Source organism: Arthrobacter sp. 08Y14 (assembly GCF_002929455.1).
Classification (GTDB): Bacteria; Actinomycetota; Actinomycetes; order Actinomycetales; family Micrococcaceae; genus Arthrobacter_B; species Arthrobacter_B sunyaminii.
Window position 1 is genome coordinate 115,343 of record NZ_PJIX01000005.1, and the last position, 55,875, is coordinate 171,217.

Genomic DNA, 55,875 nt, shown 5'->3' on the forward strand with positions numbered 1-55,875 from the left:
TGTCGTCCGAGCCGATGCTCAGCCCGTACATCGCCCGGAAGATGGACAGCCCCGGGAACAGGAAGAGCACGGCCGGCACAGCCACGATCAGCTGCGGAGCACCCATGCGCAGGGCAATCATCCGTGCCAGCATGCCAATGAAGATGGCAGCAACCGCCGGTGTGAGCCGGGGGCCCACCCCCACCAGCTCCGAGAGCTGGAATACAAGGAAGCCGGCCAGCCCGGTCAGGACCGTGGGGAGCACCAGGTTCATGGGCGACTGCTCCACCACGCAGATGGTCCCGAGCGCCACGGCCAGCAGCACCAGGGTCACTGCAAACGGATACTGGGAGCCCTCCACCTGTGTCACATCCAGACGCGGAACACCCAGCAGCGCCCCGACCACCAATGCGACGGCGATGCCCGCCACCAGCGCGCCGAACGTCAGGAACGCTGACAGGAAACGTCCCGACGCGGTGACCGGGAACCCGTTGATCGCATCCTGTACAGCTGAGACGAGGCGGCCGGTGGGCAGGAGCAGAAGGATGCCTCCGGCAACCACGATGCCCGGCGAAATGGGCACGTCCATGGACCAGAAGAGCATGGCAAGGGCCGTGACCAGGAAACCGCTCGCGGCCGTGGTGAAGAAGTCCGGAACACGCCAGCGCCCCAGCACCCGCTGCAACAAGCTGACCAGGAAGGTACTGACGAAAGCCACTAGGGAGGCCAGCGGGCCGCCGCCGATGAAGCCTACAATCGCCGCCGCGAAGGCGCCGGTGGAGAAGGTCACGGCCCAGCGCGGAAACGGCTTTGGCCGGTGCATGATCTCATTCAGCCGGTTGGACGCCTCGGCGCGGGAAACACCGCCGTCGATAATGTCCGTGACCAGCTGGTGGACCAGTCCGAGGCCGGCATAGTTGTTGGTCCAGGAACGCACGACCCGCATGACGGTAATGGGGGTCTGGTCCTTGGGCGAGTAGTTCAGCAGGACGGACTGGTTGGTGATGTCCACTTCGATACTGTCCAGGCCAAAGGCAGCGGTGACCGCGATGATGGCGGTCTCCACTTCCAGGGCGCCGGCACCGTAACGGAACATGGTTTCGGCAAGCCCCAGCGCCAGATCAAGCGTTTTCCTTGCGGAGGCATCCGGCCCGGCGGTGCGCACCAGGGGGTTCGCATACGGCGAGCCTGCCAGCCGCTCCACAATGGACATGGCTTGGGTGGGGGGCGTCTCACCCTGGACCAGGCGGCGCAGCATCCTTTTGGCAGCAGCCGATGAGCGGTCCTGCCGCTGGGCGCTGGCGCTGCCGGGAGGGTGGTGGCTGCCGGGAACGGTTTTGCGCGCCCGAGGCTTCCGCGGCGGCTGACCTGCCGCCGTGGTCTGTCCGGAGCCCAGCCCGCCTGAAGACCCTTTCGGCGACGTCTGCATGACGGACGTTGTGGGGGGCGGCGGTTTGGGCTTTGTACTGCGCAAGCCGACGCCGGCAGGACCTGTGGGCAGACCCGCGGCACGTTTCGGAGCCACCCTGGGTGCTTTCGGCGCCTTACCGGGTGTCGTGTCCCGCCCCGGCTGATTCTTCCGTTCCGGCTGATTCTTCCGTTCCGCCCCGGCAGGTCCGCCCTGACGAATGACCGGGATCAGCCCCACCTTTGGGTCGGGATTCTGCGCAGGCTCTTGGCGGTCTGCATCGGACGTGTTCTCCAAAGGACTCACCCTTTCGCCTCTGTTGGCCTGATTCCGTTCAGGCGCGCTTCCTGTTTAGTAGAACGGCTGCTGATGCCGGCGCCAGTAAATCTGCCGCGCCACGCGTTCGCCGATGGTGTTCCAAATCTTGTACCGCAGCGGATCCAGGACCAGGTCATAACACCCCACGAAGTCCGTGACGGTCTTCGAAAAACTGGTCTTGAAGAGGCCCAGGCCGTGGTGGGGATGTTCCTTGTTCTTCAGCTGGTCGCTGGGGGGCGTGCCGCAGAAGTCATACTGCTCAATGCCGAAGTCTTCCTTCAGCTCGTTGATCGCGGTCCACTGCACCAGATGGGAGTCTCCGTACTGGTTACGCCGGGGTTTGGACCCGCCGTCCTTGTAGGTCCCCTTCTTGCCGTAGGCGATGACAAATGCACCGACGGTGGGTTCGCCCTCTTCAAACGCGAAGTAGAACCGGCCCTGGCCCGCCGCCACGAAGTTGGACCAGAAGCGGTGGTAGTACTCATAGGAGCGCATCCGGGCCGAAGAACGGTCCTCGATGTGGCTCATGAGCCGGTACATGATGCGCATATTCTCTTCGGTCGGCTCGACCCGCCGAACGTCGGCCCCCTCGCGGATGGCCCGGCGGACCGCGTTGCGTCCGCGGGAGGAGAGGTTTTTCATCAGCTGCTCGGTGTCCGGTGTGGTGTCCAGAAGCGCCGTGGAGTCATTGGGCTGCAGGTTGAAGGTCTTCACCAGGCCGGCACCCTCGAACTGGGCACGCACCTCGGGGCTGTCCACAATGTCAGGTTCCACCTTGACGGCGAACACGTTCCTCTTGGTTTCTTTGATAAACCGGCGCAGCGCATCGAGGACCTCGGGGACGTGGGCCGGCTCCGCGACGTCTGGGCCCTTGATGAGGTACCAGAGGCTGCCCAGTCCGGGGACCTTCTTCTCTATGGCCAGGTTGTACGTCGTGTAACCGCGGCCCGTGAACACCAGATGGATGGGATTCCAGCCATGGCGGGACTTAACCTCGGCGTAGGAAGCGGACTGCAGCACGTTCCCGCCGCACGGGTTGGACTGCACGTGGCTGTCCCACTTTTCCATCTCGTCGGCGGTGGCCAGGCGTGCACTAAAGTCTCGCAAAATACCTCAACTAATCGCTTGATCGCTTGATCGCTTGCACCATTGCGGGTGATCCGGAGTGGTTCCGGAAAAACGCCCGGGGAACCGTCCCTCAGTCTATCTGCTGGTGTCATGACAGGATGAAATCCGCGGGCTTCGACACTGTGAGATCAGTTTCCCAAGAAGCACCTGTCCTCCCGGAACCAGATGGCTTGGCCGGATGGCCCGTGCCGCTAGACTAGATGCAAATACATGAACTTTTGAGGGAATGGCGGGCTTCATATGGGACGGCAGCTGGAACTGGGACTGGATACCTTTGGTGACGTCACCTCGGACCCGGACGGGGAGCGGCTTCCGCAGCATCAGGTGCTGCGCAACGTAGTGGCCGAAGCCGTCCTGGCGGATTCGGTGGGCATTGACTTCATCGGGGTCGGTGAACACCACCGCGAAGACTTTGCCGTTTCAGCACCGGACGTGCTCCTGGCAGCCATTGCCGGACAAACCAGCCGGATCCGGCTGGGTTCGGCGGTCACCGTCCTGAGCTCCGACGATCCGATCCGCGTCTTCCAGCGCTTTTCCACTCTGGATGCAGTCTCCAACGGCCGAGCCGAAGTGATCCTGGGCCGCGGTTCCTTCACGGAGTCTTTTCCGCTCTTTGGGCTGGATCTGGCACAGTACGAGGAGCTCTTCGAAGAAAAGCTGGAACTCTTCACCCGGCTGCGCAGCGAGAATCCAGTGACCTGGAATGGCAGCACCCGGGCACCCCTGCAGAACCAGCGGGTGTATCCCCCTACGGCGTCAGGCGAACTCCCGGCGTGGATCGCCGTCGGCGGCACGCCACAGTCCGTGGTGCGGGCCGCCCATTACGGACTGCCCCTGATGCTCGCCATCATCGGCGGTGAACCGGCGCGCTTTGCCCCGTTCGTGGATCTGTACAAGCGGGCCCTTTCCCAGTTCGGCCGTCCGATGCTTCCGGTGGGAGCCCACTCCCCCGGTTACGTTGCCGCCAGCGACGAGCAGGCACTGGAGGAAGCCTGGCCGCATTTCGAGCGCATGCAGAACAGGATCGGCCGCGAGCGCGGCTGGAGCCCCACCACCCACAGCGATTACCTGGCCTCCGCCGGCCCCGACGGTGCACTGTTCATCGGTTCCCCCGAAACGGTCGCCGCCAAGATTGTCCGGGTGGCCAAGGAACTGGACCTGAGCCGCTTCGACATGAAGTACAGCCTGGGCACCCTCCCGCACGAAAACCTGATGAACTGCATCCGGCTCTACGGCACGGAAGTTGCGCCACTGGTCCGCGAGCAGCTCGCGGCCACGGATTCGCAGGACTGACACTGACCGGAAAGCTAAGCCGATGCCGGGAGGAACCAGCGGGTTCGGGGTATTGCCTCGGCTAGCTGCGCCGCCTGGTCCATGATCTTCCGGTCCTCCCCCGTAATGCGTTCCTGTTCCTGCCGCAGATACTCCCGCCACGTGGCGACGTCGTAAATCTCGCGGAACTGCCGGGTATCCGTCACCGAATGCACCAGCTCCCAGTCCCGGGCACCGGTGCGCATCCTGGCCAGGCGCACCTCATGCATCAGCTGCACAAACTCGGCAGCCTTTTCGGGGGCCAGTTCGTAGGCCGTGAGGATGGTGACCGGACCGTCGTTGGGCGCGGGTTCCTGAGCAGCTTCGATGCCCAGGTCCGCCTCAGCGACGCTCCGGTCCAGCCGGCCGGTGCGCGGCAGCAGCGGCAGTACGGCCACGCTCAGTCCTGCCGCCACCAACAGGGTTCCGGCCGCCACCAGCACCGGGGTGTAGCCGAACGCGGTGGCGAAAGAGCCCCAAACGGCGGCGCCGATGGCCTGGGACCCGGTGGTCACCATCAGGTAGACCGACAGCCCGCGTGCCCGCACCCATTCGGGCAGCGTGAGCTGCATGGCGCTGTTGAGGATCGAGAAGGTGGCGATCCAGGAAATTCCCGCAAGGACCAGCAGGATGGCCAGCAGGACTGCCGGCAGGAAACCGGCGCCGATGATTGCCGCGCCAAACACAACGGCGGACAGGCCCAGCATCAGGTTGTCGTGGACCCGGTCCTTCACTCTGGGAAGCATAATCACGCCCATGACGGCGCCGATGCCGATCGCTCCCAGCAGCACTCCGTAACCGGTTGACCCGAGCCGGAGGTGCCCGTTCGCGGCCACCGGCAGCAGCGCGTACAGTGCACTCGCGGGTGCCATGAAGAGAGCGGTCCGGAGCAGGATGCGGCGGATGCGCGGCGCTGCCCGAATGTAGCGCATGCCGGCGGCGAGCGCTTCCCCCATCCGTTCGGGATCATCGGGTTCCGGGGGCGCCCGCCACACATATACAGCCACTGCGGTACCCAGGAATGAGACCGCATTAAGGCCGAAGACAAAGGCCGGACCGAACAGGGAGATGAGCACGCCGCCCAGCGCCGGACCCACCGCCCGTGCCCCGTTGACTGCCATGCTGCTCAGTGCTGAGGCCGCCCGGATTTCCTCCCGTGGCACCAGGTCGGGATTGATGGCCTGCCATGCCGGCTGACTCAGGGCCACCCCGCAGCCGATGAGGAAGGTGTACAGCAGGAGGGAATCAGCATCCAGCAGTCCCAAGGCTGCCACCAGGGTCAGCAGACTGGCGGCACCGGCGGCAAAGAGATTTGCCCCGAGGATCAGGCGGCGGCGGTTGAAGGCATCGGCGAGGAAACCGGCGATCAGGCCAAGCAGCAGGGACGGCGCCAGATTGGCGGTCTGCACCAGGGACACCAGCGCAGGATTGGAGCTGTTTTCCACCAGATACCACTGAGCTCCCACCGTCTGTATCCACGTGCCGACGCTGGAGCCGATATTCGCCAGCCAGAGGATGAGGAACGCCCGGCGCCGCAGGGGCGCCCACGGTGATTCCGAAGCCATCAGAGCGCCTCCGTCCGGACGGTATAGGGTGCGGGTGCCGGCAGCGGGTCAGACCACGCGGGGAAATCCCGCCCACGCCTTGCGGAACCGTTTCCGTGCCCGCTCCCCGCGTTCCTCCTCCAGCGCATGCAGCAGCCCGTACGTGAACCCGTTCTGTCCCGCGCCTGAACTCCCCGCACCCCACCGGCTCAGATACTCCCGGCTGACCACGCTGTCCTGATGTTCGCCCAAGATCTTCTGCAGATGTTCGGCACCGGCGATCAGTTCGGAGGACCCCTTGGTTCTCACCGGCTGAGCAACCTCAGCGGCATAGCGCAGGCGTTTGGCGTCCTTGCGCGCCTCGTGCAGGAACTCGGACTGCTGTTCCTCACTGCCTGCCCTGCGGGCTTCCCGAACCTTCCGGTGCAGGCGCTTACGGTCGCGTTTCAGCATTTCTTTGGCGCTTGGGGCAGCGGGCGCATCCGCTTGGGGGGTGAACCCGGGTGCTGTTACTACGGTTTCCAGCTGCCGGAGCAGGTTCAGGTACCTGTCACTGTCCAATACGTCCAAAGCGACGTCGCGGGCGGATGAATACTCACCCAGCAGTTCTTCATCAATATGCTGCTGTACGGGCCCCATCACCAGTTCTGCGGGTTGGTCCGCCACCAGATCCTGCAACCGGGCCCGCATCACCTGCGCGTCCCTTGCGGCCCCCAGGATCCCTGCCAGCCATTTCAATTCGTCCCGCACTTCCCGGGCAGGCTCAGGGGACAGGAAGGTGCGGTAGCTGGCCAACGCCGACCTCATCCTGCGGGTACTGACCCGCATTTTGTGGACGGCATCCGTCTCGTTGGCCCGCATCCGGGGATCCTCCCCCAGCATGGTCAGGAACTGCCCGTGCAGGTAGGCCTGCAGCAGGTGCCCGGCCGGACCGTGGGGTTCCGGCGGTGCTGGCCGGTCCGCAGCCAAACGCACCGCGATCTGCGCGGCCGTTTCCGCCGGAGACGCTGCGCCTGAAACGGTTGTGAGGTTTGGAACGTTATTCGTGGTGCCGGATCGGGGTTCGTGCTCCTGGATTTCCGGCTCCTGAGCGGTAGGCATGGCTCAGTATAGGACCGGGAAAGCGGTCCTAGGCAGGGGGTTGAGCCCGTGCAGCGGTCCGGAGGGCAAGTCCCCTGTTATTTGGCCGCGGGCCACCGGTAGCATCGCCGTTACCAGCGGCAGGACGGCTGCGCAACAGCTTCAAACCTGCAGAGCATCTTCAAACATGAGGGCCGGGCATGAGATACAAGAAACTGGGCAACTCGGGAGCCACGGTCTCCGCGGTTGGGCTGGGGTGCATGACCTTCGGCAACCCGCAGCACGGAATGCACGGCTGGACGCTTCACGAACCGGAGTCCCGGGCCATCCTGCGCCGGGCGGTGGAGCTGGGCATCAATTTCTTCGACACCGCCAATGTCTACTCCTCGGGAGACAGTGAGCGCACCCTCGGCGCCACCGTCCTTAAGTACGTGCGGCGGGAAGAAGTGGTGATCGCCACCAAGGTGCACGGAGAAATGTCGCCCGGTCCCAACGGTTGGGGGCTCTCCCGCAAGCACATCCTCTGGCAGGTGGATGAAAGCCTGAAACGCCTGGGCACCGACTACATCGATCTTTACCAGGTGCACCGCTGGGACGCCTCCACTCCGCTGGAAGAAACTCTCGAGACACTGGACGGCCTGGTGCGGGTAGGAAAAGTCCGTTATCTGGGGGCCTCCACCATGCACGCCTGGCAGTTTGCCCGGGCGCTGACCCTGCAGCAGGCGCACGGATGGTCCCCGTTCGTCACCATGCAGGCCCACTACAACTTGGTCTATCGCGAGGAGGAGCGGGAAATGCTGCCCCTGTGCGTTGCGACAGGGACCGGAGTGCTGGCCTACTCGCCGTTGGCCCGGGGCAGGCTGGCACGACCGTGGGATGACGTCACCCGGCGGCAGCAGCAGGATGAACGGGGGCACTCGCTCTATGCGGGCTCCGAAGATGCCAACCGGGCCGTCGCCGACGCTGTCCTGAGGGTGGCGCTGCGCCACGGCGTTCCGCGTGCACGGGTGGCCCTGGCCTGGGTCCTGGCCCACCCGGTGGTGAGTGCACCGCTGGTGGGTGCGTCCGCCGTCGGGCACGTGGATGATGCCGTGGCTGCCCTGGACCTCCGGCTCTCGCCGGAGGACCTGGAGGAGCTGGAGCAGGGCTACACGCCCCGCCCGGTGGTGGGCTTCTAGCCCTTCACCGCTCCGGAGGTGAGGCCGGAGGAAATGAACCGCTGCAGGAACAGGAACAGTGCCATGACGGGCAGCGCTGCAAGAACCGCGCCGGCGGCGAACACGCCCCAGGTGCGGGACTGGCTGTCCCCAACGAAGGAGTAGAGGCCCACGGCCAGGGTTTGGGCGTCCGGATCATTCAGGACAATGGAGGCGATCAGGAATTCGCCGGTGGCCGTGATGAAGGACAGCAGTCCCACGATGGCCAGAATGGGAGTGACCAGCCGCAGGATGATCGTGAAGAAGATCTGGACGTGGCTGGCACCGTCGATGCGCGCCGCCTCATCCAGGGACTTCGGCACAGTATTGAAGAACCCGTACATCAGATAGGTGTTCACGCCCAGCGCTCCGCCGAGATAGACCATGATCAGGCCGGTCTGGCTGCCCAGGCCCAGCCACGGCACGACGTCGGAGATGCCGCTAAGCAGCAGGAAGATCGCCACGACGCCGAGCATCTGCGGGAACATCTGCAGAAGCATCAGGCTCATCAGCCCGAACCGGCGGCCGGTGAACCGCATCCGGGAGAACGAGTAAGCGGCCAGGGCGCCGAGGAAGACAGTTCCCGCGCTGGTAATCAGCCCCACGATGAGCGTGTTCATGAACCACTTGGCGAAGGGCTTCTGCGGATCCGAGAACAGGTCGATGAAGTTGTCGAACGCGATGGTGGTGAACAGGCCGTTGGCCGAGACCAGCGTTCCCGTTGGGCTCAGTGCGGCTGAGAGCACGTAAGCCAGGGGGAAGAGGGCAAACACGCCCATGACCACACCCACCAGGTGGCGCCAGCCCTTGTCACGGAACCAGTGCCCAAAGCTTTTGCGCGGCTGGGCGGCCGTGACGGTGCCTGCGGCGCGTTCCGCGGCGCCCTTGCCTGCCGGGGTCAGAGTCGAATTGCTCATGAGTTCACTTCCTCCAGCGCCTTGGTCTGCCGGAAGCTGACCGCGGAGATGACTGCAACGATGATGAAGATGATGACCGCCAACGCGCTGGCCAGGCCATAGTCACGCCCTGAGCCCTGCCCGAACGCCACCTTGTAGACCAGGGTGATCAGCAAATCCGTGGCGCCGATGTCCATGTTGGTGTCGGAGAACCGCGGCCCGCCGCCGGTGAGCATGAAGATCACGTTGAAGTTGTTGAAATTGAAGGCAAAGGTGGAGATCAGCAGCGGAGCGGTGGAAACCAGCAGCAGCGGCAGCTTGATGGAACGGAAAATCCGCCATGCCGAGGCGCCGTCCATGCGTGCCGCCTCGTTGACGTCCTCCGGCAGTGACTGCAGGGCTCCGGTGCAGACCAGGAACATATAGGGGAAGCCCAGCCAGGTGTTCACGAGCAGCACGCTGAATTTAGCCAGCCAGGGATCGGTCAGCCAGGGAATGTCCGCTCCGCCGAAGAGTGCTTCGTTGATAAAGCCGAACTCCTGGTTGAGCATTCCGGACCACACCAGTCCGGCAAGGAACGCCGGGAACGCGTAGGGCAGGATCATGATCGTGCGGTAAATCTTCTTGCCGCGCAGGTTCGGGTGGTTGAACGTCAGTGCCAGGAACAGGCCCAGGCCGAAGCAGAGCAGCACCGATCCCAGGGCGAAGGTGAAGGTCCAGAGTATGACGCTGACCAGGGGGCCGCGCAGATCAGGATCGGTGAAGGCCGTTTTGAAGTTGTCGAAGCCCACGCCCACCTTCCAGCCGGTGGCCAGGCGTTCGCCGTCGGACGAGACGAAGGAGCCTTCACCGCCGTCGGAGTACACAACGCCGGATTCGGTGTCCGTGAAGGTGTCAGCCGCCTCGTCGTAAACCAGGACCGGCTTGAAGACGTAGGCATTGGAACCGTCGGCGGTCTGCAGGATGCCGTCATCGAGGTCTTCCGAAAGCGGAACCTTGATGGCGGTGATGTCCTGCTGGACAGACAGCAGTTCGTTGAAGTTCAGGGTCCGGTAGCCGTCCGCGCCCACGGCTTTGCCGGTGCCGCCCATTTGGGCGTCTTCAACGTCTTCCAGCGGTTCGCCGGTGGTGCCGATGCGCACGCCGCCGTCGGGATCGGTGACCAGCAGCGACAGGACGTCATCCTTTTCCACCACTGACACCTGATAGGCCGGCGAATCCGGAACGCGCTTCTGCGCGCTCATGGAAATGGAGGAAATGGCGTCCTCCTTGGTGCTGTTGTGCCCGTCGCCGTAGTTGGTGAACGCCACGTAACCGCTGTACACCACCACAAAAACCTGAAAAACGAGCAGGAAAAGAACACCGGGGGCCAGGTACTTGGCCGGCAGGCCGCCGCGGCGCAGGTAGATCCAGTTGATGAGCACCGTTACGGCGGCGGCAACGGCGAGAATCAGCCATTTCTCGTTCATGAACAGGGCCATAAGGACGTATACGGCAAACGCATCCGTCAGGCCCAGGAGCAGGATTTTCGCGAGCAGGCCTGCTGTTGAATCCGGGCTGCGGCGGGGTTTCTTCTTCGCTGCGGGAGTGCGGGAGCGGACAGGGGTGTCCAGCTGGTCAACCATCGGGGTTCTCCTTGAACCGGTTCGGGCCGGGACACCGCTCAGAAAACTGGCGGCGTCCCGGCCCGGATACCTTGTCCGCCGGCGAAGGCGCCGGCGGACGTGTCTATCTCAGGTGCGGCTGATGCCGGACTACTTGGCGATCTTGGCTTCGACGTTGCTGACCATCTTTGCCCAGGATTCTGCGGGATCTCCCTGGCCCTTGATCAGGGCGAGTTCGGTGCCGCCCCAGTCAGCCCAGACGGCGCCCATTTCCGGAATGGCCGGCATGGGGACGCCGTCGGCGCCGATCTTGCCGAAGGCTTCGACGATCGGATCTTCGGCAGCCTTCTCAAACGATGCGGTCAGGGCCGGCGGACGTCCGCCGCCTTCGAACATGGCGTCCTGCACAGCCTCGGTGGTCAGGTAGTTCAGGGCAAACTCAGTGGCAGCCAGGGAGTTCTGGCTCTTGGAGCTGATGAAGAAGCCGTTGACGCCGATGAAGGGCTGGGCGGGCTGGTCACCGGTGGTGGGAAGCGGGTCGACGACGACGTTGATTCCGGCTTCCTGGGCCAGCGGCACGTTCCACGGGCCGGTCAGGAAGTACGGGGAGGCCCCGGCGTTGAACTTCTCCTTGGCGATGTCTGCGGTGATGTTGGAGTTCAGGATGCCTGCTCCGCCCTCGCCCCATTCCTTCAGCTTGGCGGCGAAGGCCGCGCCGTTTTCGTTGCCCAGCTCCAGCTTGGAAGCGTCGTAGCCGCCGGTCTCGTCAGTTCCGAAGACGGGTACGCCCATGGAAGTCTGGAACGGGTACAGGTGGTACGGATCGCCCTGCTTGGGGTCCATGCCCACCAGGAACGGGAACTCGGCACCCTTTTCGACGGCAGCCTTGCCGTTGGCGATGACTTCGTCCATGGTGGTTGCCGGTTCGGGAACCAGGTCCGCGTTGCGCAGCAGGCCAATGTTTTCGATGGAGTAGGGAACGCCGTAGGTGCTGCCCTCATACGTCATGGCTGCAACGGAGGACTCCTGGAAGTCTGCTGCCTTGTCACCAAGCTCGATTGGCGCAATCACGCCGTTCTGAACGAACTTGCCCAGCCAGTCGTGCGGGCCGACGATCAGGTCCGGGCCCTTGCCGGTGGGAACCTGGGTGATGAAGTCATCAGAGACCTGCTCGAAGTCCTTGGTCACCAGCTTGATTTCGATGCCGGTGTCTTCCTTGAACTGAGCAGTGACGTCAGTCAGGGCCGGAGAACGCTCAGCGTCAACCCACATGGTGAGGGTGGTGGCGCCGGCGCTGGCCAGGTCCGTGGAGTCCGAGCTTTCGGCAGCGTCGCCGCCGCCGCAGGCGCTGAGGACAAGGGCAGCGGTGACCGAAACGGCCCCGAGAGCGAAGGAACGGCGGCCAAACGCCGTCGTACCCGTGGTGTGCACCTTCATTGGTGTACCTCTCCTAGATTTTCAATGGTGTCAGGCTGTCTCAGGCAGCGCCCGAGTCCTCCCTGAGCTGTGCAGCGCAGGGAACAGGAGCAAACGGAGAGTCTCCGTCGGGACCTAAGTATGGAGAAAGTGTAAGCGCGTACACGGTGTGCGTCCAATCACGTTTGGAACACAGTGCATGACCGGGTGGGGAGCCGTTTCCGCATCGCCTTCCGGGAGAATTACCTCGAATTATCAGCACTCTTAGCGTTTGAACGTACTGTGTAAGCGTTTTCATTTATCGCCGTCCGTGCCCCTAGGATGGCACCCATGCTCAGCGACGTTATCTCCAGCCCCGGCCCCGATGCCACCCCCGCCCTCGTCCCCCTTCACGCTGCCTCCAGTGAGCATGACCGCCAGTGGTGGCGCTCGTCGGTCATCTATCAGGTCTATCCGCGCTCCTTCCGCGATCTGAGCGGTGACGGCATCGGCGACCTGCCCGGCATCACCGCCGAGATGGCGTCGCTCGCCGAGCTGGACATTGACGCGCTGTGGCTTTCACCGTTCTACCGGTCTCCGCAGAATGACGCCGGGTACGACGTCGCCGACTACTGCTCCGTCGATCCCCTGTTCGGAACGCTGGACGATTTCGATGCCCTGGTTGACGTGGCCTCCGGCCACGGCATCCGGGTCATCGTGGACCTGGTGCCCAACCACTGTTCCAACGAACACGCCCTGTTCCAAGCGGCGCTGGCGGCTCCGCCGAATTCCCCCGAGCGTGACATGTTCATTTTCCGTGACGGCACCGGTGAAAACGGTGACGCTCCGCCCAACAACTGGCAGTCCCATTTCGGCGGATCGGCCTGGACCCGCACCAACAACACGGACGGTACCCCCGGCCAGTGGTACCTGCACCTGTTTGATTCCACCCAGCCGGACTTCAACTGGGACAACCCTGCCGTTCGCGCGGAGTTTGAGCGCGTGCTGCGCTTCTGGCTGGACCGCGGCGTCGGCGGTTTCCGCGTGGACGTTGCCCATGCCCTCATCAAGAAGTCCGATCTTCCGGACTGGGGCGGCCGTGCTGACGGCTGCTCCTCCGAAGGTTTCCCGGGACACGAGGCTCCAATGTTCGGCCAGCCGGAGGTCCACGATATCTTCCGTTCGTGGCGCAAGCTGCTGGAGGAGTACGACGGCGAACGCGTCCTGTGTGCAGAGGCCACCATCGATCCGCTGGACCGTCTTTCCGACTGGGTACGCTCCGACGAGATGCATCAGACCTTCAACTTCGCTTACCTCAACCACGATTGGAACGCCGGTGCCGTGCGCCACGTCGTCGGCTCCTCCCTGGAGGCCTTCGACAAGGTGGGTGCGCCCACCACATGGGTGCTGTCCAACCACGACGTCGTCCGCCATGCCACACGGTTCGGCATCGAAGGCCACCAGGAGCGTCCCGGTGACGGCCTGGGCCCGGAGGATCCGCAGCCCAACTACGAACTCGGGCTGTCCCGTGCCCGCGCCGCAACGCTGCTGATGCTGGCCCTGCCCGGCGGCGTTTATTTGTACCAGGGTGAAGAACTGGGCCTTCCGGACCACACCACCATGCCGCATGACTTCCGCCAGGACCCCAGCTACCACCGCACGGGAGGAGCGCGGCTGGGCCGCGACGGCTGCCGTGTTCCGCTGCCGTGGCACGCGGCGTCGGACAGCTTCGGCTTCAGCAGCACCGGCGCGGCTTGGCTCCCCCAGCCTGCCGACTGGGCCCTACTGGCCCGGGACGCCCAGCGTGAGGATCCGGCATCAACGCTGAACCTGTACCGCAGTGCGCTGGCGGTCCGCCGGGAGTATGCCCTGGGCGCCGGTTCGCTGGCGTGGTGGCCCGACGTCGACGGCGAATCAGTTGTTGCCTTCCTGAACGGCAATGTTCTGGTGGTGCTCAACATGGGCAGCGAGCCTGTTGACCTTCCTGCGGGCGAGGTGCTGGTCGCCAGCGAAGCGGGGGCTGCCGCCGGAGGAATCCTGGCGCCCAACCACGCCGTCTGGCTCCGGATAAGCTAATTCCTGCGGCACCGGGTCCTGGCCCGGTGCCGCAAAAATGATTCACTGCCGGCTTCCGGCCGGCCTGTCTGACCTGGCCGGCCAAGCCGCCAACCCCGCAGAAGCCGATCCGAGGAGAACCGTGGCAGGCATCAAAGATGTGGCCGCACGTGCCGGAGTTTCATCGGCAACGGTCTCTCGCACCCTCAGCGGCAACGGCAAAGTGTCCGAATCCACCCGCCGCAGGGTCCAAGCAGCCGCCGATGAGCTGGGATACGTCCTGTCCTACAACGCGTCGTCGCTAGCCTCGGGACGAAGCCGCAACATCGGAATTGTCATGCCCACAGTGGGCCGCTGGTACTTCTCCCAGGTTCTCGAAGGTGCTGCTGCTGCGCTAATTGATGCCGGCTACGATCTCACGCTGTACAACACCAGCGACGGTCCGGGTCACCGCGAGAGCGTGTTGACGGAGATGCTGCGCCGCAAGAGGCTCGACGCCGTCATAGCGGTGGCCCTGAAACTCACCGACGAGGAACTCGCCCAGCTGCACGCTGTTGGCAAGCCGATTGTCGCCATTGGCGGTCCGCTGCCCGGGACCCACACCATCCGGGTGGATGAAGCCAGCATTTCCATGCTGGCCACAGATCATCTGGTTTCGCTGGGCCACACACGGATTGCCCATATCGGCGGCGGTGAAGAACTCGAACGCGACTTCCGGCTGGGGAGCACCCGCCGGGACGGCTACGAGCGGGCAATGGCACGGGCCGGGCTGGAATGCCTGCACATCAACAGTCCTGACTTTTCAGTGGCCAGTGGCGTGGAGGCCGCAAAGAGCCTCCTGGCGGCACCCCACAACCCTCCCACAGGCATCTTCTGCGCCTCGGATGAACTTGCCATCGGGGCTATCCTCGCCGCCAAGGGACTTGGGCTGCGTGTTCCTGAGGACTTATCCGTCATCGGCATTGACGGCCATGAGCTGGGGGAGGTTTTCGGTTTGACCACCATCAGCCAGGATCCGAAGGGCCAGGGGGCCGCCGCCGTCGCAGCGGTGCTGTCCCTGTTGGCAAAGAAACCGCTGGAAGCCGACTGGATCCAACGGTTCTACCCCACCGACTTCGTTGTCCGCTCCAGCACCTCGGTCCCCTCCGAGCTTCGCCGCTGAGCGGTTGCTTTTAGCGAGCGGTTCCTTTTAGCGAGCGGTTCCTTTGAGGGAGCGGTTCCTTTGACGCCTGGGGTTCCGCCCTCGTTATGCCGTGAAAACCGTGCTTGACTTGAGCGTCAACCAACCCAGTTCTGCTGCCCGAGGAATACCGCCGCACCCATGACCCTTTTTCTTTGGATCCTGCAGATAGTCCTGGCCCTCATGTTCGTGGGAATTGGAGGGCTGCGCCTGACCCGCCCTGCGTCCCGTCTGAGGAAGCTGCCTTGGACTGACGGGTATGCCCCGGGGACCATCCGCGCCCTGGGGGCAGCGGAACTTATTGCCGGCATCTGTGTCCTGGCTCCCGGGATACTGGGGTGGTCTCCTCTTGTGACAGCCGTAGCTGCAGGCTGTTTGGCCGCGCTGATGACCTTGGCGGTGCTCATGCACCTGAGGCAGGGCCAGCGGCAGACCGCTGTGCTTCCGGCTATCCTGCTGGTAATGGCCGGAATTGTGTTGTGGGGCCGGTTGGACCAAATGATGTGACTAACTGACTGATTGATGTAGGTGGAGTGGCATGCCGGACGTGGCTCAGGCTGTAGCGGAACTTTACGCACTGATGCCCGATACGTTCACCTCAGCCAGAAACAATTTGGCTGCAGAAGCCACAAAAGCAGGGAACAAGGAGCTGGGCAAGGCGCTGCGGTCGTTGCCCAAGCCGTCTGCCGGGGCCTGGCTGGTCAACATGTTGGCCCTCCACCGCCCTGAGCTCATCTCGGAAGTCTTGGAGCTGGGTGCTGTGCTGCGCGAAGCCCAGGACGACATGGACCAGCAGCAGCTGCGGCGGCTCAGCGGCGAGCGTCAGCGCCTGCTGCGTTCTGCCGCCCGAGATGCCCGCAGCCTTGCTGAAGAGCTTGGCCGCCCGGTCAGCGCAGCTGTGGGTGCCGAAGTGGAACAAACGTTGTGGGCGGCCATGACCGACGCCGATGCTGCCGCCGCTGCGGCCAGCGGCCAGCTGGTGCGCGCGCTGGAAGCCAACGGTTGGGATCCTGTGAACGTGGACGGATCCGTAGCGGATCCGTCATCAGTCCGGCCCCTCTCTGCCAGTGGCGGCCAGCAGCGCAGGTCTGCGTCCAAGCCCGGCACTGGATCCGGTCCCGGCGGGAACCAACCCGCCAAAAAGAAATCTGCTGTTAGTGCTGCGGCTGCACGGGCACTCCGGGCGGCCAAAACGTCCTTGGCGGAGGCCCAGCGGGATGCTGAGCAGGCCGAGGAAACGCTGCGGGCTGCACAAGAAGAAATCGACGCCGTCACCGCTCGCCGTGACGAATTGACTGATGAAATTGACGACCTGCGGGACCGGATCCGCGAGCTGGAACACGAAATAGCAGCAACCGATCGGCGCTCCGGCACGCTGGAACGGGCGCGAGACGGAGCCCGCCGGACAGCCCGGGCGGCACGCCGAGCGGTGGAAAAGGCACAAACCAAACTTGAGGATCTGGGGTAGCCGCCCTCTGACCGCTATGCCTACACCAGCCGTGCGCAGCTCGACCCAACCGGGCGTAGCTCGGCCCCACCCTCGTGCAACTGAGCCCACCCGGCGCAGCTCGGCCCAGTTGCGGTCATCTTGTCTGGTCAGAAGGGTGGTGGATCATCAGCATAGCCAGAGGGCTCGTCGGCGGCGATCCAGCCCGATATCCGGCTTACCGCAGGTTTCGTGTCTTCCACTCTGGGCCCCGACCTTGGTCCCGTGTTGGGTCCTGTGTTTGGTGCTGTGCTGGGTCGCGTGCTCAGCCCTGTGGCCAGGGTGAGGTGCGGATCGGTCCGGTAGGTTCGGCCTCCCGGTGACGTCCACTCAATAATCCCGGGACTGTGTTGTCGTGCTTTCCAGAAGCCCCGGGACTTGAACATGTGATGCCGCCGGCACAAGTGCTCCAGGTTGTCATGATCCGTGCTCCCGCCGTGGGACCACGGTTTGGTGTGGTCAATTTCGGCCATCACGGCGTTGGTCCGGCATCCCGGGAACCGGCAGGTTCCGTCCCGGGCCCGCAGCCAGCGCTGCAGCCCGGCCGGGACTTTCCGCCGCCGCCCGACCCGCAGAATCTCTTCAGTGTCCGGGTTCCGTTCCACCGCAGTCCAGTGCGCTGCCTGCCGGGCCAGCCGGCGGGCAGTTTCCGGGCTGATCGGCCCGTATCCGTGCAGTTCGGCAGGCTGTTCATCAGCACCGAACAGGGTTTCGGCGGTGATGAGGACCAGGATCTCGGTGCGGGCCCGTGCACGGGACTTCTTCTCAGAGGCTTTGTCATCGCCGGCATCGCTACGGGTTCTGCCCTCACGGCCCGCAGCCCCGTGGTTACCACTGCCTTCATGACCACTGCCTTCGGCATCCCTGCCCATCGGATCCCTCTCACCGTCGAGCAGGTCAGCCAGAATGTCCGCCCGCAACTGATCCACTCCCCGCGGATCCCCCGCACCCTGCTCACCCCGGGCAGCCGTGGTGAACTGCGTATAAACCAGCTGCGCCCGGGCTGCCGGCAATAACGCCGACAGCCACGACATCCCGTCCTCCTCCGGCACCAAACACACCCGCCGGCGTTCAAAAGCACTCTTATGCCGGACCGGGACGGTCTCCGGATACCGGCCCTCCCGCAGCCTTCTGGCCTTCACCCGGAACTGGGACGACGTCTGCCCCGCAGCAGCGGCCTCCAGCAACACCGTTTCGAAACCGGCCAGCTCGGAGTCCGGGACGTTCTGGGATTGGTCCAGCACCGTCTGCACATGTCCGTAACCCAGGCTCCCGTCCTCCAGCCGGGCCAGGGTTGCGGTGTGGGTGGTGCACAACCGTCCCGCCTCACTCATCAGCATCTTCGCGGTATTCGTGGGAAGGTGCAGGATGGCTGCGGCTTCCTCCGCCGCCAGGCTAAAGGTCAGGGCCGGATCTTCCCGGCCAACATCTTCGAGCAGGTCATCCCGGAAGAGGGTTTCCATCCGGTGCAGCACCTTGGCCTGCTGGGCCTGCGCCCACCGCACCACAGCATCCAACCGGGACAACACAACTGAGGACTCGTCCTGGGTCAGGGACTCCACACCCTGCAGGACCAACGAACCGGTAAGACCGTCGCGGTAGGCCGGATCCATATGAACGGTTCTGGGATCCCTCGGGGCGCTGTCCGGCTCAGCCGCAAAGACCGACCGGCTGGACACACCATGCTGCCCGGCACCAACGCAATCACCGGTGCCGCCGCGTCGAAAAGATCCGTTCTGATCCATGCCTTCAGGCTTTCACCTGCCACCGACACTTCCGTCCCCAAAACAGCCCCAAAAACCCCAAATCAGGCCTCTTTGGGACGTTCCAAATACTCGACTTTTCCACGTGGACTACTTGCACCAGGGGCGGTTTACCTGCACGGCCCGGGCCTGACCGGACGCTCCCGCGGAGCCACAAACCCTTCGGAACCCGTAAATACGTCCAACAAATTCGCCCTAATTATTAGCGTGCACCGGTGGTACGTTCGGAACCCGACAGACATTACGCCTTCTTTGGAGGAACCATGACTGATCACGTAGCGCCCGTCAGCGATTGCTCCGTTCACAGCTGCGACTACAACCACGACGGCTGCACTGCCTATGCCATCACCGTGGGCGGAGCCCCCGACCATGCCAGCTGCTCCACCTTCATTGACACCACCGAAACCGGTGGTCTGCCCAAAGTTCTGGCCTCGGTGGGCGCGTGCCTGCGGAGCGAATGCCAACACAATGACCACCTCATGTGCACTGCCCATGATGTCAAAGTCGGCCCCGGAGCCGAGTCGGCGGATTGTTTGACGTATCAAGCCCGCTGACAAGCGGGCATTTGGCCTCCAACTGGGCCGGATAAACTCCGCCGGACAGGCGCCCCCTGAACAACGCAGGAACGCACAACACCGGCGCAAATCCTAGAGCGCCGCACAGAATGTGACCCAAGCCTCACAGACCCTGTAGCGTTGGTGGGCATCAACCTGCCTTGAAGGAGAACAATGCCCGGCTTGGACACTGCTTTGACACCTCTGCGCTTTCTCGAACGCGCAGCTCAGGTGCACCCGGAAAAGACGGCTGTAATCGACGGTGACCGGACCCTGACCTACCGGGAACTCGCAGCGGCCGTCACGCAGACGGCACACGCGCTTCGCGCATCTGGCCTGGAAGAGGGCGGCCGCGCGGCATTCCTTGGCACCAACTCAGCGGAACTGCTGATCGCCCACTACGCCGTCCCTCTTGCCGGCGGCGTCATCGTGCCATTAAACACCCGGCTGTCCCCGCCCGAAGTGGCCTACATCTGCAACCATTCCGGAGCCACCCTGCTCTTCGGCGACCCGGACCTACTGCGCGGACTCGGCACCCCGGAACTCGAAACGGTCACCGAAGCCTTCTCCTTCCCGCTCCAGGACGGAGCCTCCGACACTGTGGAGGGAACGACGTCGTACGCCGCTTTCCTGTCCCGCGGAACCGACACCCCGCTCCCCTGGGAGGTCGAAGACGAAAACACCGTCATCAGCCTGAATTACACTTCCGGCACCACCGGCCGGCCCAAGGGCGTGATGTACACGCACCGCGGGGCCTACCTAAACTCGCTCGGCGAGGTCCACCACCAGGGTTTCGACGCAGACACTACTTACCTGTGGACGCTGCCCATGTTCCACTGCAACGGTTGGTGCACCACCTGGGCGCTGACCGCCGCGTCCGGTACCCACGTCTGCCTGCGCGCCGTGCGCGGGCCGGAAATCTGGCGGCTAATCGACACCCACGGCATCGACCATCTGGCTGGCGCACCCACCGTACTGAGCGCCATTGCCACCGCGGAGGAAGCCCACATCCTGGAGCACCCGCTGACCATCGTCACCGCCGGCGCTCCCCCGAGCCCCACCGTCATCAACAAAATCCATCAGCTGCAGTCCACTGTGGTGCATGTCTACGGCCTCACCGAGTCCTATGGGCCGTACGCGGTATGCGAGCCGCAGGCCGCCTGGGCTGACCTGGACGCGGACGCGCTGGCGAAGAACATGGCGCGGCAGGGCGTGGGCATGCTGACGTCGGAGCGTCTGCGCGTGGTCCGCGACATGCCGGGACACGACGGCGAACTGGAAGATGTGGTGGCGGACGGCGTCGAAATGGGCGAGATCGTGATGCGCGGGAACTCTGTGATGAAGGGGTACTACCGCGACGACGAGGGGACGGCAACAGCTTTCTACGGCGGCTGGTTCCACACCGGAGACCTGGGTGTCATGCATCCGGACGGCTACGTCCAGCTGCTGGACCGTTCCAAGGACGTGGTGGTGTCCGGGGGTGAGAACATTTCCACCATCGAGGTGGAACAGGCACTGGCCAGCCACCCGGCTGTGGCCGACGTCGCCGTGATCGGCATCCCCGACGAACGCTGGGGTGAGCGGCCCAAGGCTTTTGTGGTGCTGGCCCCGGGCCGGGACGTGACCGAGGCGGACCTGCTGAAGCACGTCAAATCCCAGATTGCTTCCTACAAGGCTCCGGGCAGCGTGGAGTTCATTATCGATCTGCCCAAGACATCCACCGGCAAAATCCGCAAGAATGAACTGAGGTCCTCGGAATGGGAAGGCCGCGAAGCGCGCATTAACTAGGGAACTTTTTTGAGCGAACCGGACCGCAATCCGTAACGGGTAAGGAGAACACATGGCCGCCGTCGTGCTGGGCTGGAATCCGGCCACTGCGTTTGGTGCCGGACCCGGCCGCGCAGACTATGCCATGGCTGCGGCGACGGTGGACCGCACGGGACTCTTCGGGATCCGCTGGCGGGTGGGACGCGGACAGCAGATGGCGCGCGGCACCGACGTGTGGCTGTTCGCCCAGGGCCGGCACGGCCGCGGGTTGCTGGGTCACGGGGTGGTGGCCGCCGCGCCCCAACCGGGCGCGGCGCTGCCGGCCCGGTTGGGACTGCTGGCCGGAGTCGTTTTTGACCTGCTGCTGCCCCCGGGGGATGCACTGCCGGCTGAATTGCTGCAGGAGAGTGTGCCGGACCTGAACTGGAACGCCGTGCGCAGTACGGGAACCGTTGTTCCGCCCCCCGCAGAAGGGCATCTGCGTGCCGCATGGACGTCATATCTGAGGTCGCGGCCGGTCCCCGAGGACTGGCTCGGGGCTGTGGACCCCACCATTCCGCTGCCGGGAAGCCTTCCCCAGGACACCCTGCGCGAAGTCGCGGTGAACCGCTGCGAGCATGACCCCGAGGGAGTGCAGCGGTGTGTTGCTTTCCACGGAACATCGTGTGCTGCCTGCGGCCTGTCAATGGAGCAGATGTACGGACCGGCGGGAGCATCCTTCGTCCAGGTGCATCACATTGTTCCACCGTCAGCCATCAGCCCTGATTACGTTCTGGATCCGGTATCCGATCTGGTGCCGATGTGTCCCAACTGCCATGCCATTGCCCACCGGGGCGCCCCCGACCCATACACTCCGGCGGAACTGCGGCAGATGCTGGCCTCGGCAAGGGGTGCACAGCCTGTCCGCAACTCCATTCCCGGCACGGTCCCCACACCGGAACAGCTGGATGCCCAGGCTGACGCTGCACGTCTCAGGGATACGTCCCTGCATCCCAAGGACACCCAGTAGAATCGATAGCCCCATGAGCATTCCCGCCAGCACCTCCAAGTCAGTCCGCGTGGACGCCTGGCTGTGGGCCATTCGGGCCTACAAGACCAGATCCGCCGCCACCGCTGCCTGCCGCGCCGGCCATGTCCGGTTGAACGGCAACCCGGCCAAGGCTGCCCAGCCGGTCCAGCCCGGAGACACCATCAGGGTCCGCCAGCCCGGCTATGAGCGGATCCTGGAAGTCCGACAGCTCATTGCCAAGCGGGTGGGTGCGGAGGCTGCTTCCCATTGCTTTACCGACCACACCCCTCCCCGTCCGGTGGGACCCGCGCTGGGTGTTCCGCTTCGGGACCGCGGCGCCGGACGTCCCACCAAGAAAGACCGCCGGGAAATCGACCGGCTGCGCGGTGACCGCTGAGCCGGAAACACGCCTGCGGAAGCTAAGAGGAACCTGGCCGGAGCCGGGCCGGATCGAGCCGATCAGGCCGGATGCCGTCGCAATTGATCGTCCACAAAGCGCGGAGCTGCAGCAATAATTCCGGCTACGGCCATGACGGCGGCTGATGCAATGAGGATGAGCAGCGGAACCGTCCAGCTGCCTGTGGCCTCGTGCAGGGCACCGATGGCAAACGGTCCTGCCGCTGCCAGGAGGTAGCCCACCGGCTGGCAGAACCCTGACAGCTCCGCGGTCACCCGGGGATCCCGTGAACGCGCCGTGATCAGGGCCAGCGCCGTGGGGAACGCAAATCCACCGATGCCCAGCAGAAGCGCCCACAGCCACGGCACCGTTGCGGGGGCCAGCAATAAGCCCAGGTATCCGGCCACCACTGCAGCTGCCAGACCTGCAATGTAGAAGTGCAGGCCCGGAGCCCGCGCCACCAACGCGGGCATGATTAGGCCCCCGGCTATTCCCAGGGAGGCAAGGATGGCCGCCATCAACCCGGCCTGAGCCTGCTCCAGTCCGGCGTCGCGATAAATCTGAGCCACCCAACCAAACTGGACGTAGGCGTGCATGGACTGCACACCGAAGTACACGCACAGCGCCACAGCGGTCCGGGAAGACGTGATCCGCAGCCGGTCCGTCGGCGCCGACGCATCCTCCATATGCACTGGCGTCCTGCGGTTGCGCACGGAGACGAGGATCCAGGGAACAAACGCCGCCAGGGCCGCCAGCCCCCATACCCTGAGGCTGAGCTGCCATCCCCCGGAATCCGAGGCGGTCAGCGGCGCTGCCACCAGCAGGGGAAGCGTGGCTCCCACCGCAAGGGTTGTGCCGTACACCGAATTCAAAAGGGCAGTTCGGGGCCCACCATGGCTCTTGATAAAGGCCGGCACCAGGATGTTACCCATCGCCATGCCGGCGAAGGCCAGCACCGTCAAAGTCATGAACAGCACCGGGGAAAGCGCTATCGACCGGAGCAGCAATCCGGCGGCAACCAGCCCCAGCCCCAGGGTGATGGTCCAGGCGACCCCGGCCCTGCGCGAGACCGTCACGGCGAGGGCTCCCACCACCGCGAAGGTAAGGCCCGGCAGCGCGGTCAAGATCCCGGCCTGGACCGATCCCATGCCGAGACCCGACTGGATCTCGGCAAGGACCGGCCCCACCGACGTCGCACCCGGCCGCAGGTTTACTGCCACCAGGATGACCGCGACGGCGGCCAGCCACAGGGGCAGCGGCACGGCGCCTTTACGTTGGGTTGCAGACCGGCTGCCGAATTGGCTCATCTGAGCGTTTCTAGCATGTCTGCCGGAAAACAGCACCCCGGCCGCGTCCTGCGATGTTCCTACACCTGGGCGGGGACGGCCGGTCGGCTGTCACCGGTTTCCACGAACCGGTGGTGCCAGGACAAGGACTCATCCAGCAGGTGCGGTGTGTGCTTGCCGAAGCTCTCGCGGCTGGCACGGTCAAAGTAATCCTGCAGCAGGGGCTGGAAGTCCGGGTGCGCGCACTTCTCGATGATCGTGCGGGCACGCTGCTTGGGTGAAAGACCGCGAAGGTCCGCCAGGCCGCGCTCGGTCACAATCAGCATGGTGTCATGCTCGGTGTGGTCCACATGGCTGACCATCGGCACGATGCCGGAGATTTTCCCGCCCTTGGCCGTGCTCGGTGAGAGGAACGCGGAGAGGAAGCCGTTGCGGGCAAAGTCGCCGGATCCGCCGATGCCGTTCATCATGGCCGTGCCTGCCACGTGGGTGGAATTCACATTGCCGTAGATGTCCGCTTCGATCATGCCGTTCATGGCGATGCAGCCCAGCCGGCGGATGAGCTCGGGGTGATTGGAGATCTCCTGGGTGCGCAGGATGATGCGCTTGCGGTAGAACTCGATGTTGGAGTTGAACTCCTCGATTCCTGCAGGGCTCAGCGAGAAGGACGTGGCCGACGCCACGCGGATCACGCCGTCGCGGATCAGTTCCAGCATCCCGTCCTGGATCACCTCGGTGTACGCGGTGAGCCCGGTGTACCCCGAGGTGGCCAGCCCGCCCAGGACGGCGTTGGCGATGTTGCCGACGCCGGACTGCAGCGGCAGCAGCTTATCGGACAGGCGGCCGGCCTTGATCTCGTCACCAAAGAAGTCGATCAGGTGACCGGCGATCTGGGTGGAGGTTTCATCGGGTGCGGCGAAGGGTGTCATCCGGTCCGGCGCATCGGTTTCCACCACGGCGATCACCTTGTCCGGATCCAGCCGCAGGTAAGGCTCACCGATCCGGTCATCCGGGTTGACCAGCATGATGGGCTTGCGGTGCGGCGGCAGCGCCGTGCCGTAGTAAACGTCATGCATGCCGTCCATGGCAGCGGCCTGCTGGACGTTCACTTCCAGGATGATCTTGTCCGCCTGCTCGATCCAGGTCTTGTTGTTGCCAACCGACGACGAAGGGATCAGCGAGCCATCCTCGTTGATGCCCACCACCTCGATCACGGCAAGGTCAATGTGGCCGTAGAAGCCAAACCAGGTGTACTGGGCTACGTGGCCCAAGTGGATGTCGATGTACTCAAGTTCGCCGTCGTTGATCCGCTTCCGCAGGGTGGGATCGGACTGATACGGCAGGCGCAGTTCCATGCCGCCTGCCTTCGCGAGCACGCCGTCGAGCTCGGGGGCTGTGGAGGCACCGGTCAGTACCTTGATCTGGAAGTCTTCGCCGCGGGCGTGGGCTTCTTCCATTTGGACGGCAAGCGCCTGCGGGACGGCTTTGGGGTAGCCGGCGCCGGTAAACCCGCTCATCGCCACGGTCATACCCGGCTTGATGAGCGCGGCCGCCTGTTCTGCGGACATTCTGCGCTCAAGCAGTCCTTCATGGTGAATGCGGTCGTGCATGGTGGCCTTTCTTAGATGGGACCAACCAACACTATCGGTTGTGAGGCGTGCGTCATATTTACGCGTTGGTTGCACCACTCCGACGGGTGCCCGCCGGGGCAGTGCAACAGGCACGGTCTACTGTTCCGGCGACTTTGCGAGTTGCTGTGAGCACTTCGCGGTCAACCGCCGCGGCTGCGGCGGCCGATTCGGCGTAACCGAATTAAGACCCGGCAATTTCGATGCCGCCCCCATCCGAGTGGCGGCAGGGGACGACGACGGCGGGGTCCCCGCCTAGACGATCTACGTCCGCTGGCTGCCGTACTGCTGGATCTGTTCCAGAACGCTTTCCAGCTCTGTGCTCAACGCGGCCAGGGAAGAGGTGCTGGTTTCGACGGAAAGGGCAGCCACCAGCTCGGTCTGGCGGTGGCGCAACTGGTCGAGCGAAGGCAGTGAACCGTTGGTTTCCATGGCCTCATCCTACAAACTGCGCAGTTACACTTCCCTGCAGAGAGACGAATATTATTTGGCGGACAATCAGGAGGACCCATGAGTACGCCCACGCCCGAAGTCCTGGAGGAATGGCGCCGGTTCCGCAGCGCACGGGATGCCGAGTTGGCGCAGCAGCACGGCTGGCTGACCCTGACGTCTCTGCAGTGGCTGACGGTTGAGCCTGCGCCGGTGGAGCATCTTCCGGGCCTTTGGGCTGCGGACGATGCTGCGGCAACCCTGTCCGCCGCCGCCGGCGACGGCCTGACACTCGCCGAAACCGGCGCCCCGGTGGACGGCATTGTCACGGCATCCCTGGCGGACGAGGAGTCACTTCTGTGGGTGTATTTCGGCGGTTCCGACGGCCGGCGGATAGCCGTGGAGCTGGCCCGGCGCGGCGGTCGCTATGCCATCCGCACCCGCGACGCAGCCTCGGCCGTGTTCACCGATTTCGACGGCGTGCCGACTTTCGACTACCGTCCCGATCTCGTGGTCCAGGGCCGCTTTGAGGCCTATCCCGAGCCGGTGGAGGTTCCGATCCGCACCGCGCATCCCGCCGTCGACGGCGTGCACCTCACCGTGGGCGAACTCGTGGTTCAGCTGCCCGGAGAGGAGCACGAGTACCGGCTGCAGGTCAGCGCCGAGGGAACCGGCCGGCTGGCCCTCACCTTCCACGATGCCACCAACAACCAAAGCACTGCCGGATGGCGCAAAGTCGTCTTCGACGCGCCGGCGCCGGGCACCTCTGCCGTCACGGTGGACTTCAACCGGGCCGTGAACTATCCCAGCGCCTTCACGGCGTTCGGCACCTGCCCCATGCCGGTGGGCAGCAACATCATCGGCATGCCGGTGGAGGCCGGCGAAAAGACCCCGGAACGCTGACCTAAAAGTTGGGAAGGCCCCGCCCATGATTTGGTCCTGCACATGACCATGGAACCACTCAGCCCCATGCCAAACCGGGCGCCAATGGGCACCGGGCTGCAGCAGACCCGGATTGCGGCCGTGCTTGCAATCAATTCCGTACCGGAGCAATACCGCTCGGATATGTCTCAGGTTGCGGCCGCTGCGGACACCCTGGTGGCTAACGGCGTGCGCTGCCTGGCCCTTGCCCCGGCGGGGAACACGCTCAGTGCACTTGAGCATCTGGCCGGCAGGCTGCCCGACGGCGTGGATCTGGGACTCGCTGCGGTGCTCGCGCCGGAGGACGTTGTCCGGGCAGCCAACGCCGGGGCACGCTTTGTCATGTCCCCTCATGTGGCGCCGGACGTGGTCCATGCGGCCCGCAGCTGCGGACTGGCCAGCTACCCCGGAGCGATCACGCCCAGCGAGGTTCATCTTGGCTGGCGGACGGGAGCCACCGCCGTGCAGCTGTTTCCCGGCGCACCCGTGGGACCTGACTACCTCGCAACCCTTCGGCGGGCACTGCCCGACATCCCAGTGATTCCCGGAGGAGGAATCTCAGTGGATGACGTCGCCGGCTGGCTGGCCGCCGGAGCCGCTGCGGTTGTCCTGGGACGGTCCCTGGTGGGCGATTCCCTTTTGCCCGGCGGTGATCTGCAGTCCCTCGGCGTACGGACCCGCCTGGCCTGTGCAGCTGCAGCGGACGCGCCCGGCTGAGAGCGCATTGCTGAGATCATGGAAAGAACACACTTCAACAATCTGCACCGGAAATGAGTCCGCATGACACTCAAAGAGCAGCTCCAGTCCGACATGAAAACCCACATGAAAGCCGGTAACCGCACGGCGCTCATGACTGTCCGCAACGTCCTCGGCGAAATTGAGACCCGGGAAAAGTCCGGCAAGACACCGGTGGAACTGGACGATGCGCAGGTGGTTTCGCTGCTGCAGAAGGAAGCCGCCAAGCGCCGCGACACCGCCGGCATCTACCTGGAAGCCGGGGAAAAGGAACGCGGCGCCGCCGAAATCGCCGAGGCCGAGATCATCGAAGCCTACCTTCCCGCCCCGCTGACCGCCGCTGATGTTGAAGCCATCGTGGACGAAGCCGTGGCTGAACTGACGGCGGACGGCACGGAACTGACCATGCGCCAGATGGGTGCGGTCATGAAACCGGTCACCGCCAAGGTTGCCGGCCGTTTTGACGGCAAGGCAGTCAGCGAGATCGTCCGCAGCCGCCTCGCCTAACCCCTGACGCCGGTCCCGTCGCCGCGGCCGCCGTTCTATCCGGCGGCCGCGACAAACGCTGTGGCCGTATTGGGTGCGATCTCCGTCATCCCCGCGTCTACGATCAGCGGACCGGCCCCCGGCGCTTTCGCCAGCGCCTCAAACTCGGCGCCCGCGGCCAGCCGGACGCTGGCCCGGCCGGCGCCGTCGTCATACCAAGCAATGCGTTCCTCCGCGGACAGCGTCAGGTACCAGGCCATCAGGGCATGCGCGGCCTGGGCGCCTGCCTTGCCGGTGGACATTTCCAAGTCCGCGTTCACAATGATGAGCGGCGTGCCCGGGCTGGCGGGCGCCGGTTCGCCGTCCGGCAGGTGCGTGCCCGAAACCTGCAGCGCACGCAGCTTCTTGGGCATCTCCTCATAGCTCACCGGCTCAAAGGCCGCTGCCTTCGCCCGGCCGACGGCGACGGTTCCGGACGGCGCGGAAGCCGCCATCTTCTCGAACACCTTCGGTCCTGCGCGGCGGACCGACTTCGTAAACCGGCCATACACCCAGTTGTCCCAGGCGTCGTCCTCCGTCCGCCGGGCATAAGCGCTCACGCTCGCCGCGGCTGCTGCGGCAACTGCATCGAGGTGGGCCGCGGGGTCTTCCTTATCCACGAGCAGAACGATCGGCTGGACGGTGTCACTGGGTTGCATGCCATTAGTTTTTCACGCCTCAGGCACAGGTTTTTCGCTACCCTCCTTCCCCGCGCCGGAACCTCAGGGTGACGATTTCGAACGGCCGGAGCATCAGCGTTACCGGTTCCCCTGCTCCGGTCCGGCCCGTGAGCGGTGACCCGGGGGCCAGCGGACGCTCCAGCAGATCCGCCGCAGCAACGGTGTCATAGGCAAAACCCGCACGGACCACCGCACCTGCCCGGCCGCCGTGCGCCTCATACAGCCGCACGATGACGTCTCCGCTGCGGTCTTCGGCAAGCTTGACCGCTTCCACCACCACTGCCGGGTTGTCCACGGCAACAACCGGGTCCGTCCGCGTCCGCGAGACACTGCGGATCCGGCGGAGCGGAAGATTCAGGCGGTATCCCTCGGCGAGCGCGTCCGCAATGCTTGCTGCGGGCCGCAGTGAAAACCGGAAACTGTGCCTGCCCTGATCGGCCGAGGGATCCGGGAACAGCGGTGCCCGAAGCAGGGAAAGCCGGACCGTGGTGCAGCTCTTGCTGCCCACCAGGTCACGGAAGGTGTCCTGGCCGTAGGTGGAATCATTAGCCACTGCCACCCCGTAGCCGGGCTCCCCCACATGAATCCACCGGTGTGCCACTGTTTCGAAACGTGCCGCGTCCCAGGAAGTATTGGCGTGTGTAGGGCGGTACAAATGGCCAAACTGGATTTCCGAAGCCGCCTGGGCTGCGTGCACGTCCAGTGGGAAGGCAAGTTTGAGCAGCTTCTGCTGCTCGTGCCAGTCCACCTCCACCTCCAGATCCACCGCTGTGCCGTCGGGACTGAGGGAGATCCGCTGGATGATCGCCGAGTTCCCGAAGGATCGCGTGATTCGAAGCGTACGGCCCCCGCTTCCCTCCTCGATCTCCATGGCATCGGGCTGCATCAAATCCGTGGTGCTGTATTTGTAATGGGCATCCAGGTCCCAGGCATCCCACTGGTTGGGCGTGTCCCGGAAGAGCTGGAACAGGTTCCCCGGCCGCCCGGGCAGGAAGGCATCGCGGCCGCCGGGAAGGTCCGTAAGGGAACGGAACAGCCCCTCCCGGTCCACGACGAGCCGCAGCCGGTCGCTGCCGATGACCCAGCCCTCTGCGGAACGCTGCCAGGTCCACGGGGCCGGTTCCGGTACCGGTCCTGCGCCGCCGGCCGGCACCCGGGCCTGGGAAAACGGGCCGGCATTGAGCGCTGCATCCGAGTCGCCGTCGCCCAGCAGCGCCCGCGCCGAGCCCTCGATCAGGGCCTCCAGCCCGGCCGACACCAGTGCATAGTTCCGCTCGGCCTCCTGATGGACCCAGGCAATGGAGGAGCCGGGCAGAATGTCGTGGAACTGCTGCAGCAGGACGGTCCGCCATGCCTCTTCCAAAGCGTCGTAGGGATAGTCCGCACCGGTTGCCAAGAAGGCAGCTGTTGCCCACAGCTCGGCCTCGCGCAGCAGATGCTCGCTGCGGCGGTTGCCCTTCTTGGTATTGGCCTGGCTGGTGTAGGTGCCGCGGTGGAACTCCAGATACAGCTCGCCGGACCAGACGGCCGGATCCGCCAGCTCGGCCTGCGCCACGGCAAAAAAGTGCACCGGGCTGGACAGTTTTACTGTGGGTGATCCTTCCAGCGAGGCGGTTCGGCGGGCAGCAGCCAGCATCTCCCGTGTTGGCCCGCCGCCACCGTCGCCCCAGCCAAACGGGACCAGGGAAGTATTCGCAAACCCCTTTTCCTTGTACTGCCGCTGGGCTCGGGCCAGTTCCCGACCGGACAGTTCGGAATTGTAGGTGTCCACCGGCGGGAAATGGGTGAAGAGCGTGGATCCGTCAATTCCCTCCCAGCGGAAGGTGCTGTGCGGCACCACGTTGGTCTCATTCCAGGAGATCTTCTGGGTCAGGAACCAGCGGCAGCCGGCCGCTTTGGCGATCTGTGGAAGTGCCGCCGAGTATCCAAAGGAGTCCGGCAGCCACACCACTTCTGATTCCACCCCGAAGTTCTCCAGGAAAAATCTTTTCCCGGCCAGGAACTGGCGGGCCAGCGCCTCGCCTCCGGGCATATTGGTGTCCGCCTCGACCCACATTCCTCCGACGGGCACAAACCGTCCTTCGGCCACCTTTTCCGCCACCCGGGAGAACAGGTCCGGGTAGTGCTGCTTGAGCCACGCGTACTGCTGTGCGGAGGACGCCGTGAAAACGAACTCAGGATCCTGTTCCATCAGGTCCAGCACATTTGCGAAGGTGCGTGCGACCTTGCGCACCGTCTCCCGCGCCGGCCACAGCCAGGCGCTGTCAATGTGGGCGTGCCCGACGGCGTGGATGCGGTGTGCGCTGGCGCTGGCGGGTGCGGACAGGACCGGGGCCAGCTCCGCCCTGGCTGCCGATGCGGTTCCGGCCACATCCGCAGGGTCCACGGCGGTGACCGCCCGTTCCATGGCCCGCAGGATGTCATACCGCCGGGGAAGATCCGTCGGCAGTTCATGCATGAGGCCGTTGAGGGTCCAGAAATCCTGCGCCAGGTTCCAGGCCTCGACGTCCAGCAGGGCGGCGTCCGCCCCGCGGAACACGTACAGCGGGTTACTGCCTGCCGTCGCCGGATCGCCCAACGGTGTTGGCGCGTAGGTGAAGCCGGAAATGATGTTCGGATTGGATGCCGCTTCCACATAGAACTCGAAGTGCTCACCCGGCAGCTGCAGCAGCGGTACGTACAGGTTCCGCGGCTCCACCGCCTTCACAATCTCCCCGGATGGCGTGTACACGAGTGCTTCCGCCTCAAATCCGGGCCCGTTGCCGCTGAAGCCCAGATCGATGAGCAGTTCCGGTCGGTGCGCTCGCCGGCCGTGCCATTGAGCCGGAACCGTACCCGAGATGCGGAACCAGGTGGTCCCCCAAGGGGCGCCCCACTCCTGACCGGCGGCAAAGGGCAGAAAGTCCTGGCTGATTGCCTGGGCAAAAGGAACCGGCTCCCCCGGCGCTTCCCAAACTGCCAGCTCAGCCGGCCTCCGGTCCTGCCACAGGCTTCCGGGCAGCCGTTCCCGGAGGAACCTGTTGATACGTGCTTCCACCAGTTCACGGTTGTCGTGCACGTGGCACCTACCCTTTCATTGCCCCGCTGAGCGCAAAGGAACCGCCCATGGCACGGGAGAGGATGTAGAGAACAATCACCGGCAGGGAATAGAGGATGGAAAAGGCTGCGAGTTCCCCGTATGCCACCCCGCCGTACTCGTCGAAGAAACGGAAAATGCTCACAGAGGCAGGCTGCTTGTCCGCGGCGAACAGCAGGATGAAGGGAACAAAGAAGTTTCCCCAGCCCTCCAGGAACACAAAGATGAACACCACGGCGAGGCCCGGACGCATCAGCGGAAGCACCACGTAGTACAGGGCCTTCATTGAGGAGGCGCCGTCAATCCAAGCCGCTTCCTCCAAGCTGATGGGCACGGAGTCCATAAAGTTCTTGGTCATCCAGATGGCGATGGGCAGGAATGTGGCTCCCATGAACAGAATGGTCCCGCCAAGGGAATCGAGCAGGTTCAACTGCACAAAGAGGCTGTACACCGGAACCATGATGGCGGTGATGGGCAGGCAGGTGCCGAATAGGACGGTGTACATAAAGGGTCGCTTGAAGCGCATCTGGTAGCGCGACAGCGGATAGGCAGCCAGCACCGCGGCCACCACCGTGACCGTGGCGGATCCGACCGCCAGGATGAAGCTGTTCAGCAGCGGAATGAAGGTTTGCTGGGCGTTCATGATGGCGCTGAAGTTGCCCAGGGTGAGCACCGGGGCGGTGAGCTCATACGTGGCGTCGGCGTTGACGGAGGCGGTCAGCAGCCAGGCCAGCGGCAGGAGGAAACACGCGGCCAGCAACAGCAGCACTGCGTTGGAGATCTTCGCACCGGATCTCTTGCGGCCGGAGGAAACCGAAACGATCGCCATGTCTACTCCTTCCGTTCGCGCAGCATGCGGATGTAGGCAATGGAGAAAACGGCACCAATCAGGAGCATCACCACGGCGATGGCCGTGCCGTAACCGATGTCCCCGTACTGGAAGGCCTGCTCATAGGCCATGATCGGAAGTGTGGTGCTCGCATTGAGCGGTCCTCCCTGGGTGACAACGTAAATCAGGGTGAAGGTACCCAGCGTCAGGAGGGTAATCAACATGAGGTTTGTCGCGATGCTGCGCTTGATCATGGGAAGAGTGATGAACCGCAGGCGGGCAAGCCCTCCGGCACCGTCAATGGTGGCTGACTCCGTAATGTCCGGTGGGACGTCGTTCAGGGCTGCCTGGTAGTTCATCATCGAAAAGGCAGTCCCCCGCCAGATGTTGGCCAGGATCAGCGCCGCCATGGGGTACTCGTACAACCAGTCCACGGCAGGAATCCCCAGCAGCCCGGTCATCTGGTTCAACATGCCGTCCCGAAAAAAGAATGCGTACGCGATGAAGGCCGCAACAATCTCGGGCAAAACCCAAGCCGCCACCACACAGGAGCCCACGAAACCGGCAACGGCCTTGTTGGCCCGCTGCATGACAAGAGCCAGGGCCAGGCCCAAGCAGTTCTGTCCGATAACCGCCGAGGCAAACACAAACAGGAAAGTGAGCCACAGCGAGCGCGGAAACAACGGGTCCGTGAAAAGGGTCCGGTAGTTTTCGAACCCGATCCACTCCGGATTCTTTGCGCTGGCACCCGTCAGACCGGCGTCCGTAAAGGAACCGTAGAAGGCCCAGAGGATGGGGCCGCCCAGAAAAACCAGCAGCAGGGCCACCGCGGGCAGCAGGGGCAGCAGCCTGCCGAGCTGTCGGCGCGCTGACGGCGGACGGGGCCGGCCGTCACGGGCATCCGGCCGGCCGCTCACGGGGCGGGAGCGGCCGGCCAGAGACGTACTGGACATGCCCGAGCTACTTCTCAACCACGAATTCGTCACCGACTATCTTGGCCAGTGTCTCGTCATAGGCAGCCGCCGCCTCTTCCGGAGATTTGCCGCCGGCCACCACTTCCTGGGTGGCTGTGAGGACAGCGGCATCGATCTCGGCGAAATCGGACGTTGCCGGGCGGTAATTGCTGACGTCAAGCACCTCCGTGACCTCGGAGGCAAAGGGGTTCATGTCCAGGTATTCCGGGGCCTCTGCGACGTCGGTCCGTACGGCAATCTTGGAACTGTCCACGGTGTACTCCAGGGAGTTCTCGTAGCTCAGGGCCATTTTTACGAAATCAGCGGCCAGCTCCGGCTCTTCTGTTCCGGCTCCCACCGCCAGGGTCCACCCGCCGGACATGCTGACTGCTCCGGGCTCCTGCCCGTTCTGGGTGGGAAACGGTGCCGTGGCCATGACCTCGCTGTACTCGGGCCACTCAAACTGTCCTCCCGGCTGCCAGAACTGCGGCGCATAGGACCCTTCAACCGTGGCCCCCATGCGGTCCTGCGGAAGCATCTCGCCCACGATGGGCTGCCAGATGTTCGCATCCAGGGCCTGCGCCGGGGTAACCGCCAGTCCCTCGTCATAAATGGTCTTCAGGAACGCAAGGGAATCGATGAAGCCCTGCGACCCTGTGACCCATTTCTGCTCGTCAGCGTCATAGAGGGTTCCACCTTCGGTCCCGTAAAGGAGCTCATAGAAACTCTGCATGGTGCCGGCATACATGCTGAAGGGGATGACATCGGGGTTGGAGTCCTTCACGGTGCGTGCCATGGTCAGGAGGTCATCCCAGCTTTCCGGCTGCCACGGAAGCTCAATACCCGCCGCACCCAACACATTCTTGTTGTACCAAATCACGCGCGTGTCAGTTTCCAGCGGGATCGCATAGGTGCCGCCGTCGTCGGCCAAGCCCGCCTGCTTGGCCGTTTCGTTGAAGCTGTCCCAGTCCTCCCAATCGGACAGATAATCGTCCAGCTGCAGCACATAGCCCGCGTCCACGTCAGCACGGAGCTTGAAGGAATCCTCTACGAAGACATCGGGAGCGGTGTCAGGTGAGCGCTGGGACAAGGCCAGTTTGGTGGCATAGTCCTCATCGTTTCCCTCAATGGGCGCCAGCTCAACTGTTACTCCCTCGTTGGCCGCTTCAAACTCCTCTTTGACGTTCTCCATCAGGGCCACCAGAGGGGCCGCGTCCGCATTCTTGTAAACGATTCTCAGAGTCTGCGAGCCGTCAGCTGTATCGTCTCCGGAGCAGCCGGTCAGCGCCAAACTTATTGCCGCGGCTGCAATCACGGTCTTGGTTATCCCTCGCATGGTTCTCCTTTGATCCACGGGTTCCACGGCGGACCCGGCCCGTGGTGCGCCCGACGCTAGTACACCGCCGGGCTTTCCTCAATCATTGACACATCGACACCGGTGTCAGGAGGCACAGCATGGGACGTTTGGTGTACACCTGCATTACTTCACTCGACGGTTACGTCGCTGATGAGGACGGGCAGTTCGACTGGAGCATGCCGGACGAAGAAGTTCATGCCTTTGTCAATGATTTGGAACGGAGGATCGGAACTCAGCTCTACGGACGAAAGCTGTACGAGGTGATGTCTGCGTGGGAGACCATGCCCGTAGCCGGGGAGCCGGCCGTGATTCAGGATTACGCCGGCATCTGGAAGGCTGCGGACAAGATCGTCTTTTCCCGCACGCTGCCAGGCATCAGCACCTCCAACACCCGGTTGGAGCGGACCTTCGACCCTGTGGCCCTACGCCGGCTCAAAGAAAGTGCCGATCGGGATCTCACAGTCGGCGGCCCCACCCTGGCGGCACAGGCGCTGCAGGCAGGGTTGGTGGATGAGCTGCAACAGCTGCTCTCCCCCGTCGTCGTCGGAGGCGGGAAGCCCTTCCTGCCGGACGGGCTGCGGCTGGACCTTGAACTGCTCGACGAGCGCCGGTTCGGCAACGGGGTGGTGTTCCTGCGCTACGGCATCCGGCAGGCCGGCTTTACAGGTTAGAGATGCAGGGCGTCAGAACCTGACGGCCGCCGTCATCTCATTGACAAATGCCTCGGTTTCAGCGGCGTTCCGGAAACCGTAGGAGACCTCGCGCACCGCTTCCTCCCGGGAAGCCGGGACGTTGTGGTACTTGAGTGCTTCGAAGCTCCCGGCCTCCGTCACCGGCTCCACCAGCGAACGGTGCTTCAGATGGGAAAACTGGCGCAACGTCGGATCGATCCGCCATTGGGCCGTCTCAATCCAGAAGTGATCCCCCATGCCTGAGCTACCACTGGCCACGCGGATGTCCTCAATGCCCGCGCCCGCCATCAGCCAGGCCAGTGTAAAGGATGCCGGTGCGCCCAGTCCGGACCCGTAGGGGATGTGGGCCTCAGCCACGGCCGCTGTCTGCTCCGCAAGTCGGGTGGCTTCCTGGTGGCTGAGTGTTCGCATGTTTCCATAATCCCAGCTGGAGGCGGACAGAACCTATTTGGCCGTTCAGCCGCGCTCATGAAAGAGCTTTCCTCCTGCCGGACCTGCGGGAGCTGCGAGCTCTGCCTCAGGGCCCGCGGCGGTTGTACGGTTGAATTATGAGCGACCGCGACACCCACCAGCGGCACAGTTCCCAACCGACCGGCGCCATTCCTTCGATCCCCTCAGGGAAGAATGCCGAGGCGCTGTGGCGTGCCATGCGGCAGGAACACGGCCTTTACACCATCTCCGAAGCCGCTGAACGGCTCGGATTCGGTTACGGGCCCAACCTCCGGGCCGGACGGCTGACCGGCAAAGGGCGGGTCCTGGCAGTGCAGCGCGGTGGAACATTCCTGTATCCGGGTTTCCAGTTTGACGAACCCGGCGGCCGCACCATCCCGGCGGTCAAGGACGTAGTCCGCATGGGGCGTTGGGCCGGCTGGGAGGACGAGCAGGTTGCCCTGTGGTTCTACAGCCCCAACCCTTCCCTGCAGGGCAAGCGCCCGGTTGACGTCCGTGACGATGAGGAAAGCCTAATTAGCACCGCGGAGAAGGACATGGGCGGCCAACCCGGCACGAGCGCACCCCAGGCTTCTTAGGCGGGCCAGCGGCCGGTCTCAAACAGCTCCGTCAGCAAAGCCGCCGCGGGCGCCGGATCCAGTCCCCGGGAAGCGAGCCACTCGTCGTCGCCGTAGGAGGCGGCGTACCGGTCCCCCGAATCACACATCAGCGAAACGATGCTCCCCGCCCGGCCTTCGGCCTCCATCTGCGCTCCCAGCTGCCACACTCCCCAAAGGTTGGTTCCGGTGGAGGGCCCGGCATGGAGACCGGCTGTGTCCTGCAGGTGCCGCGCCGCGGCAACCGAGGCGGCGTCCGGCACCTGGATCATGTGGTCAATGACCGCGGGCACGAAGCTGGGTTCCAGCCGCGGCCTGCCGATGCCTTCGATCCGGGACGGACCGCCGACGGCGGGAGCCCCCGGATTGTGCCAGGCAGGGAAGAACGCCGAGTTCTCCGGGTCCACGACGGCCAGCCGCGTTCCATAGCGGTGGTAGCGGATGTAGCGGCCGATCGTCGCGCTGGTGCCGCCGGTTCCTGCGCCCACCACAATCCACTCCGGCACCGGGGAGTCCTCAAGTTTCAGCTGATCAAACATGGATTCGGCGATGTTGTTGTTGCCGCGCCAGTCGGTGGCACGTTCGGCGTAGGTGAACTGGTCCATGTAATGGCCGCCGGTACTGCGGGCAATCTCTTCGGCAGCCGCGTACACCTGCGACGGATCATCCACGAAGTGGCAGGTGCCCTTGTACTGCTCGATCAACGCGATTTTCTCAGCACTGGTGCTGCGCGGCATGACGGCCACAAACGGAAGGTCCAGCAGCTGTGCGAAGTACGCCTCGGACACGGCGGTGGATCCGCTGGAGGCCTCCACGATGGTCATGCCCCGGGTGATCCAGCCGTTGACCAGTCCAAAGAGGAACAATGACCTCGCGAGCCGGTGCTTGAGGCTTCCGGTGCGGTGGGTGGACTCGTCCTTGAGGTACACCTTCACTGACCAGCCCGCCGGAACAGGAATCTCAAACAGGTGGGTGTCGGCAGAGCGGTTGCTGTCGGCCTCGATGCGCCGGATGGCGTCTTCGGACCAGCGGCGGTTGGGAGTCGAGGAAATAGTCACCCGATTCAGCCTACAGGCGGTCCCTGCAGCCGGCTGAGCTTGTCCGGGTTCCGCATGGCGTAGACCCCCTGGACGCGTCCGTTCACCAGACTTAACTGGAACACGGTGGTAACGCTTTCGCCCTCCCGGAAGGCGACGGCGGGCAAGCCGTTCAGTTCCACGAACTCCGGCAGGGCACCGGCCGCATACTTTGAGGCCAGCCCAAGCATTAGCGGGGCAACCTTCTCCGGTCCGGACACCGGCTTGAGCGCGGCGCTGGCTTTGCCTCCGCCGTCGGAACGCAGCACCACCTCCGGGGCCAGCACGTCCAGCAGCGCCTGCAGCGATCCGGTCAGGGTGGCTTCCAGGAAGCGTCCGACGGCGGCCCGGTGCTCGGCGGGATCGGGCTGGGTCTTCGGTGTGCCCCGCTCCACCCGCTCCCGTGCCCGGTGCACCAGTTGCCGGACAGCAGGCTGCCCGGACTCCAACGCCTCTGCAATTTCCGGATAACCAAACCCAAACACATCATGCAGGATGAACCCCGCGCGTTCCGGTCCGCTCAGTGTCTGCAGGACCACCAGCATGGCGGTGGAGACTTCGGCTGCGGTCAGGGCAGCGGTTTCCGGGGTGGCGGCGGGGCCTGCGCCGGCGCCGGTGCGGAGCGGCTCGGGGAGCCACTCCCCCGGATAGTCCTCACGCCGCCGGGCTGCGGAGCGGACGGTGTTCAGTGCCTGCCGGGTGGCGATCCGCGCCAGGTAGGCCCGGGGATTGCGCACCGGATCTGGGACCGTCCGCCACCGGAGATAGGTTTCCTGGACAACGTCCTCGGCATCCGCCACGGTCCCGAGGACGTCATAGGCGATGGTGAACACCATGCCGCGGTGGGCCAGGAAATCGGCGTCGCGGCTCACCGTCCAGCCGGCGCCTGAGTCTGCTCCGCCGTCGTCATCCGCGGACCTTTGGGCCATGTGTATGCTCCGCTCCGTTTGATTTCGCTGCGGATCCAGCGCAGCGTCATCCGGCAGATAATCTCCTTCTGGACCGCCGCCAACCTGCCGTGCAGGTGAACGCGGACCGGGGTGTCATCCGCCCGGACAAACTGGACCAGCCCGTCGCTGCGGCCCAGACTAACGCACTGGCCGCCGAATCCGCTGTCATGCCGGATGCCGGGTGCTCCATCCATTCCGCGCAGGATGTTTCCCGCCGCGTCAGCGCCCATAGGCATCGCCGCCGCGCAACTCATCCGCAGGTAGGCGTACTCGGGGCCGGCAAACACGGCGGCGTCACCGGCCCCGAAAATCCGCCCCTCCCCCGGCACCTGCAGATTCGGCTCCAGCAGCAGACGGCCGCCCCGATCAACCGGCAGCCCACTGGCCGAGGCGAGATCCGGAACTCCAAAACCCGTGCACCAGAGCACGACGTCGGCCTGAAGCCGCAGATGCGGATCACCGGACCCGGATACCCGCACGCCGGACTGCAGCTCCACTGATGTGCGGCGAAGGCTGCGTTCCAGACCGCGGCGGGCGGCCGCTGTCACCTGCGGGAGGGGAACACCGTCCGTGTGCAGGCGCACGTGCAGGCTACCTCGGTGGGCGGCAATTTCCACCGCCGTTTCGACGGCGGTCAACCCGGCGCCAACCACCGCAACCCGGCCGCCCGGGGCCAGCGCCTCGAGTGCCGTGCGGGTGTCTTCGGCTCCCTCCAACTGTTGGACGGTGAGAGCATCGTCCGGAACCTGCGGTGCCCCTGATCCCACTGCGTAGACCAAATAGTCGTAGTTCAGCAGCCGGCCGCCGGCCAGCAGCACACTCCGTCCGGCAGCATCGATGCGCACCGCCGTGTCCCGCACCCGTCGGATGGCCGGATGCAGCACGGATGCAAAGGAGGCGGTCGCATCACTGCGGATTCCGGCGGCATACTCATGCAGCCGGATCCGCTCCACGAAACGCTCACCGGGGCTTACCAGCACAACGTCGAGTCCGGGCCGTGCTGCGGCGGCGAGCCGATTGGCTGCCATGACTCCCGCGTATCCTCCGCCCAGGACAACTGCTGTGGTTCCCATGTCCTTCTCCTGTCCCTGAAACCTGCCGCTCCGGCTCGCGGCCGGCTCACACATAGGACACCGGACAGACCGGATTTGTGACAGGCCAGATTTGTGACAGCAGGGAGGCCCGCACCGGGGCCCAGCGAGATCGGGAGCAGCGCCGGGTTACTTGCCCTGCAGCAGTTCCGCCAGCCGGTCCAGTTCGGAGGAAGTCTCCAGAACCATCTTCTCGGCGGTAGCCAGCAGTCCCAGGATGTTTTTGGGGCTCGCGTCGTCGGAAGCGTGATGCGTGCCGGGAAGGAGGCGGGTCTGGATCCGGACGTAGTCCTCGCCCAGAAGCTGGCGCAGGCTCTCACGGACCAGCTGTCCCGGCCCTTCGTAGACCATGGAAAAGTCCCGTTCCATCCCCTGCACGTCTGCGGTGCTGCTGGTTTGTTCCGAGCTCAACAGCAGGCCGGAGGAGGTTTGGCTGGTTCCGGTGCCCAGCGAAACCAACAACACGCCGTCGTCGGCCCCAGCCAGGGATCGGCCCAGCGTGTAGGCCACCAGCGCCGGATCATCAGCCGCAAGCCCGCCGTCCACCAGCTCGCGCGCCCGCCCGCCGGGGTCTGTGAAGGTGACGGGCGGGAAAAACCGCGGCAGGGATGCCGTGGCCTGAGCAGCAACCGCCATGTCGGCATCACCGAGCTGTGACTGGTCCAATCCCCCGCCCGCGAAGTGCAGAGCCTGTGTATGGACGAGGTCACACGTCACGACACCCACTGGCCGGTAAGCCTCGGAGAGCTTGGTCCGGCCCATGACCTGATGCAGGAACTCCTGCAGCGGTGCGGCGGAGTAGGCAGCTGTTCCCGGTGCGGCCGCGGGACGGGTTGCGGTATGGCGGGGGAAGATCTTCTTGACGCTGCCCAGATCCAGATGCCGGAGGTCGGCTGCACTGTACGGAGCCCCGCCGTCGCGGGGGCAGGCCAGGGCCAGGGCAATCATGCCCCCGACGGAGGTGCCCACAATGAGGTCAAAGAGGTCCGCAGTCCGCTGCCCCGAGCGCCTTTCCAAATGGGTGAGCCAGATGACCGGAATGATCCCGCGGACCCCGCCGCCGTCGATCGAGAGAATGCGCAGCATGGCGGCTCCTGAGGGGTGCGGGGTAAGTGCCAACGTGCGGTTAAGCCTTCTCTCGGGGGTGATCAGGGTCAAGGTCCCCGCACGTTGGCGCTGTCCGGAAAGGAATTCTTGCTCTCGCAGCATCCCTAGCCCGGCGTGCCTCCCCTGTGGCAGGGTGTCGGCATGGGCGAAATGATTGAAATGGGCACAGGTTCCTCCGCGGTTCACTCCTACGTTTCCCGGCCGGAGGGAGACATTCGGGGCGGCGTTATTGTCATTCACGAGGCGTGGGGACTGGTTGGCCAGATCCGCAGCGTGGCGGACCGGTTTGCCGAACAGGGCTACCTTGCGGTTGCCCCCGATCTGCTGGGCGAGAACGGCATCACTGATGATGTGGCCACGGAACTCGGTGAGCAGCTCTTCAACCCGGATCCGGAGCAGCGCCACGCGGCACAGCCGAAGCTGCGGGCTCTGATGTCGCCGTTCCGCAGTCCGGACTTTTCAGCCCAGGCCTCGGCACGGGTTTCCTCCTGCTTTGAGTATCTGGAGTCCTCCCCCGGCGTCCACGGACAAATCGGCGTCGTTGGCTTCTGCATGGGCGGAACCTTCGCGCTCTCCCTCGCCGTCCAGGAGCCGCGCCTGAAGGCCTGCGTGTCCTTCTACGGACGGGCTGATTATTCCGTCGCCGAGCTGGCCGCCATCACCTGCCCGGTCCTGGCGTTTTACGGCGATCAGGACACCGACCTTGTGGAAACGCTCCCCGATTTGGGTGCAGCCATGACCGAGGCAGGCATCGACTTCACCGCGGATGTCTATCCGGGCACCGGCCATGCGTTCTTCAATGACACCAACCGGTTTGCTTACGACTCGGACGCCGCCGACGACGCCTGGGCCCGCACGCTGGAATTCCTCGCCCAATCGCTGGGCCGGGACCGTTAGGCCCTTAGTCAGCGCCAATAATTGTTGGCGGCCGCAACGGTGGCGAACTCAATGGCCACCACATGACCAGCGGCAATCAGGCCGTCAGGGTTGTTCGTGTAGGCGTCACGGACAATTTGCTGCACGTGGTCATCGGGCTGGATGGCGAAAGAGGTCTGCATTGCCAGACCGAGGGCCAGCCGCCGCCCCTCTTCCGGGCTGGCACAGATAAGGGTGTTGTTCGGAACGAGTTCCATGGGATGTGTCCTGTCGAGTTAGACAGTGGCCTGCCCCGCACCACTGGTGCTTCCGGTTTATTCCGCTATCCGACTCATTGTCCGCGGTTGGTCCCGGGGCGAACAAGGGCAGCGCACGCAGGCCCGCGCGCCATTGCTGAGGTTGAAGGGCCAACGGCGTTAAACGCACGACGGCGCCGTCCGGACCCTGGAAGCGGTCCGGCGCGGCGCCGTCGTGCGTTGTTCTGTGCTGAACTCCCGAAGGGGGCGGCCAGCCTTAGAGCTTTGAGGCAACCAGCCCGGTCAGGTCCACCAGGCGGTTGGAGTAGCCCCACTCGTTGTCGTACCAGCCGACAATCTTCACCTGGTTGCCCATAACGCGGGTCAGGCCGGAGTCAAAGATGCAGGAGGACGGATCGCCCACAATGTCGGAGGAAACAATCGGATCCTCGGTGTAGGTGAGGATGCCGGCCCAGCGCGGATCCTGTGCAGCCTTGGCGTAGGCGGCGTTGATCTCCTCGACCGTGGCTTCCTTCTCCAGCGTGACGGTCAGGTCGGTGACGGAACCGGTGGGGACGGGAACGCGGATGGCGAAGCCGTCCAGCTTGCCCTTCAGTTCCGGCAGGACCAGGCCGATGGCCTTGGCGGCACCGGTGGAGGTGGGCACCATGTTCAGGGCTGCGGCGCGTGCACGGCGCAGGTCCTTGTGCGGACCGTCCTGCAGGTTCTGGTCTGCAGTGTAGGCGTGAACCGTGGTCATGAGGCCCTTTTCGATGCCGAAGGCGTCGTTGAGGACCTTGGCCAGCGGGCCCAGGCAGTTGGTGGTGCAGGATGCGTTGGAGATGACGTCGTGGTTCTCGGCATCGTAGTCTGCGTCGTTAACGCCCATGACCACGGTGAACGCGTCGCCCTTGGCGGGTGCGGAGACCAGGACCTTCTTGGCGCCGGCGGTGATGTGCTTACGGGCGTCATCGGCGTTGGTGAAGAAGCCGGTGGACTCGATGACGATGTCAACGCCGAGTTCGCCCCAGGGCAGGTTGGCGGGATCGCGCTCGGCCAGGACCTTGATGGTGTGACCGCCAACCACGAGGTTGCCCTCCTCGACGGAGACCTTTTCGCTCAGGCGTCCGGCAACGGAGTCATACTTCAGCAGGTGCGCCAGCTGGGCGGGATCGCCGAGGTCGTTGACTGCAACAACTTCGAAGCCTTCGCCGTGCTCCAGTGCTGCCCGCAGGAAATTGCGGCCGATTCGACCAAAACCGTTAATTCCGACACGTACCGTCATGGGGGCCTCCTCAGGCTCGTCAGGATTATATTTAGACACTAAATTTATTACCTTCTACAATTATGCTGTTATTACCGCCACACGTCAAAAGGCCTCCCATGGACCCCTCCGCAAATACCCCCCAGTTTCTGCGCCGCGCCAACCTCCGTGCAGTGCTGGAAGTGCTGCGTTCAACCTCGTCGGTCACCGGCACCGACCTGATCGAAGCCACCGGGCTGACGCGCGCCACTGTGATCGCCGTGTGTGATGACCTGGTCGCCCGCGGTTGGGCCCGGGAAGCTGATTCCCCGCGTGCGGAAGGACAAAAGGGGCGGCCTGCACGGCGCTTTGAGTTCAATGAAAACGCCGGGTATGTCCTGGGGCTCGACGTCGGCATCGCCACTATCCGAGTCCTGGTTGCCGACCTCGCCGGAACCGTCGTCGGCGGGGCGGAGGCCCAATTCCCCCGCCACGGCGGTCAGCCGGATGCCCGGCGGCGGATACTGACCGATGCGGTGGACAGAGCGCTTGAGGACGCCGGCATCACCTCAGCAGAGGTGTTCTGCGTTGGTACGGGTGTTGCCGCACAGGTGACCGGCGACGGCGTCGTCGTTCCCGGCCAGCCAATGGCACCCATGTTTGACCTCGGCCTGCAGCGGGAATTCGGCGAGGTCCGGGGCTGGCCGATGCTGGTGGAGAATGATGCCAAGCTGGCGGCGCTTGCCGAGCGGTGGCGCGGCGTGGGCGCGGGTGAAAAAAACCTCGCGGTGATCCTCGCCGGCGAGCGCCTGGGCAGTGGAATCATCGACGCCGGAAGACTGCTGCACGGCGCCCGCGGAGGAACGGGTGCGATGGGCGGGCTGGAATTGGTTGAAGGCGTCGGCAACGAGGACGGCATTGCCAAGCTGGCCCGCCTCTGGGGCAGCGCCGCACTCAAAGAAGGGCACGACGGGCGGATCCGGGACCTGGTGGGGCCGAAAACCAACCGCGCGTCGGCCCGCTACGTTTTCGAGGCAGCAGCCGACGGCGATCCGGTGGCACAGGAAATCCTGGACCGTATCGCCCGGCGCATGGCGCGGGTACTGGCGCTTGTCTCGTCCTTCTTTGATCCCCGCCTGATCGTCATCGGCGGCGCCGTGGCAGCATCAGCCGAGGCGTTGCTGCCTGCCATGACCCGGGAACTTGCCGGCTATGTGGCGGAGCCGCCGCGGCTGGCCGTCTCAAACATGGGCAAACTGCTGGTGCCAACCGGTGCCCTGCGCTTGGCCCTGGACTATGTGGAGGAGCACCTGCTGGAACTGGTGCCGCAGGTCCGGCGGGCTATGCCCCGGGGACGCTTCCCGGGGGAAGGAAATTGACGTCGTGCAATGCTGAGCGCCGAACAACCTCGTCGGGATGGACACAGACCACCATCGCGTCCCGAAGCCGCTGCAGCCGGCCCATGAGACGTGGGATTCAGCTTGAGAAAAGCCGAAGTGTCAGCACTTGTTTATTGTTGTTTTCGCTCCATCACCACAGCCACCCCTTCAAGGGAGCGGCCGGATCAGCGGAGGGCTCAGATACTCATCCCTGACCCGAAATACCGTGGCCGGAGCGCCCTTGCCCCGGATGACCTTACGTCCGGTGTCCTGCAGGGCTCCGGTCATTTTGCGGGTGAAGTTGCCTGCGTCGAGTTTGTCGGTGTTCCACACTGCCCGATAGACGCTGCGGAGTTGTTTGAGCGTAAATTCCTCCGGCAGAAGATGCGAAGCAGTGAGGGAGTACTCGATCTTTCCTGCCAGCCGGTCCAAACCGGCGCTAAGGATGTCCCGGTGGTCAAACGCCAGGTCAGCGCCGGCAAGGACATCATGCACGGGCAGCCATTCGGCCGCCGCGGCGTCGCTTCCCGTCGCGAGTTCCGGAAGGGTCCGGCCGTCGGTTGCAAGCAGGGCAAGATGGGCCACGGATGCCACCCGCATGCGGGGATCCCGGTTGGGCCCACTGTAGGTGGCCAGTTGCTCAACGTGCGCGCGGTGTGCACCAAGATCCAGCCCGGTCTCCTCCTCCAACTCGCGCCACGCGGCGCTCAGCGCATCCTCATCCGGAAGAACGAACCCGCCCGGCAACGCCAGGGAACCCTTGAACGGATGGGCCCCGCGGCGGACAAAAACGGCATTGAGGGTACCCGAGGAAACGGCGAAGACCACCAGATCCACGGCGAGCGCAACTGACGGATACTCCCGGGGAACATAGTCCTGGAGGTACCGTTCCTCTTCAGTGGCCATCAGCTTCCTGTCAGTACGGTTCGGGTGGCCCAGGGCGGGGATGCGAACGCGTCCCGCCGGGCAATGATCAAGTCAATGATCTCAGTTGCTGTCGACAAGCGCTCAGCCGGGCTGCCCGAAACGAGGATCCATGGGGCTCCGGCCGCCGTGAGTTCTTCCTTGAACCACTCCGTCATCTCTTCCCGGGGATGGTGTGCCTCGCGCCAACCGTCGTCCTCGAACGGCACCCCGGCATGGTCGGTGATGAGGTAGAGATCGCGTCGCGGAATACGCTCCACGGCCAGGTATGAACCGTAGCTTTGCTGACCAATGTAAACCCGTTCAAACAGCATGGTGGTGATGACGTCGGTGTCCGCAATCACCAGCGGACACCGATCCGCAGCCTCATTCTCCATTCGGTTCTGTTGTTCACCGACGACGGCGAAATCTTCTGCGGTCCAGACCAGGTCGGCCAGACCGGCGTCGGGGTTGGCAGCCCGGGCCGCCGCGAACTTGTCATAGGTGAACTGCCGGCCGTACTCCGGGACGTCCGTCAGCCCCGGGTACCGGGACCGGTAGTGCCGGGTCAGATCCGAGGCGAGAGTGGTGGTGCCCGTGGACTCCGCTCCCACCACGATGATCCGCACGGCCAGATCCTGCCGGGCAGGGCGGATGATGCTGTGCCAAGCGTCGTTGAGGTCATCCCGGCACAGCGTGCCGCTGACGGGATGATCCGTGCGGCCCCGGTCAACCATGACGTGGGCTGCCCCGAAGTATTCGGCCAGCTGCCAGCCGTAGTCCTCGGAACTGAAGACGGCGTCGACGGTCATGATCCCCTTCATCTTGAGGGCCATGCGCAGCACCTCATGGTGCGCCTTCCAGATGGCATCAGATGCATAGTCCACGGGGCAGTCGTCCGGCATGCCAATGACGGTGACATTTGTACCGTCGAACTCCGCGGTCAGCCACTTCACCCGGTCCTCAAGGCCGATGCTCTCAAACCTGCTCCCAAGGACAACAACCGCGAGCCGATCGGACTGCTCTGAAGCCCGGGCTATCAGGTGCCGGTGGCCGGTGTGCGGGGGATAGAACTTTCCAATGACAACGCCCTGCCTGAAGCGGGTCATGCCGGCACCTCCTGTGTTTCGCCGCGCCGGGTGTTTGCCGCCGTCCGGGTCCGCGTCCACCCCACGAGACCATAGATGCAAAGGGCCGTGAAGCCGATATACAGGATGGCGGTGAGATTGAGCCCGCGGGAGAAATAGAGCGGGATGCTGACCAGGTCGATCACAATCCATACGTACCAGTGCTGGAAGATCTTCCGGGCCTGCCAGTAAGTGGCCAGGAGCGAAGCTGCCAGAACAAAGGCGTCCGGCCAGGGAACCTGGGAGTCGGTGCCGTGCGTGAGGATCATGGCAACACCAACCGTGGCTAGTGCGACAGCGCCAAGACCCCAGGCCACCTCTGACCTGCTCCCGTCGCGGATGGGAAGTTCACCTTTGCCGGCCGCGCCTTGGGCTCCCCGGACCCACTTGTACCAGCCATAGACGGATAAGCCGGCGAACACTGCCTGGAGCAGGGTCTCGCCGTACAACCCTGCGCCGAAAAACAGGACCATGAAGGCAACGTTGTTCACGATGCCGACAGGCCAGTTCCACAACTTTTGCCGGGCGACACCGTAAACGCAGGCCGCACCCGTGATGAAACCAATGATTTCAATCCAGCTGACGGGTGCTCCGAGCAAAGTTGCCGCCGGGGAGTTCATCCAGTCCAGTACCGCGTTCATGTCGCTCTCCTGATTTATTGTCACTCTGACAATAAATACACTAGGGCAGTTTGATGAAAATGACTAATCCCTGCAGGCTCACAGCGAGTACGGCCGAGGTGTAGAAGTCCACCACCAGGCTCCGACCCTGAGGGCGCGACGGTCCCCCGCCGTCCTGGTCCATCACGGCCTCGGTGACGGGACGCATCTGCCTAAACAGGAAACGTTCAACCCCTGGCTGGCCCACGCCGTCAAGAACTCCGGGCGTTGGCTGCTTACGGACATGTGGTGCGAAACGAAGGAGACTTCCCGCTGATCCTCAAATGCCTCATCCCGTGATGCAGGAACGGCTGCGGCTGGCCTGCCGGGTGGCCTCTGTAGCCACAGGGTCGGTGCCTCCACGGGTTGTCCAGGCATGGTTCCAGGGGATGAATCCGCAACTGGGTGACCGTTTTCCTGCGTGGATAATCCGGCACGCAAATCCGTCGGACAGCGCTCCGGCGCTAATGACGGCGTCCTGGTCACTGGCCGGAAGGGGCGGAAGCTACCGCGCTGCCGGCGATCCCCCGACAACACAAAAGAAGGGGGCCGAAGCCCCCTTCTTCGCCGTGCATTTTCTTTACTGCACCGCTGTAGCCTGCGGTTCAGATCGTTCCGTGAGGTACAGGCGGCGCAGGTAACCCTCGTGCAGGAATCCTCTCTTCGCCCAGTCCATGTAGGTCAGCCCGGGCTCAAGCCCCTGCTGCTGCCACAGCTTGCCGGAGTAGAAGAAGGAACCGGTCTGGGCGGTGATGATGAGGATGAGTCCGGCCAGGAGGTTGATCTCCCAGAGACGGCTGACGCCCAGGACAACACCAATGCCGAGAAGCAGCAGGCTCAAGGATGGAATCCTCTGAACTGTGGGGACCCGGACCGTAGCCAGGAGTACGCCCAGGCAGAGCCCCGCAATGGCGATGATGATCAGCGGTGTTGCATCCACGGTGCGACCTCTTCCTCGTCAGTGCTTATGTGTCGGTTTCTGTCGACGGGTTCAGGCAATGCCGGGGCCACCACCGAGGAGGCCACAGAATCCGGCCACACTGCCGATAGAGGCGAAGCTGCGGGTCTCGTCCTTGTTGAACTTGGCGCCATAGGCGAAAGCGTACCAAGCCCACCGGGGGTCAGCGACGACCGGGTAGGCGGTATCGGCGTCGGGGGTGACCACCTGGAGGAGCGGCTCACCGCGGATCTCATAGTGAGTCGGCACGTCGTTTCCGTGGGCATCACGGGCCCACACTGTCTGTATGGAGTAGGCCTCGGGGCCACCGGCGTTGTCAGGCCGACAGCCCACATGGAGCCGTCCTCAGCCTCGGCGGGCACAAAACCGCCCTCGAGGGTGTAGGTGATGCCTGCACAGCCGCGCCCGAACCCGCATCAGCGGAGTTGTAGACCACGGTGCCGCCTGCGGCAGTGCTGCCGGATTCGAACCGGCGCCCCACTTCCGTTTACGTTCCGGGTACAGCTGAACGTGGGCTACGGTGTGCCTACATGACCTACCCCGAATAGCTAATGGCTCGACGGAAGGACAAATGAAATGGGTGTTATCGCAGGCTGGACATTGACCGTGTTCCTCATGATTCTCCTGATTGCCGCGGTGATCTTCGGGATCGTCTACGTCGCACGCAAGGGTGTGCCGCAGCGCGCTGTCAGGCGCACAGCCCGCCGCAAGGAATGACTTGACACTCAGAGGCCCTGTTTCGGCCCGGGCTTGTCATGCCCGGTTTAGCGGCTACCCGTGAGCCTTCGAATGCCATAGAAAAACCCCTCCCGATCAGCGTTATGCCTGATCAGGAGGGGGTTTCGTGGAGCCCCCTGCCGGATTCGAACCGGCGACCCCCTGTTTACAAGACAGGTGCTCTGGCCAGCTGAGCTAAGGGGGCGGCGCCGGCCTAAGCCGGCTAACCGCCGTCGTCGTGCTTCAAAAGCCAAACACGGCAACTGCGCTAGTCAAGATTAGCCCAGAGCGCCCGTTCCCGCGAAACCAAGAGGCGGTTCCGCGCGAAACGGGCGCACCGGGGAAACCGGAATGGGTTACTTGGTGGCCTCGATGGCAGCTTCAACAGCGGCAGTGAAGTCGTTGGCGTTGGCTTCTTCACCGTTGACATACACGGTGGGGGTTCCGCTGACGTAGTCCACGCGGGCCAGACGGTCCGTGTAATTCACGAAGGCACGGAAGCCGTCATTCTGGATGCAGTCGGACGCATCACCGGCGCCTACGGACTCGGCCATGTCAGCCAGCTCCGCGTTCTTGATCTCGCCGTTGTCATAGTTGGCGAAAATGGCGCTCATGAAGCCCCAGTAGGACTCCGGGTTGGTGTCCGCCACGCAGGCTGCGGCGTTGGCGCCGCGGGAGGAGTAGTTCGTGGGTGATCCGCGGTCCAGGAACGCTACCGTGCGGTACTCAAAGGTGACCTCACCGGCATCAAGCCACGTGGCGATCTGCGAGTTGTAGGCCTTCTCGAAGTCGGCGCAGTGCACGCAGTTCACGTCCACGTAGGCCACGATCGGGACCGGCTGGCCGGCTTCTGCCGCTTCAACGCCCGGAGGAACGGGTGCGTCTTCCTTGGCGTCGGACGGAGCCTCCGGCAGTGAGGCAACGTCAACACTGAACGGCTCGGTGGGCTCCAGCGAGGTGGTGGACGTCACCGTAATGCCGCCGTATTCATTCGCGTTGGCCGGGGATTCTCCGGTCTGGGCGTCCGCTCCGTTGCCGCTGCGCACGGAATTGATCACGATCAGTGCCACGATGACGATGACCGCCACCACGGCAACCACCACGCCCCAGCGCACCAGGAGCTTGTTGCGCCGCTCCTTCTTCTTCTGGGCTTCACGCAGGGCACGCGCCTGTTCGCGCGCAGCAGCCGTGCGATCGGCCTTGCTGGGCTTGGGGTTCCGCTCAGTCATAGTTCCTCATGTCTCTCTCACGCCTGCCCGTTTGGGCATGCGGCCGGGCAGCAACAGTTTAGGCCACCGGGGGTGTCAGCCCTTACTTTCAACGGCCTGCACAGGCATAAAGTTTCCAGCCTTGGATAGAGTGGCCTAAATACATAAGCCAAACAAGGGGTGCATATCGTGAACGCTGCTGCCGCTGATTCCGCAGGACAGAATGCCACGGACGGGTATGGCGATTTCGATTTCATCGTAGTTTCCAACCGACTTCCGGTGGACCGGGTAAATACGGACGACGGCGAAAGCTGGCGGCGCTCCCCCGGCGGGCTCGTCACGGCGCTGGCCCCGGTGATGGCCAAGGCCGACGGCGCGTGGGTGGGCTGGCACGGAGCTGCGGACGAAGAGCTGGACGAGTTCGATCATGACAACATGCATCTGCTGCCGGTTCCGCTGAGCGCATCCGAAGTGGAGCTGTATTACGAGGGCTTCTCCAACGCCACGCTGTGGCCGCTCTACCACGACGTCATTGCGCCGCCGGAGTTCCACCGCACCTGGTGGGATTCCTACCGGACCGTCAACCGCCGCTTCGCCGACGCCGCTGCCACCATGGCCGCCAAGGGGGCAACCGTGTGGGTCCAGGACTACCAGCTGCAGCTGGTGCCGCAGATGCTGCGCAGGGACCGTCCGGACCTGAAGATCGGCTTCTTCAACCACATCCCCTTCCCGCCGCTGGAGATCTTTGCCCAGCTGCCCTGGCGCCGCAACATCATTGAGGGCCTGCTCGGAGCGGATCTGATCGGCTTCCAGCGTCCCTCCGATGCCAGCAACTTCCTGCGCTGCGTGCGCCGCTTCGCCGGTCACACGGTCCGCCAGCAGCAGGTGCACGTCACCAATGAGGACGGAGTGTCCTACGTTTCGCGGGCCGAGTCCTTCCCGATTTCCATTGACGTTGAACAGATCACCGAGCTGGCCAAGCGTGAGGACATCATCGAGCGGTCCAAGCAGATCCGCAAGGAACTCGGCGATCCCAAGACCGTCCTGCTGGGCGTGGACCGGCTGGACTACACCAAGGGCATCAGCCACCGACTCAAGGCCTACGGGGAGCTCCTCCAAGACGGCAAACTCAACGTCGCTGACGCGTCGCTGATCCAGGTCGCAAGCCCCAGCCGCGAGCGCGTAGAACAGTACCGGCTGCTGCGCGAAGAGGTTGAGGGCACAGTGGGCCGGATTAACGGCACCTACGACACCATGGGCAACACCGCCATCCGCTACCTGCACCACAGCTACCCGGTGGAGGAAATGGTGGCGCTGTACCTCGCCGCCGACGTCATGCTCGTCACCGCTCTGCGTGACGGCATGAACCTGGTGGCCAAGGAGTATGTGGCCGCCCGCATCAACAACACCGGTGCGCTGGTGCTCAGCGAGTTCGCCGGCGCCGCTGACCAGCTGCGGCAGGCGGTACTGATGAACCCGCACGACATCGACGGGGTCAAGGAATCCATCCTGACGGCGATCAACATGCCGGAGCGCGAGGCCCAGCGCCGTATGCGCCTGATGCGCCGGCAGGTCCTGCAGAACGACGTCGAACGCTGGTCGAAGAACTTCCTTAGTGCCCTGCAGCAGGGAGAAAACGAGGCAGCACAGTGAACAACCTCCCCGAAGATCTGATGCAGGCGCTGGCACGGGTGGCGGACACGGAAACACTGCTGGTGGCGCTGGACTTCGACGGCGTGCTGGCACCGCTGGTGGAACATGCCGACGACGCACGGCCCCTGCCTGCCTCCGCAACCGCGGTCCGCGAGCTGGCCGCCCTGCCGTCCACCTTCACCGCTTTGATCTCCGGCCGCGCCCTGGACAGCCTACGCCGGGCTGCGAGCCCGGCCCCGGAGACCCTGCTGATTGGCAGCCACGGCGCTGAAGCCTGGACCGGGCCCAACGCCCAGCCGCTGGAGCTGACACCTGAACAGGCACAGCTGCTGGTCCGGGCACGGGCGGCGGTGCAGGAAGTGGTTGACGCCCATCCCGGCACGTGGATGGAAACCAAGCCCGCCGGCGTCGTACTGCATACGCGCAGTGCGTCCGAAGACGTTGCCGCGGCGGCCACCGACGCCGCCCGCACCCGCCTGACAACCATTGACGGGGTGCAGCTGACCGACGGCAAACAGGTCCTCGAGACATCCGTGGTGCATACCGATAAGGGCGAGGGTGTCCGGACCCTGCGCACGCTCACCGGTGCGACGGCGGTGCTCTTCGCCGGAGACGACGTCACCGACGAAAACGGCTTCGCCGCACTGCTTCCCGGCGACCTGGGGCTGAAAGTCGGCCCCGGCGAGACCAGGGCATCCTTCCGGGTGGACTCCCCCGAGGCGGTCACCGAAGTGCTGGAAACTCTGCTGGAATTGCGGCATACCCGGCGGTAAGCAGGGCCGACGGCCGGGTATGGCATACTGACCCTGTGACTGCGGCCACAACCGCTGCCACCTGCTGTACAACTACATAAGCACTTCACAACGGATCGTCGGGCACGTACCTGCCCGTGAAGGAGAAATATCATGGCAACGGTAACGTTTGACCAGGCCACTCGCCTGTACCCGGGCACTGACAGGCCCGCAGTGGACAACCTCAGCCTGGAGATCGCCGACGGCGAGTTCCTGGTACTCGTTGGCCCTTCCGGCTGCGGCAAGTCAACCTCCCTGCGCATGCTCGCCGGACTCGAAGACGTCAACTCCGGCCGCATTCTTATCGGTGACCGCGACGTCACGGATGTACCGCCCAAAGACCGTGACATTGCCATGGTTTTCCAGAACTACGCCCTCTATCCCCACATGTCCGTAGCGGACAACATGGGCTTTGCCCTGAAGATCGCAGGCATCGGCAAGGAAGAGCGGATGGAACGCGTCCGCGAGGCCGCCAAGCTCCTGGACCTCGAGGACTACCTGGACCGCAAGCCGAAGGCACTCTCCGGCGGACAGCGCCAGCGCGTCGCCATGGGCCGTGCCATTGTCCGTAACCCGCAGGTCTTCCTCATGGATGAACCGCTGTCCAACCTGGACGCCAAGCTGCGCGTACAGACCCGCACCCAGATCGCATCGCTGACCCGCCGTCTGGGCGTCACCACCGTTTACGTGACCCACGACCAGGTTGAGGCCATGACCATGGGTGACCGCGTGGCCGTGCTCAAGGACGGCATCCTGCAGCAGGTGGACACCCCGCGCAACCTGTACGACCACCCCAAGAACGTCTTCGTGGCCGGCTTCATCGGCTCCCCTGCCATGAATCTGCTGGAACTGCCCGTGGTAGATGGCGGTGTTGCCTTCGGCGGCGCCATCTACCCGGTCGCCAGCTCGGTTCTGGGAGCGGCAGCAGGCAACACCGTGACCGTCGGCGTCCGGCCTGAGGACCTGGAGATCGTTGACTCCTCCGGCGCCGGCCTGAAGGTGGAAGTTGACGTGGTGGAGGAGCTTGGCGCCGATGCTTATGTTTACGGGCACACCACCCTCGACGGAACTGACCGGGACATGGTGGTCCGTGTTGACGGCAGGCGTCCCCCGATGAAGGGCGACACCCTGTTCGTCCGCCCGCAGCAGGGCCATGTGCACCTGTTCGACACCAGCAACGGAGAGCGCCTGGCAGACCAGGCCTAGTTCCGCCGCCGAATATGCGGTGGCCCATGCGACTGTTCTAGACTCGTCTAAGGGGCCACCGCATTTTCTGTTTAACTACATCTCCGTTTCAGCAGAACGTTCGATGAAGGCGTGTGCTTATGTCCGAACCCGCAGGCGCCAAGTGGCGCGATGAACCAACAGACTGGGAACAGCAGGGCAAACTGCCCCGGATTCGTCCCTCGGCCCCTCAAAAAGCACTCGCGTCCCTGAACATCACCGCTGCTTCGATGGACCCGGGCCTGCTGGACCTGCCGTGGCATTTGCCGCTCGAAGAGTGGCCCAAGGATAACCTTGCGGCACTGCCCCGCGGCATTTCCCGCCACGTCGTCCGCTTCGCACGAATGAGTGACTCGCTGATCGCCATCAAGGAAACCAGCGAGCACGTGGCCCGGCAGGAATACCACATGCTGCGCAAGCTGCGCAGGCTCAATGTTCCGAGCGTTGAACCGGTGGCTGTCATCACCGGCCGCTACGATGCAGACGGCCAGGAACTGCAGCCCGTCCTCGTCACCAGGCACCTGCGCTTTTCCCTGCCGTACCGTGCCGTCTTCTCCCAGACGCTGCGCCAGGTCACCCTCACCCGCCTCATCGACGCCCAGGCCCTGCTGCTGGTCCGGCTTCATCTGGCAGGCTTCTACTGGGGTGATGTGTCATTGTCCAACACGCTGTTCCGACGAGATGCCGGAGCGTTTGCCGCCTATCTGGTGGATGCCGAGACCGGAGAGCTCTATCCGGAACTCTCCCGGGGCCAGCGCGAATACGACCTGGAGATTGCCCGGGTCAACATCGCCGGCGAATTGATGGACCTCGCAGAGGGCGGGCTGATCGAAGAAAGCGTCGATCCGCTCGCCACCAGCGAGCGCATCATGAACAGCTACCGGAACCTCTGGGCAGAACTCACGGAGAAGGAATCCTTCGAACTCGGCGAACGCTGGCGGGTCAATGCCCGCATCCGCCGCCTGAATGACCTGGGGTTCGACGTCGATGAACTCACCATCAACACCACCGCCGACGGCACCCAGGTCCAGCTCCAACCCAAGGTGGTCGACGCCGGCCACCACCAGCGGCGCCTGCTGCGCCTGACCGGTCTGGATGCCCAGGAAAACCAGGCGCGCCGCCTGCTCAATGACATGGATTCCTACCGGGCGGACAACCATCCGGAGCTGGACGAGGACCTCAGTGCGCATCTGTGGGTCACCCAGGTCTTCGAACCCATCGTGAAGTCCGTGCCTCGGGAACTGGGCAGCAAGCTGGAACAGGCCGAAGTGGTGCATGAGGTGCTTGAGCACCGGTGGTACATGTCCGAAAAGGAAAACCGCAATGTCCCCATGGCAGAGGCCGTGCAGTCCTATCTGAACACCGTGCTCCGCCACCGCCGGGACGAAGCAGCCATTTTGCTGTCCACTGACACCCGGACCATGAAAATACTTGAGGCCGGCGGCGCACCGGACTGACGTCGGGCGGCACCCGCGCAGCATCGTTGCGGCCTGTGGCCCAGTTCATGGCAGCAGACGCAGCTGTTGCGTTTAATAGTGTCGATGGAACTGATTAAAAACCTTCCCGAGACAGGAGGATCCTCCTCAAAGATGTCCGCATCAGCAGTTTTCCCTTCCCAGGGAGGTGCGCTGAGGACTGTTCCGGTCCATGACGGCCAGCCCGGCAGCGAGTGGTGGCGTTCCTCGGTGATCTACCAGATCTACCCGCGGTCCTTCCGGGATCTGCGCGGTGACGGGGTTGGCGACCTGCCCGGCATTACCGCGGAAATCCCGGCCCTGGCTGAACTCGCGATCGATGCCATCTGGCTCTCCCCCTTCTATCGGTCTCCCCAGAAAGATGCCGGTTACGACGTCGCAGATTATTGCTCGGTGGACCCGATCTTCGGCACCATGGAGGATTTTGACGCCTTGGTGGCCAAAGCCGGCGAGTACGGCATCCGGGTCATCGTGGATCTGGTGCCCAACCACTGCTCCGACCAGCATCCCCTCTTCCAAGCAGCACTCGCCGCGGAGCCCGGGTCGCCGGAGCGCGACATGTTTATCTTCCGGGACGGAACCGGGGAGAACGGCGAAAACCCGCCAAACAACTGGCAGTCCCACTTTGGCGGACCGGCGTGGACCCGGATCGCCAACCCGGACGGAACCCCGGGCCAGTGGTACCTGCATCTTTTCGACACCTCCCAGCCGGACTTTAACTGGGACAATCCTGCGGTCCGGGAGGAGTTTGAGCGCATCCTGCGGTTCTGGCTGGATCGCGGCGTGGGCGGTTTCCGGGTGGATGTGGCGCATGCACTGATCAAGAAATCCGGGCTGCCTGACTGGGGCGGGAAGGCCGACGGCGCCTCCTCCGAAGGCTTCCCCGGATATGACGCGCCCATGTTTGGCCAGCCGGGCATCCACGACATCTTTAGGTCCTGGCGGAAGCTCCTTGACGAATACGACGGCGACCGT

At 64.3% G+C, this 55,875-nt stretch carries 53 protein-coding genes and 1 tRNA gene (2 of these 54 only partly in view); 23 read left to right on the forward strand and 31 right to left on the reverse strand.

Features of this window, described 5'->3' with window-relative positions; all coding sequences use genetic code 11:
- Together CXR03_RS17375 and CXR03_RS17380 are read right to left on the reverse strand one after the other, a co-directional pair.
- Positions 1–1,237: the 5' portion of a threonine/serine exporter ThrE family protein gene (locus tag CXR03_RS17375; RefSeq protein WP_258073741.1), read on the reverse strand. The gene continues 140 nt to the left of window position 1, outside the view; 1,237 of the gene's 1,377 nt are visible here — the first part of the coding sequence; it begins with the start codon at positions 1,235–1,237; its stop codon lies beyond the left edge, outside the window.
- A 501-nt stretch (positions 1,238–1,738) separates the two neighbouring features.
- Positions 1,739–2,812 carry a peptidoglycan bridge formation glycyltransferase FemA/FemB family protein gene (locus CXR03_RS17380; protein ID WP_104104986.1) on the reverse strand — a complete coding sequence of 358 codons (1,074 nt, stop codon included), beginning with the start codon at positions 2,810–2,812 and terminating at the stop codon, positions 1,739–1,741.
- Between the two features lie 261 nt (positions 2,813–3,073).
- Between CXR03_RS17380 and CXR03_RS17385 the strand changes: the two genes are divergently transcribed.
- Positions 3,074–4,126 carry an LLM class flavin-dependent oxidoreductase gene (locus CXR03_RS17385; protein WP_104104987.1) on the forward strand — a complete coding sequence of 351 codons (1,053 nt, stop codon included), beginning with the start codon at positions 3,074–3,076 and terminating at the stop codon, positions 4,124–4,126.
- A gap of 14 nt (positions 4,127–4,140) precedes the next feature.
- Here the strand turns inward: CXR03_RS17385 and CXR03_RS17390 are convergent, their stop codons facing one another.
- A complete protein-coding gene (locus CXR03_RS17390) occupies positions 4,141–5,709 on the reverse strand; it encodes an MFS transporter (RefSeq protein ID WP_104104988.1) in 1,569 nt (522 codons plus the stop codon).
- A gap of 48 nt (positions 5,710–5,757) precedes the next feature.
- Complete coding sequence (locus CXR03_RS17395; RefSeq protein WP_104104989.1) at positions 5,758–6,789, reverse strand: CHAD domain-containing protein; 1,032 nt, start codon at positions 6,787–6,789, stop codon at positions 5,758–5,760.
- Between the two features lie 179 nt (positions 6,790–6,968).
- Here CXR03_RS17395 and CXR03_RS17400 point away from each other — a divergent pair, with 179 nt between their 5' ends.
- Positions 6,969–7,946 carry an aldo/keto reductase gene (locus CXR03_RS17400; protein ID WP_104104990.1) on the forward strand — a complete coding sequence of 326 codons (978 nt, stop codon included), beginning with the start codon at positions 6,969–6,971 and terminating at the stop codon, positions 7,944–7,946.
- On the opposite strand, the gene CXR03_RS17405 is transcribed toward CXR03_RS17400, so the two are convergent.
- The 3 genes from CXR03_RS17405 to CXR03_RS17415 form a co-directional block, all read right to left on the reverse strand.
- A complete protein-coding gene (locus CXR03_RS17405) occupies positions 7,943–8,881 on the reverse strand; it encodes a sugar ABC transporter permease (protein ID WP_104104991.1) in 939 nt (312 codons plus the stop codon). The genes CXR03_RS17400 and CXR03_RS17405 overlap by 4 nt on opposite strands.
- The gene (locus tag CXR03_RS17410) at positions 8,878–10,485 is read right to left on the reverse strand and encodes an ABC transporter permease subunit (RefSeq protein WP_104104992.1); all 1,608 of its coding nucleotides are present in this window, start codon (positions 10,483–10,485) and stop codon (positions 8,878–8,880) included. Before CXR03_RS17410 ends, CXR03_RS17405 begins: the two co-directional genes overlap by 4 nt.
- A gap of 129 nt (positions 10,486–10,614) precedes the next feature.
- Positions 10,615–11,901, reverse strand: a complete 1,287-nt coding sequence (locus CXR03_RS17415) for a maltose ABC transporter substrate-binding protein (RefSeq protein ID WP_104104993.1) — start codon at positions 11,899–11,901, stop codon at positions 10,615–10,617.
- Between the two features lie 309 nt (positions 11,902–12,210).
- On the opposite strand from CXR03_RS17415, the gene CXR03_RS17420 reads away from it, so the two are divergent.
- From CXR03_RS17420 to CXR03_RS17435, 4 genes are all read left to right on the forward strand, one after another.
- Positions 12,211–13,935 carry a glycoside hydrolase family 13 protein gene (locus tag CXR03_RS17420; protein WP_181034670.1) on the forward strand — a complete coding sequence of 575 codons (1,725 nt, stop codon included), beginning with the start codon at positions 12,211–12,213 and terminating at the stop codon, positions 13,933–13,935.
- Positions 13,936–14,056: 121 nt separating this feature from the next.
- A complete protein-coding gene (locus tag CXR03_RS17425) occupies positions 14,057–15,076 on the forward strand; it encodes a LacI family DNA-binding transcriptional regulator (RefSeq protein WP_104105043.1) in 1,020 nt (339 codons plus the stop codon).
- Positions 15,077–15,235: 159 nt separating this feature from the next.
- Complete coding sequence (locus CXR03_RS17430) at positions 15,236–15,601, forward strand: DoxX family protein (RefSeq protein ID WP_104104995.1); 366 nt, start codon at positions 15,236–15,238, stop codon at positions 15,599–15,601.
- 40 nt (positions 15,602–15,641) lie between these two features.
- Positions 15,642–16,562: a hypothetical protein gene (locus tag CXR03_RS17435; protein WP_146070549.1), complete on the forward strand. Its 921-nt coding sequence runs from the start codon at positions 15,642–15,644 to the stop codon at positions 16,560–16,562.
- A 128-nt stretch (positions 16,563–16,690) separates the two neighbouring features.
- On the opposite strand, the gene CXR03_RS17440 is transcribed toward CXR03_RS17435, so the two are convergent.
- Entirely contained in the window at positions 16,691–18,325 is a 1,635-nt protein-coding gene (locus CXR03_RS17440) for an HNH endonuclease signature motif containing protein (RefSeq protein WP_104104997.1), read from the reverse strand.
- Positions 18,326–18,606: 281 nt separating this feature from the next.
- Between CXR03_RS17440 and CXR03_RS17445 the strand changes: the two genes are divergently transcribed.
- The 4 genes from CXR03_RS17445 to CXR03_RS17460 all read left to right on the forward strand — a co-directional run bounded on the left by CXR03_RS17445 (position 18,607) and on the right by CXR03_RS17460 (position 22,070).
- Positions 18,607–18,897: a DUF1540 domain-containing protein gene (locus CXR03_RS17445; RefSeq protein ID WP_104104998.1), complete on the forward strand. Its 291-nt coding sequence runs from the start codon at positions 18,607–18,609 to the stop codon at positions 18,895–18,897.
- A gap of 174 nt (positions 18,898–19,071) precedes the next feature.
- On the forward strand, positions 19,072–20,685 hold the full coding sequence (locus CXR03_RS17450) for an AMP-binding protein (protein WP_104104999.1): 1,614 nt from the start codon (positions 19,072–19,074) through the stop codon (positions 20,683–20,685).
- Between the two features lie 52 nt (positions 20,686–20,737).
- Complete coding sequence (locus CXR03_RS17455; RefSeq protein WP_104105000.1) at positions 20,738–21,673, forward strand: hypothetical protein; 936 nt, start codon at positions 20,738–20,740, stop codon at positions 21,671–21,673.
- A 13-nt stretch (positions 21,674–21,686) separates the two neighbouring features.
- Positions 21,687–22,070, forward strand: coding sequence for an RNA-binding S4 domain-containing protein (locus CXR03_RS17460; RefSeq protein WP_104105001.1), 384 nt, complete (start codon positions 21,687–21,689; stop codon positions 22,068–22,070).
- Positions 22,071–22,132: 62 nt separating this feature from the next.
- Here the strand turns inward: CXR03_RS17460 and CXR03_RS17465 are convergent, their stop codons facing one another.
- The 3 genes from CXR03_RS17465 to CXR03_RS18390 all read right to left on the reverse strand — a co-directional run bounded on the left by CXR03_RS17465 (position 22,133) and on the right by CXR03_RS18390 (position 25,416).
- Positions 22,133–23,377, reverse strand: a complete 1,245-nt coding sequence (locus CXR03_RS17465) for an MFS transporter (RefSeq protein ID WP_104105002.1) — start codon at positions 23,375–23,377, stop codon at positions 22,133–22,135.
- Between the two features lie 59 nt (positions 23,378–23,436).
- Complete coding sequence (locus CXR03_RS17470; RefSeq protein WP_104105003.1) at positions 23,437–24,966, reverse strand: acetyl-CoA hydrolase/transferase family protein; 1,530 nt, start codon at positions 24,964–24,966, stop codon at positions 23,437–23,439.
- 282 nt (positions 24,967–25,248) lie between these two features.
- A complete protein-coding gene (locus CXR03_RS18390) occupies positions 25,249–25,416 on the reverse strand; it encodes a hypothetical protein (RefSeq protein ID WP_181034671.1) in 168 nt (55 codons plus the stop codon).
- Between the two features lie 78 nt (positions 25,417–25,494).
- On the opposite strand from CXR03_RS18390, the gene CXR03_RS17475 reads away from it, so the two are divergent.
- The 3 genes from CXR03_RS17475 (at position 25,495) to CXR03_RS17485 (ending at position 27,576) form a co-directional block, all read left to right on the forward strand.
- Positions 25,495–26,316 carry a DUF1684 domain-containing protein gene (locus tag CXR03_RS17475; RefSeq protein ID WP_104105004.1) on the forward strand — a complete coding sequence of 274 codons (822 nt, stop codon included), beginning with the start codon at positions 25,495–25,497 and terminating at the stop codon, positions 26,314–26,316.
- Positions 26,317–26,358: 42 nt separating this feature from the next.
- Entirely contained in the window at positions 26,359–27,051 is a 693-nt protein-coding gene (locus CXR03_RS17480; protein WP_146070550.1) for a bifunctional 4-hydroxy-2-oxoglutarate aldolase/2-dehydro-3-deoxy-phosphogluconate aldolase, read from the forward strand.
- 63 nt (positions 27,052–27,114) lie between these two features.
- Positions 27,115–27,576, forward strand: a complete 462-nt coding sequence (locus tag CXR03_RS17485; RefSeq protein WP_104105006.1) for a GatB/YqeY domain-containing protein — start codon at positions 27,115–27,117, stop codon at positions 27,574–27,576.
- A 35-nt stretch (positions 27,577–27,611) separates the two neighbouring features.
- Here CXR03_RS17485 and CXR03_RS17490 read toward each other — a convergent pair whose 3' ends face one another.
- Genes CXR03_RS17490 through CXR03_RS17510 form a run of 5 tightly spaced genes read right to left on the reverse strand, consistent with a single transcriptional unit; the run spans position 27,612 to position 34,468 of the window.
- Complete coding sequence (locus CXR03_RS17490) at positions 27,612–28,253, reverse strand: peptidyl-tRNA hydrolase (protein WP_104105007.1); 642 nt, start codon at positions 28,251–28,253, stop codon at positions 27,612–27,614.
- Positions 28,254–28,290: 37 nt separating this feature from the next.
- Complete coding sequence (locus tag CXR03_RS17495) at positions 28,291–31,332, reverse strand: glycoside hydrolase family 38 C-terminal domain-containing protein (RefSeq protein ID WP_104105008.1); 3,042 nt, start codon at positions 31,330–31,332, stop codon at positions 28,291–28,293.
- Between the two features lie 7 nt (positions 31,333–31,339).
- Positions 31,340–32,179, reverse strand: a complete 840-nt coding sequence (locus tag CXR03_RS17500) for a carbohydrate ABC transporter permease (protein ID WP_104105009.1) — start codon at positions 32,177–32,179, stop codon at positions 31,340–31,342.
- Between the two features lie 2 nt (positions 32,180–32,181).
- Positions 32,182–33,132, reverse strand: coding sequence for a carbohydrate ABC transporter permease (locus CXR03_RS17505; RefSeq protein WP_104105010.1), 951 nt, complete (start codon positions 33,130–33,132; stop codon positions 32,182–32,184).
- A gap of 7 nt (positions 33,133–33,139) precedes the next feature.
- Positions 33,140–34,468, reverse strand: coding sequence for an extracellular solute-binding protein (locus CXR03_RS17510; RefSeq protein ID WP_104105011.1), 1,329 nt, complete (start codon positions 34,466–34,468; stop codon positions 33,140–33,142).
- A 119-nt stretch (positions 34,469–34,587) separates the two neighbouring features.
- Between CXR03_RS17510 and CXR03_RS17515 the strand changes: the two genes are divergently transcribed.
- Complete coding sequence (locus CXR03_RS17515) at positions 34,588–35,160, forward strand: dihydrofolate reductase family protein (RefSeq protein ID WP_104105012.1); 573 nt, start codon at positions 34,588–34,590, stop codon at positions 35,158–35,160.
- 12 nt (positions 35,161–35,172) lie between these two features.
- Here CXR03_RS17515 and CXR03_RS17520 read toward each other — a convergent pair whose 3' ends face one another.
- Complete coding sequence (locus CXR03_RS17520) at positions 35,173–35,592, reverse strand: hypothetical protein (protein ID WP_104105013.1); 420 nt, start codon at positions 35,590–35,592, stop codon at positions 35,173–35,175.
- A gap of 137 nt (positions 35,593–35,729) precedes the next feature.
- Here CXR03_RS17520 and CXR03_RS17525 point away from each other — a divergent pair, with 137 nt between their 5' ends.
- On the forward strand, positions 35,730–36,209 hold the full coding sequence (locus CXR03_RS17525) for a hypothetical protein (RefSeq protein ID WP_104105014.1): 480 nt from the start codon (positions 35,730–35,732) through the stop codon (positions 36,207–36,209).
- On the opposite strand, the gene CXR03_RS17530 is transcribed toward CXR03_RS17525, so the two are convergent.
- The 4 genes from CXR03_RS17530 to CXR03_RS17545 form a co-directional block, all read right to left on the reverse strand.
- A complete protein-coding gene (locus CXR03_RS17530) occupies positions 36,206–37,285 on the reverse strand; it encodes a PLP-dependent cysteine synthase family protein (RefSeq protein ID WP_104105015.1) in 1,080 nt (359 codons plus the stop codon). The genes CXR03_RS17525 and CXR03_RS17530 overlap by 4 nt on opposite strands.
- A 5-nt stretch (positions 37,286–37,290) precedes the next feature.
- Positions 37,291–38,232 carry an RNA polymerase sigma factor SigJ gene (gene sigJ / locus CXR03_RS17535; protein ID WP_104105016.1) on the reverse strand — a complete coding sequence of 314 codons (942 nt, stop codon included), beginning with the start codon at positions 38,230–38,232 and terminating at the stop codon, positions 37,291–37,293.
- Complete coding sequence (locus CXR03_RS17540; protein WP_181034672.1) at positions 38,172–39,326, reverse strand: NAD(P)/FAD-dependent oxidoreductase; 1,155 nt, start codon at positions 39,324–39,326, stop codon at positions 38,172–38,174. Before CXR03_RS17540 ends, sigJ begins: the two co-directional genes overlap by 61 nt.
- A gap of 147 nt (positions 39,327–39,473) precedes the next feature.
- Entirely contained in the window at positions 39,474–40,430 is a 957-nt protein-coding gene (locus CXR03_RS17545) for a patatin-like phospholipase family protein (RefSeq protein ID WP_181034673.1), read from the reverse strand.
- A 162-nt stretch (positions 40,431–40,592) separates the two neighbouring features.
- Here CXR03_RS17545 and CXR03_RS17550 point away from each other — a divergent pair, with 162 nt between their 5' ends.
- Positions 40,593–41,348: a dienelactone hydrolase family protein gene (locus CXR03_RS17550; RefSeq protein WP_104105044.1), complete on the forward strand. Its 756-nt coding sequence runs from the start codon at positions 40,593–40,595 to the stop codon at positions 41,346–41,348.
- Between the two features lie 8 nt (positions 41,349–41,356).
- Here the strand turns inward: CXR03_RS17550 and CXR03_RS17555 are convergent, their stop codons facing one another.
- Positions 41,357–41,584, reverse strand: coding sequence for a hexameric tyrosine-coordinated heme protein (locus CXR03_RS17555; protein WP_104105019.1), 228 nt, complete (start codon positions 41,582–41,584; stop codon positions 41,357–41,359).
- A 256-nt stretch (positions 41,585–41,840) separates the two neighbouring features.
- Positions 41,841–42,848: a type I glyceraldehyde-3-phosphate dehydrogenase gene (gene gap / locus CXR03_RS17560; protein WP_104055998.1), complete on the reverse strand. Its 1,008-nt coding sequence runs from the start codon at positions 42,846–42,848 to the stop codon at positions 41,841–41,843.
- A 98-nt stretch (positions 42,849–42,946) separates the two neighbouring features.
- Here gap and CXR03_RS17565 point away from each other — a divergent pair, with 98 nt between their 5' ends.
- Positions 42,947–44,185, forward strand: coding sequence for an ROK family protein (locus CXR03_RS17565; protein ID WP_104105020.1), 1,239 nt, complete (start codon positions 42,947–42,949; stop codon positions 44,183–44,185).
- Between the two features lie 168 nt (positions 44,186–44,353).
- Here the strand turns inward: CXR03_RS17565 and CXR03_RS17575 are convergent, their stop codons facing one another.
- From CXR03_RS17575 to CXR03_RS17600, 6 genes are all read right to left on the reverse strand, one after another.
- Positions 44,354–45,091: an NUDIX domain-containing protein gene (locus tag CXR03_RS17575; RefSeq protein ID WP_104105021.1), complete on the reverse strand. Its 738-nt coding sequence runs from the start codon at positions 45,089–45,091 to the stop codon at positions 44,354–44,356.
- Complete coding sequence (locus CXR03_RS17580; protein WP_104105022.1) at positions 45,091–46,197, reverse strand: AAA family ATPase; 1,107 nt, start codon at positions 46,195–46,197, stop codon at positions 45,091–45,093. Before CXR03_RS17580 ends, CXR03_RS17575 begins: the two co-directional genes overlap by 1 nt.
- Entirely contained in the window at positions 46,194–46,856 is a 663-nt protein-coding gene (gene pnuC / locus CXR03_RS17585) for a nicotinamide riboside transporter PnuC (RefSeq protein ID WP_104105023.1), read from the reverse strand. Before pnuC ends, CXR03_RS17580 begins: the two co-directional genes overlap by 4 nt.
- Before the next feature lie 40 nt (positions 46,857–46,896).
- Positions 46,897–47,082 carry a TetR-like C-terminal domain-containing protein gene (locus tag CXR03_RS18395; protein WP_104105024.1) on the reverse strand — a complete coding sequence of 62 codons (186 nt, stop codon included), beginning with the start codon at positions 47,080–47,082 and terminating at the stop codon, positions 46,897–46,899.
- 372 nt (positions 47,083–47,454) lie between these two features.
- A complete protein-coding gene (locus CXR03_RS17595; RefSeq protein WP_104105025.1) occupies positions 47,455–47,814 on the reverse strand; it encodes a hypothetical protein in 360 nt (119 codons plus the stop codon).
- A gap of 51 nt (positions 47,815–47,865) precedes the next feature.
- A complete protein-coding gene (locus CXR03_RS17600) occupies positions 47,866–48,081 on the reverse strand; it encodes a hypothetical protein (RefSeq protein ID WP_181034675.1) in 216 nt (71 codons plus the stop codon).
- Positions 48,082–48,408: 327 nt separating this feature from the next.
- Between CXR03_RS17600 and CXR03_RS18400 the strand changes: the two genes are divergently transcribed.
- Positions 48,409–48,549, forward strand: coding sequence for a hypothetical protein (locus CXR03_RS18400; protein ID WP_181032416.1), 141 nt, complete (start codon positions 48,409–48,411; stop codon positions 48,547–48,549).
- A 128-nt stretch (positions 48,550–48,677) separates the two neighbouring features.
- Here the strand turns inward: CXR03_RS18400 and CXR03_RS17605 are convergent.
- A tRNA-Thr gene (locus CXR03_RS17605) sits at positions 48,678–48,754 on the reverse strand.
- 151 nt (positions 48,755–48,905) lie between these two features.
- Positions 48,906–49,778, reverse strand: coding sequence for a thioredoxin domain-containing protein (locus CXR03_RS17610; protein ID WP_104105027.1), 873 nt, complete (start codon positions 49,776–49,778; stop codon positions 48,906–48,908).
- Positions 49,779–49,946: 168 nt separating this feature from the next.
- Between CXR03_RS17610 and CXR03_RS17615 the strand changes: the two genes are divergently transcribed.
- The 5 genes from CXR03_RS17615 to CXR03_RS17635 form a co-directional block, all read left to right on the forward strand.
- The gene (locus CXR03_RS17615; RefSeq protein ID WP_181032415.1) at positions 49,947–51,410 is read left to right on the forward strand and encodes a trehalose-6-phosphate synthase; all 1,464 of its coding nucleotides are present in this window, start codon (positions 49,947–49,949) and stop codon (positions 51,408–51,410) included.
- Positions 51,407–52,183: a trehalose-phosphatase gene (gene otsB / locus CXR03_RS17620; RefSeq protein ID WP_308470594.1), complete on the forward strand. Its 777-nt coding sequence runs from the start codon at positions 51,407–51,409 to the stop codon at positions 52,181–52,183. Before CXR03_RS17615 ends, otsB begins: the two co-directional genes overlap by 4 nt.
- A 132-nt stretch (positions 52,184–52,315) precedes the next feature.
- Positions 52,316–53,407, forward strand: a complete 1,092-nt coding sequence (locus CXR03_RS17625; protein ID WP_104105028.1) for an ABC transporter ATP-binding protein — start codon at positions 52,316–52,318, stop codon at positions 53,405–53,407.
- Between the two features lie 119 nt (positions 53,408–53,526).
- Positions 53,527–54,882: a DUF4032 domain-containing protein gene (locus tag CXR03_RS17630; protein WP_104105029.1), complete on the forward strand. Its 1,356-nt coding sequence runs from the start codon at positions 53,527–53,529 to the stop codon at positions 54,880–54,882.
- A 132-nt stretch (positions 54,883–55,014) separates the two neighbouring features.
- Positions 55,015–55,875, forward strand: partial view of a glycoside hydrolase family 13 protein gene (locus tag CXR03_RS17635; protein ID WP_181034676.1) — the 5' portion only. Its footprint extends 855 nt past the window's final position; only the first 861 of its 1,716 coding nucleotides appear in the window; its start codon is at positions 55,015–55,017; the stop codon falls past the right edge of the window.

What these genes read in the sequence shown, in the direction of transcription:
- pnuC (WP_104105023.1), bottom strand. Translation starts at nt 46,856, where the DNA reads ATGAACGCGGTACTGGACTGGATGAACTCCCCGGCGGCAACTTTGCTC.
- CXR03_RS17580 (WP_104105022.1), bottom strand. Translation starts at nt 46,197, where the DNA reads ATGACCCGCTTCAGGCAGGGCGTTGTCATTGGAAAGTTCTATCCCCCG.
- CXR03_RS17525 (WP_104105014.1), top strand. Translation starts at nt 35,730, where the DNA reads ATGAGCGACCGCGACACCCACCAGCGGCACAGTTCCCAACCGACCGGC.
- CXR03_RS17390 (WP_104104988.1), bottom strand. Translation starts at nt 5,709, where the DNA reads ATGGCTTCGGAATCACCGTGGGCGCCCCTGCGGCGCCGGGCGTTCCTC.
- CXR03_RS17475 (WP_104105004.1), top strand. Translation starts at nt 25,495, where the DNA reads ATGAGTACGCCCACGCCCGAAGTCCTGGAGGAATGGCGCCGGTTCCGC.
- CXR03_RS17465 (WP_104105002.1), bottom strand. Translation starts at nt 23,377, where the DNA reads ATGAGCCAATTCGGCAGCCGGTCTGCAACCCAACGTAAAGGCGCCGTG.
- sigJ (WP_104105016.1), bottom strand. Translation starts at nt 38,232, where the DNA reads ATGGCCCAAAGGTCCGCGGATGACGACGGCGGAGCAGACTCAGGCGCC.
- CXR03_RS17505 (WP_104105010.1), bottom strand. Translation starts at nt 33,132, where the DNA reads ATGTCCAGTACGTCTCTGGCCGGCCGCTCCCGCCCCGTGAGCGGCCGG.
- CXR03_RS17545 (WP_181034673.1), bottom strand. Translation starts at nt 40,430, where the DNA reads ATGCTGCGCATTCTCTCGATCGACGGCGGCGGGGTCCGCGGGATCATT.
- CXR03_RS17500 (WP_104105009.1), bottom strand. Translation starts at nt 32,179, where the DNA reads ATGGCGATCGTTTCGGTTTCCTCCGGCCGCAAGAGATCCGGTGCGAAG.
- CXR03_RS17520 (WP_104105013.1), bottom strand. Translation starts at nt 35,592, where the DNA reads ATGCGAACACTCAGCCACCAGGAAGCCACCCGACTTGCGGAGCAGACA.
- CXR03_RS17400 (WP_104104990.1), top strand. Translation starts at nt 6,969, where the DNA reads ATGAGATACAAGAAACTGGGCAACTCGGGAGCCACGGTCTCCGCGGTT.
- CXR03_RS17455 (WP_104105000.1), top strand. Translation starts at nt 20,738, where the DNA reads ATGGCCGCCGTCGTGCTGGGCTGGAATCCGGCCACTGCGTTTGGTGCC.
- CXR03_RS17555 (WP_104105019.1), bottom strand. Translation starts at nt 41,584, where the DNA reads ATGGAACTCGTTCCGAACAACACCCTTATCTGTGCCAGCCCGGAAGAG.
- CXR03_RS17540 (WP_181034672.1), bottom strand. Translation starts at nt 39,326, where the DNA reads ATGGGAACCACAGCAGTTGTCCTGGGCGGAGGATACGCGGGAGTCATG.
- CXR03_RS17410 (WP_104104992.1), bottom strand. Translation starts at nt 10,485, where the DNA reads ATGGTTGACCAGCTGGACACCCCTGTCCGCTCCCGCACTCCCGCAGCG.
- CXR03_RS17430 (WP_104104995.1), top strand. Translation starts at nt 15,236, where the DNA reads ATGACCCTTTTTCTTTGGATCCTGCAGATAGTCCTGGCCCTCATGTTC.
- CXR03_RS17440 (WP_104104997.1), bottom strand. Translation starts at nt 18,325, where the DNA reads ATGGATCAGAACGGATCTTTTCGACGCGGCGGCACCGGTGATTGCGTT.
- CXR03_RS17415 (WP_104104993.1), bottom strand. Translation starts at nt 11,901, where the DNA reads ATGAAGGTGCACACCACGGGTACGACGGCGTTTGGCCGCCGTTCCTTC.
- CXR03_RS17510 (WP_104105011.1), bottom strand. Translation starts at nt 34,468, where the DNA reads ATGCGAGGGATAACCAAGACCGTGATTGCAGCCGCGGCAATAAGTTTG.
- CXR03_RS17420 (WP_181034670.1), top strand. Translation starts at nt 12,211, where the DNA reads ATGCTCAGCGACGTTATCTCCAGCCCCGGCCCCGATGCCACCCCCGCC.
- CXR03_RS17550 (WP_104105044.1), top strand. Translation starts at nt 40,593, where the DNA reads ATGGGCGAAATGATTGAAATGGGCACAGGTTCCTCCGCGGTTCACTCC.
- CXR03_RS18400 (WP_181032416.1), top strand. Translation starts at nt 48,409, where the DNA reads ATGGGTGTTATCGCAGGCTGGACATTGACCGTGTTCCTCATGATTCTC.
- CXR03_RS17575 (WP_104105021.1), bottom strand. Translation starts at nt 45,091, where the DNA reads ATGGCCACTGAAGAGGAACGGTACCTCCAGGACTATGTTCCCCGGGAG.
- CXR03_RS17460 (WP_104105001.1), top strand. Translation starts at nt 21,687, where the DNA reads ATGAGCATTCCCGCCAGCACCTCCAAGTCAGTCCGCGTGGACGCCTGG.
- CXR03_RS18390 (WP_181034671.1), bottom strand. Translation starts at nt 25,416, where the DNA reads ATGGAAACCAACGGTTCACTGCCTTCGCTCGACCAGTTGCGCCACCGC.
- CXR03_RS17610 (WP_104105027.1), bottom strand. Translation starts at nt 49,778, where the DNA reads ATGACTGAGCGGAACCCCAAGCCCAGCAAGGCCGATCGCACGGCTGCT.
- CXR03_RS17490 (WP_104105007.1), bottom strand. Translation starts at nt 28,253, where the DNA reads ATGCAACCCAGTGACACCGTCCAGCCGATCGTTCTGCTCGTGGATAAG.
- CXR03_RS17515 (WP_104105012.1), top strand. Translation starts at nt 34,588, where the DNA reads ATGGGACGTTTGGTGTACACCTGCATTACTTCACTCGACGGTTACGTC.
- CXR03_RS17385 (WP_104104987.1), top strand. Translation starts at nt 3,074, where the DNA reads ATGGGACGGCAGCTGGAACTGGGACTGGATACCTTTGGTGACGTCACC.
- CXR03_RS17445 (WP_104104998.1), top strand. Translation starts at nt 18,607, where the DNA reads ATGACTGATCACGTAGCGCCCGTCAGCGATTGCTCCGTTCACAGCTGC.
- CXR03_RS17565 (WP_104105020.1), top strand. Translation starts at nt 42,947, where the DNA reads ATGGACCCCTCCGCAAATACCCCCCAGTTTCTGCGCCGCGCCAACCTC.
- CXR03_RS17485 (WP_104105006.1), top strand. Translation starts at nt 27,115, where the DNA reads ATGACACTCAAAGAGCAGCTCCAGTCCGACATGAAAACCCACATGAAA.
- CXR03_RS17470 (WP_104105003.1), bottom strand. Translation starts at nt 24,966, where the DNA reads ATGCACGACCGCATTCACCATGAAGGACTGCTTGAGCGCAGAATGTCC.
- CXR03_RS17630 (WP_104105029.1), top strand. Translation starts at nt 53,527, where the DNA reads ATGTCCGAACCCGCAGGCGCCAAGTGGCGCGATGAACCAACAGACTGG.
- CXR03_RS17395 (WP_104104989.1), bottom strand. Translation starts at nt 6,789, where the DNA reads ATGCCTACCGCTCAGGAGCCGGAAATCCAGGAGCACGAACCCCGATCC.
- CXR03_RS17450 (WP_104104999.1), top strand. Translation starts at nt 19,072, where the DNA reads ATGCCCGGCTTGGACACTGCTTTGACACCTCTGCGCTTTCTCGAACGC.
- gap (WP_104055998.1), bottom strand. Translation starts at nt 42,848, where the DNA reads ATGACGGTACGTGTCGGAATTAACGGTTTTGGTCGAATCGGCCGCAAT.
- CXR03_RS17625 (WP_104105028.1), top strand. Translation starts at nt 52,316, where the DNA reads ATGGCAACGGTAACGTTTGACCAGGCCACTCGCCTGTACCCGGGCACT.
- CXR03_RS17405 (WP_104104991.1), bottom strand. Translation starts at nt 8,881, where the DNA reads ATGAGCAATTCGACTCTGACCCCGGCAGGCAAGGGCGCCGCGGAACGC.
- CXR03_RS17480 (WP_146070550.1), top strand. Translation starts at nt 26,359, where the DNA reads ATGACCATGGAACCACTCAGCCCCATGCCAAACCGGGCGCCAATGGGC.